The 57,496-nt window shown below is 60.8% G+C and carries 48 protein-coding genes and 1 rRNA gene (1 of these 49 cut by a window edge); 28 read left to right on the top strand and 21 right to left on the bottom strand.

From position 1 onward, the window contains the following. From rpoC to cysG, 5 genes are all read left to right on the top strand, one after another. Positions 1-1,131, top strand: partial view of a DNA-directed RNA polymerase subunit beta' gene (rpoC, locus tag DA373_RS09290; protein WP_107852039.1) — the 3' portion only. The gene continues 3,078 nt to the left of window position 1, outside the view; only the last 1,131 of its 4,209 coding nucleotides appear in the window; its start codon lies beyond the left edge, outside the window; the stop codon is at positions 1,129-1,131. Positions 1,132-1,346: 215 nt separating this feature from the next. Next, positions 1,347-3,146, top strand: a complete 1,800-nt coding sequence (locus DA373_RS09285; RefSeq protein WP_107852038.1) for an assimilatory sulfite reductase (NADPH) flavoprotein subunit — start codon at positions 1,347-1,349, stop codon at positions 3,144-3,146. Further along, a complete protein-coding gene (gene cysI, locus DA373_RS09280) occupies positions 3,136-4,839 on the top strand; it encodes an assimilatory sulfite reductase (NADPH) hemoprotein subunit (RefSeq protein ID WP_198650282.1) in 1,704 nt (567 codons plus the stop codon). Before DA373_RS09285 ends, cysI begins: the two co-directional genes overlap by 11 nt. Further along, positions 4,829-5,596, top strand: coding sequence for a phosphoadenylyl-sulfate reductase (locus DA373_RS09275; RefSeq protein WP_107852036.1), 768 nt, complete (start codon positions 4,829-4,831; stop codon positions 5,594-5,596). The genes cysI and DA373_RS09275 overlap by 11 nt, the downstream gene beginning before the upstream one ends. 512 nt (positions 5,597-6,108) lie before the next feature. After that, on the top strand, positions 6,109-7,509 hold the full coding sequence (gene cysG / locus DA373_RS09270; RefSeq protein ID WP_107852035.1) for a siroheme synthase CysG: 1,401 nt from the start codon (positions 6,109-6,111) through the stop codon (positions 7,507-7,509). Between the two features lie 402 nt (positions 7,510-7,911). Here the strand turns inward: cysG and ppa are convergent, their stop codons facing one another. Beyond that, positions 7,912-8,442 (bottom strand): inorganic diphosphatase, encoded by a 531-nt coding sequence (gene ppa / locus DA373_RS09265; protein ID WP_107852034.1) that lies wholly within the window; start codon positions 8,440-8,442, stop codon positions 7,912-7,914. A gap of 199 nt (positions 8,443-8,641) precedes the next feature. Here ppa and mpl point away from each other — a divergent pair, with 199 nt between their 5' ends. The 5 genes from mpl (at position 8,642) to DA373_RS09240 (ending at position 13,152) form a co-directional block, all read left to right on the top strand. Continuing rightward, on the top strand, positions 8,642-10,000 hold the full coding sequence (gene mpl / locus DA373_RS09260) for a UDP-N-acetylmuramate:L-alanyl-gamma-D-glutamyl-meso-diaminopimelate ligase (RefSeq protein ID WP_107852033.1): 1,359 nt from the start codon (positions 8,642-8,644) through the stop codon (positions 9,998-10,000). Beyond that, positions 9,993-10,619 carry a flavin prenyltransferase UbiX gene (locus DA373_RS09255; protein WP_107852032.1) on the top strand — a complete coding sequence of 209 codons (627 nt, stop codon included), beginning with the start codon at positions 9,993-9,995 and terminating at the stop codon, positions 10,617-10,619. The genes mpl and DA373_RS09255 overlap by 8 nt, the downstream gene beginning before the upstream one ends. Before the next feature lie 230 nt (positions 10,620-10,849). After that, positions 10,850-11,380 carry a hypoxanthine phosphoribosyltransferase gene (hpt, locus tag DA373_RS09250; RefSeq protein WP_107852031.1) on the top strand — a complete coding sequence of 177 codons (531 nt, stop codon included), beginning with the start codon at positions 10,850-10,852 and terminating at the stop codon, positions 11,378-11,380. Between the two features lie 81 nt (positions 11,381-11,461). After that, a complete protein-coding gene (locus DA373_RS09245) occupies positions 11,462-12,382 on the top strand; it encodes an ABC transporter ATP-binding protein (protein WP_107852030.1) in 921 nt (306 codons plus the stop codon). Further along, positions 12,379-13,152 (top strand): ABC transporter permease, encoded by a 774-nt coding sequence (locus DA373_RS09240; protein ID WP_107852029.1) that lies wholly within the window; start codon positions 12,379-12,381, stop codon positions 13,150-13,152. Before DA373_RS09245 ends, DA373_RS09240 begins: the two co-directional genes overlap by 4 nt. 199 nt (positions 13,153-13,351) lie before the next feature. Here DA373_RS09240 and panD read toward each other — a convergent pair whose 3' ends face one another. The 7 genes from panD to dksA all read right to left on the bottom strand — a co-directional run bounded on the left by panD (position 13,352) and on the right by dksA (position 18,833). Further along, the gene (gene panD / locus DA373_RS09235; protein ID WP_425435404.1) at positions 13,352-13,738 is read right to left on the bottom strand and encodes an aspartate 1-decarboxylase; all 387 of its coding nucleotides are present in this window, start codon (positions 13,736-13,738) and stop codon (positions 13,352-13,354) included. A gap of 134 nt (positions 13,739-13,872) precedes the next feature. Further along, positions 13,873-14,718, bottom strand: coding sequence for a pantoate--beta-alanine ligase (gene panC / locus DA373_RS09230; protein WP_107852028.1), 846 nt, complete (start codon positions 14,716-14,718; stop codon positions 13,873-13,875). A 9-nt stretch (positions 14,719-14,727) separates the two neighbouring features. Beyond that, the gene (gene panB / locus DA373_RS09225; protein ID WP_107852027.1) at positions 14,728-15,522 is read right to left on the bottom strand and encodes a 3-methyl-2-oxobutanoate hydroxymethyltransferase; all 795 of its coding nucleotides are present in this window, start codon (positions 15,520-15,522) and stop codon (positions 14,728-14,730) included. Positions 15,523-15,534: 12 nt separating this feature from the next. After that, positions 15,535-16,023 (bottom strand): 2-amino-4-hydroxy-6-hydroxymethyldihydropteridine diphosphokinase, encoded by a 489-nt coding sequence (gene folK / locus DA373_RS09220; protein ID WP_107852026.1) that lies wholly within the window; start codon positions 16,021-16,023, stop codon positions 15,535-15,537. Beyond that, on the bottom strand, positions 16,020-17,339 hold the full coding sequence (gene pcnB, locus DA373_RS09215; RefSeq protein WP_107852025.1) for a polynucleotide adenylyltransferase PcnB: 1,320 nt from the start codon (positions 17,337-17,339) through the stop codon (positions 16,020-16,022). Before pcnB ends, folK begins: the two co-directional genes overlap by 4 nt. A 102-nt stretch (positions 17,340-17,441) precedes the next feature. Further along, positions 17,442-18,365, bottom strand: a complete 924-nt coding sequence (gene gluQRS / locus DA373_RS09210) for a tRNA glutamyl-Q(34) synthetase GluQRS (RefSeq protein WP_107852024.1) — start codon at positions 18,363-18,365, stop codon at positions 17,442-17,444. A gap of 15 nt (positions 18,366-18,380) precedes the next feature. Beyond that, a complete protein-coding gene (gene dksA / locus DA373_RS09205; RefSeq protein WP_107852023.1) occupies positions 18,381-18,833 on the bottom strand; it encodes an RNA polymerase-binding protein DksA in 453 nt (150 codons plus the stop codon). 286 nt (positions 18,834-19,119) lie between these two features. Here dksA and sfsA point away from each other — a divergent pair, with 286 nt between their 5' ends. Continuing rightward, positions 19,120-19,824, top strand: coding sequence for a DNA/RNA nuclease SfsA (gene sfsA / locus DA373_RS09200; RefSeq protein ID WP_232821240.1), 705 nt, complete (start codon positions 19,120-19,122; stop codon positions 19,822-19,824). Positions 19,825-20,032: 208 nt separating this feature from the next. Here sfsA and thpR read toward each other — a convergent pair whose 3' ends face one another. Then, positions 20,033-20,554 (bottom strand): RNA 2',3'-cyclic phosphodiesterase, encoded by a 522-nt coding sequence (gene thpR, locus DA373_RS09195; RefSeq protein ID WP_107852021.1) that lies wholly within the window; start codon positions 20,552-20,554, stop codon positions 20,033-20,035. Between the two features lie 240 nt (positions 20,555-20,794). Between thpR and hrpB the strand changes: the two genes are divergently transcribed. From hrpB to DA373_RS09180, 3 genes are all read left to right on the top strand, one after another. After that, positions 20,795-23,227: an ATP-dependent helicase HrpB gene (gene hrpB / locus DA373_RS09190; protein WP_107852020.1), complete on the top strand. Its 2,433-nt coding sequence runs from the start codon at positions 20,795-20,797 to the stop codon at positions 23,225-23,227. 2 nt (positions 23,228-23,229) lie between these two features. Next, a complete protein-coding gene (gene mrcB / locus DA373_RS09185) occupies positions 23,230-25,560 on the top strand; it encodes a penicillin-binding protein 1B (RefSeq protein WP_107852019.1) in 2,331 nt (776 codons plus the stop codon). Between the two features lie 110 nt (positions 25,561-25,670). Continuing rightward, entirely contained in the window at positions 25,671-26,096 is a 426-nt protein-coding gene (locus DA373_RS09180) for a VOC family protein (RefSeq protein ID WP_107852018.1), read from the top strand. A 143-nt stretch (positions 26,097-26,239) separates the two neighbouring features. Here DA373_RS09180 and hemL read toward each other — a convergent pair whose 3' ends face one another. Beyond that, entirely contained in the window at positions 26,240-27,526 is a 1,287-nt protein-coding gene (hemL, locus tag DA373_RS09175) for a glutamate-1-semialdehyde 2,1-aminomutase (protein ID WP_107852017.1), read from the bottom strand. A 168-nt stretch (positions 27,527-27,694) separates the two neighbouring features. Here hemL and erpA point away from each other — a divergent pair, with 168 nt between their 5' ends. Genes erpA through DA373_RS09160 form a run of 3 tightly spaced genes read left to right on the top strand, consistent with a single transcriptional unit; the run spans position 27,695 to position 28,798 of the window. Next, the gene (erpA, locus tag DA373_RS09170) at positions 27,695-28,039 is read left to right on the top strand and encodes an iron-sulfur cluster insertion protein ErpA (protein WP_107852016.1); all 345 of its coding nucleotides are present in this window, start codon (positions 27,695-27,697) and stop codon (positions 28,037-28,039) included. Between the two features lie 7 nt (positions 28,040-28,046). Then, positions 28,047-28,373, top strand: coding sequence for a glutaredoxin family protein (locus DA373_RS09165; RefSeq protein ID WP_107852015.1), 327 nt, complete (start codon positions 28,047-28,049; stop codon positions 28,371-28,373). Next, on the top strand, positions 28,370-28,798 hold the full coding sequence (locus DA373_RS09160; protein ID WP_107852014.1) for an HIT domain-containing protein: 429 nt from the start codon (positions 28,370-28,372) through the stop codon (positions 28,796-28,798). Before DA373_RS09165 ends, DA373_RS09160 begins: the two co-directional genes overlap by 4 nt. A 34-nt stretch (positions 28,799-28,832) precedes the next feature. Here DA373_RS09160 and DA373_RS09155 read toward each other — a convergent pair whose 3' ends face one another. Continuing rightward, positions 28,833-30,128: a peptidoglycan DD-metalloendopeptidase family protein gene (locus tag DA373_RS09155; RefSeq protein ID WP_107852080.1), complete on the bottom strand. Its 1,296-nt coding sequence runs from the start codon at positions 30,126-30,128 to the stop codon at positions 28,833-28,835. A 186-nt stretch (positions 30,129-30,314) separates the two neighbouring features. Between DA373_RS09155 and tyrS the strand changes: the two genes are divergently transcribed. Next, complete coding sequence (gene tyrS, locus DA373_RS09150; protein ID WP_107852013.1) at positions 30,315-31,511, top strand: tyrosine--tRNA ligase; 1,197 nt, start codon at positions 30,315-30,317, stop codon at positions 31,509-31,511. 208 nt (positions 31,512-31,719) lie between these two features. On the opposite strand, the gene DA373_RS09145 is transcribed toward tyrS, so the two are convergent. The 6 genes from DA373_RS09145 to gltB form a co-directional block, all read right to left on the bottom strand. Continuing rightward, complete coding sequence (locus tag DA373_RS09145) at positions 31,720-32,349, bottom strand: trimeric intracellular cation channel family protein (protein ID WP_107852012.1); 630 nt, start codon at positions 32,347-32,349, stop codon at positions 31,720-31,722. A gap of 54 nt (positions 32,350-32,403) precedes the next feature. After that, entirely contained in the window at positions 32,404-33,219 is an 816-nt protein-coding gene (locus tag DA373_RS09140) for a cobalamin-binding protein (protein ID WP_107852011.1), read from the bottom strand. Then, a complete protein-coding gene (locus DA373_RS09135; protein ID WP_107852010.1) occupies positions 33,212-34,135 on the bottom strand; it encodes a cobalamin biosynthesis protein in 924 nt (307 codons plus the stop codon). Before DA373_RS09135 ends, DA373_RS09140 begins: the two co-directional genes overlap by 8 nt. A gap of 3 nt (positions 34,136-34,138) precedes the next feature. Next, positions 34,139-34,837 (bottom strand): 5'-methylthioadenosine/S-adenosylhomocysteine nucleosidase, encoded by a 699-nt coding sequence (gene mtnN / locus DA373_RS09130; protein ID WP_107852009.1) that lies wholly within the window; start codon positions 34,835-34,837, stop codon positions 34,139-34,141. A 420-nt stretch (positions 34,838-35,257) separates the two neighbouring features. Next, positions 35,258-36,673 (bottom strand): FAD-dependent oxidoreductase, encoded by a 1,416-nt coding sequence (locus DA373_RS09125; RefSeq protein ID WP_107852008.1) that lies wholly within the window; start codon positions 36,671-36,673, stop codon positions 35,258-35,260. 12 nt (positions 36,674-36,685) lie between these two features. Next, the gene (gltB, locus tag DA373_RS09120) at positions 36,686-41,143 is read right to left on the bottom strand and encodes a glutamate synthase large subunit (RefSeq protein ID WP_107852007.1); all 4,458 of its coding nucleotides are present in this window, start codon (positions 41,141-41,143) and stop codon (positions 36,686-36,688) included. A 655-nt stretch (positions 41,144-41,798) separates the two neighbouring features. Between gltB and arcB the strand changes: the two genes are divergently transcribed. From arcB to DA373_RS09105, 3 genes are read left to right on the top strand one after another with little or no spacing between them, the layout of a single operon-like run. Then, entirely contained in the window at positions 41,799-44,156 is a 2,358-nt protein-coding gene (arcB, locus tag DA373_RS09115; protein WP_107852006.1) for an aerobic respiration two-component sensor histidine kinase ArcB, read from the top strand. Continuing rightward, positions 44,153-45,508 carry a dGTPase gene (gene dgt, locus DA373_RS09110; protein ID WP_107852005.1) on the top strand — a complete coding sequence of 452 codons (1,356 nt, stop codon included), beginning with the start codon at positions 44,153-44,155 and terminating at the stop codon, positions 45,506-45,508. Before arcB ends, dgt begins: the two co-directional genes overlap by 4 nt. A 39-nt stretch (positions 45,509-45,547) precedes the next feature. Then, positions 45,548-46,747, top strand: coding sequence for an inverse autotransporter beta domain-containing protein (locus DA373_RS09105; protein WP_107852004.1), 1,200 nt, complete (start codon positions 45,548-45,550; stop codon positions 46,745-46,747). 38 nt (positions 46,748-46,785) lie between these two features. On the opposite strand, the gene rfaH is transcribed toward DA373_RS09105, so the two are convergent. The 4 genes from rfaH to metN form a co-directional block, all read right to left on the bottom strand. Next, positions 46,786-47,283 carry a transcription/translation regulatory transformer protein RfaH gene (rfaH, locus tag DA373_RS09100; RefSeq protein WP_107852003.1) on the bottom strand — a complete coding sequence of 166 codons (498 nt, stop codon included), beginning with the start codon at positions 47,281-47,283 and terminating at the stop codon, positions 46,786-46,788. A 98-nt stretch (positions 47,284-47,381) separates the two neighbouring features. Next, positions 47,382-48,212 carry a methionine ABC transporter substrate-binding lipoprotein MetQ gene (gene metQ, locus DA373_RS09095; protein ID WP_107852002.1) on the bottom strand — a complete coding sequence of 277 codons (831 nt, stop codon included), beginning with the start codon at positions 48,210-48,212 and terminating at the stop codon, positions 47,382-47,384. 22 nt (positions 48,213-48,234) lie between these two features. After that, positions 48,235-48,888, bottom strand: a complete 654-nt coding sequence (locus tag DA373_RS09090; protein WP_107852001.1) for a methionine ABC transporter permease — start codon at positions 48,886-48,888, stop codon at positions 48,235-48,237. Next, positions 48,869-49,912 carry a methionine ABC transporter ATP-binding protein MetN gene (gene metN, locus DA373_RS09085; protein WP_107852000.1) on the bottom strand — a complete coding sequence of 348 codons (1,044 nt, stop codon included), beginning with the start codon at positions 49,910-49,912 and terminating at the stop codon, positions 48,869-48,871. The genes DA373_RS09090 and metN overlap by 20 nt, the downstream gene beginning before the upstream one ends. A 557-nt stretch (positions 49,913-50,469) precedes the next feature. Here metN and DA373_RS09080 point away from each other — a divergent pair. The 7 genes from DA373_RS09080 to DA373_RS09050 all read left to right on the top strand — a co-directional run. Next, positions 50,470-51,489, top strand: a complete 1,020-nt coding sequence (locus DA373_RS09080) for an ABC transporter permease subunit (protein ID WP_107851999.1) — start codon at positions 50,470-50,472, stop codon at positions 51,487-51,489. After that, complete coding sequence (locus DA373_RS09075) at positions 51,482-52,528, top strand: ABC transporter permease (protein WP_107851998.1); 1,047 nt, start codon at positions 51,482-51,484, stop codon at positions 52,526-52,528. Before DA373_RS09080 ends, DA373_RS09075 begins: the two co-directional genes overlap by 8 nt. A 12-nt stretch (positions 52,529-52,540) precedes the next feature. Continuing rightward, complete coding sequence (locus tag DA373_RS09070) at positions 52,541-54,343, top strand: extracellular solute-binding protein (RefSeq protein ID WP_107851997.1); 1,803 nt, start codon at positions 52,541-52,543, stop codon at positions 54,341-54,343. Continuing rightward, the gene (locus tag DA373_RS09065; protein WP_107851996.1) at positions 54,343-55,323 is read left to right on the top strand and encodes an ABC transporter ATP-binding protein; all 981 of its coding nucleotides are present in this window, start codon (positions 54,343-54,345) and stop codon (positions 55,321-55,323) included. The genes DA373_RS09070 and DA373_RS09065 overlap by 1 nt, the downstream gene beginning before the upstream one ends. After that, the gene (locus tag DA373_RS09060; RefSeq protein ID WP_107851995.1) at positions 55,320-56,333 is read left to right on the top strand and encodes an ABC transporter ATP-binding protein; all 1,014 of its coding nucleotides are present in this window, start codon (positions 55,320-55,322) and stop codon (positions 56,331-56,333) included. The genes DA373_RS09065 and DA373_RS09060 overlap by 4 nt, the downstream gene beginning before the upstream one ends. A 14-nt stretch (positions 56,334-56,347) precedes the next feature. Then, positions 56,348-56,905 carry a D-glycero-beta-D-manno-heptose 1,7-bisphosphate 7-phosphatase gene (gene gmhB / locus DA373_RS09055; RefSeq protein ID WP_198650281.1) on the top strand — a complete coding sequence of 186 codons (558 nt, stop codon included), beginning with the start codon at positions 56,348-56,350 and terminating at the stop codon, positions 56,903-56,905. Between the two features lie 364 nt (positions 56,906-57,269). Further along, a 16S ribosomal RNA gene (locus DA373_RS09050) occupies positions 57,270-57,496 on the top strand; the annotation flags it as partial.

The raw sequence follows: 57,496 nt of genomic DNA, 5'->3' as shown, positions 1-57,496 counted from the left end.
CCCATCATCACCGAAGTGGCGGGCCGTGTTAAGTTTATCGACATGATCGATGGCGTCACCATCAGCCGTCAGACCGACGAACTGACCGGTCTGTCCAGCATCGTGGTGATGGACGTGAACGAGCGTCCCAGCTCCGGTAAGGAACTGCGCCCCACCGTGAAACTGGTGGACGACGCCGGCAAGGACGTGTTCATTCCCGACACCGACCTGTCTGCCCTGTACTTCCTGCCCGGCCGCGCCATCGTGAGCCTGGAAGACGGTGCTCAGGTAAACGTGGGTGATGCCGTGGCCCGTATTCCGCAGGAATCCGGCGGTACCAAGGACATCACCGGTGGTCTGCCCCGGGTTGCCGACCTGTTCGAAGCCCGTCAGCCGAAAGAGCCGGCCATTCTGGCCGAGATCTCCGGCACCATCTCCTTCGGCAAGGAAACCAAGGGCAAGCGCCGTCTGGTGATCACGCCGCTGGAAGGGGGCGATGCCTACGAAGAGATGATTCCGAAGTGGCGTCACCTCAACGTGTTTGAAGGTGAGAAGGTCGAGAAGGGCGAAGTGCTGGCCGATGGTCCCGAGTCCCCCCACGACATTCTGCGCCTGCGTGGCATCAGCCCGGTGGCGAACTATATCGTCAACGAGGTGCAGGAGGTTTACCGTCTGCAGGGCGTTAAGATCAACGACAAGCACATTGAAACCGTGGTTCGTCAGATGCTGCGTCGTGCCGAGATCATGGACTCCGGTGATTCCGACTTTATCGAAGGCGAACAGGCCGAAGTGGTCCGCATTCGTCAGGCCAACCGTGCCCTGGAAGCCGACGGCAAGCGTACCATCGGTTACCGTCATGTGCTGATGGGTATCACCAAGGCCTCACTGAGCACCGAATCCTTCATCTCGGCGGCTTCCTTCCAGGAAACCACCCGGGTACTGACCGAAGCGGCCGTGGCCGGCAAGGTCGACGACCTGCGCGGTCTGAAGGAGAACGTGATCGTGGGCCGTCTGGTACCGGCCGGTACCGGTTTTGCCTACCATCAGGGTCGTCAGGCCCGTCGCCAGCCCGAGCAGCCGGTGAAAATCTCTGCCGACGAGGCCGAGCAAAGCCTGGCCGACCTGCTGAACGCCGGCAGCGCCGACGAATAAGCAGTTACCGACTCGCTGATAAGACAAGGGCTTCCGCAAGGAAGCCCTTTTTTCATGATGTCAGGCGTGAAGTGTAAGGAGTGAGGAGAGCATGCCTTACCCCTTACCTTTAAGTCATATTCTTTTAATGAATAAAAAATCACCCTTTATTCTTTATTGTTTTTCCTTGCTCTGACTTAAGCTATGTCCACTCTGGAAAAGTGGAAGGCAATGTCATGCTTTTAAAAGAACTCGCGGCGGCCGCCAGCCCGCTGAATGAACAACAGGTGCACAAGCTCACTCAGGTGGCGGCCGAGCTCAACGCCACCCAGCTGGCCTGGGTCAGCGGCTATCTCTACGGCATCAGCCAGCACGGTCAGGCCATTGCGGCTGCCCCCGTCGCCGCCGCGCAGCCCGCAGGCAAGCTGACCATTCTTTACGCTTCTCAAACCGGCAATGCCAAGGGCGTGGCCGAGGCGCTCAAGGCCCAGGCCGACGCCAGTGGCGTGACCGCCGAGCTGTTCAATGTCGCCGACTACAAGATCAAGCAGCTCAAGAAAGAAACCCATGTGCTGATCGTGGCCAGCACCAATGGCGAGGGCGAAGCCCCCGATGATGCCATTGAATTCCACAAGCAGCTCAAGGCCGGCAAGGCCGGCAAGCTGGACGGTCTGAGCTATGGCGTGATCGGTCTGGGGGATTCCTCCTACGAGTTCTTCTGCCAGACCGGCAAGGACTTTGACGAGTATCTGAGCAAGGCCGGTGCCAAGCCGCTGCTGGCCCGTCTTGACTGTGACGTGGACTACGAAGGTCCGGCCACCGACTGGGGCAACTCGGCCTTTGAACTGCTGAAAGAAGCCCTGTCTGCCGACGCCGCCAATCAGGTGATTCCGGGTGCCCCCGCCACTCAGGGCGTGGCCAGCCTGTACAGCAAGAAGAACCCCTTTGTCGCCGAGCTGTCCACCAATCAGAAGATCACCGGCCGGGATTCCGACCGGGACGTGCGCCATATCGAGATCTCCCTGGAAGACTCCGGCCTGAGCTACCAGCCCGGCGATGCGCTGGGGGTCTGGTTCAGCAATGACGAGGCGCTGGTGGATGGCCTGCTGCAGCTGGTTGAGCTGCCTGGCGACACCGAGGTCAAGGTCGACGACAAGGCGCTGTCTTTGCGCGAGGCACTGATCAATCACTATGAGCTGACCCAGGGTTACGCCAGCTTTGTGCAGGCCTATGCCGAGCTGTCCGGCAGCGACAAACTCAAGGCGCTGACCGAAGACAAGGCCGCCCTGCGCGAGTACTGTGCCAGCCATCAGATTCAAGACATCATCGCCGGGCAGCCGGTGGCACTGACCGCCGAGCAACTGCAGGGTGCCCTGCGCCGGCTGACCCCGCGGCTGTACTCCATCGCCTCTTCCCAGGCGGAAGTGGACGAGGAAGTGCATCTGACCGTGGGCGTGGTGCGTTTCGATCACGACGGCGAAGCCCGTGCCGGCGGTGCTTCTTCCTACCTGGCCGACCGGCTGGAAGAAGGCGGCCGAGTGCGCGTCTTCGTGGAGCACAATGATAACTTCCGCCTGCCCGCCGACGACAATACCCCGGTGATCATGGTGGGCCCGGGCACCGGTATCGCACCCTTCCGCGCCTTTATGCAGGAGCGGGATGCCCGTGATGCCGAGGGCAAGAACTGGCTGTTCTTTGGCAACCCCCACTTCACTCAGGACTTCCTGTATCAGCTGGAGTGGCAGCGTTACGTCAAGTCCGGCCTGGTGGACAAAATTTCGCTGGCGTTCAGCCGGGATCAGGCCGAGAAGGTGTACGTTCAGCACAAGCTGAAGGAAGAGGGCGCCGAGGTCTACGCCTGGCTGGAGCAGGGTGCCCACTTCTATGTGTGTGGCGATGCCACCCGCATGGCGAAGGATGTGCATGAAGCCCTGATCGAGCTGGTGGCTGAACACGGCGGCAAGACCCGCGAACAGGCCGAAGAATATGTGGATGCGCTGCGCAGCGCCAAGCGTTACCAAAGGGATGTTTATTAAGATGAGCGAGCAAAAACTGTCCGACAACGAACGCCTCAAGCGCGAGAGCAACTTCCTGCGCGGCACCATAGAGCAGGATCTGCAGGATCCGCTCACCGGCGGCTTTAACGGTGACAACTTCCAGCTGATCCGCTTTCACGGCATGTATCAGCAGGACGACCGGGACATTCGCAACGAGCGGACCGCCCAGAAGCTGGAGCCCCTGCACAACGTCATGCTGCGCGCCCGTCTGCCCGGCGGCATCATCACTCCCGAGCAGTGGCTGGTGATCGACCGGTTTGCCGCCGATCACACCATGTATGGCAGCATTCGCCTGACCACCCGTCAGACCTTTCAGTTTCACGGTGTGCTCAAGCGCGACATCAAGCTGATGCACCAGACCCTGAACAAGACCGGCATCGACTCCATCGCCACTGCCGGCGATGTAAACCGGAACGTGCTGTGCACCAGCAACCCGGTGGAGTCCGAGCTGCATCAGGAAGCCTATGAGTGGGCCAAGAAGATCTCCGAGCACCTGCTGCCCAAGACCCGGGCCTATGCGGAGATCTGGCTGGACGGCGAGCGTCTGGAAACCACCGACGAGGAGCCGATTCTTGGGTCCACCTATCTGCCGCGCAAGTTCAAGACCACGGTGGTGATCCCGCCGCAGAACGACGTGGACGTGCACGCCAACGATCTGAACTTTGTGGCCGTGGCTGACAACGGCAAGCTGGTGGGCTTTAACGTACTGGTGGGCGGTGGTCTGGCCATGACTCACGGCGACACCAACACCTTTCCGCGCAAGGCCTCTGACTTTGGCTTTATTCCGCTGTCCCATGTGCTGGAAGTGGCCGCCGCCGTGGTCACGACCCAGCGCGACTGGGGCAACCGCTCCGAGCGCAAGAACGCCAAGACCAAATACACCCTGGAGCGTTTCGGCGTGGAAGCGTTCAAGGCCGAGGTGGAAAAACGGGCCGGCATTCAGTTTGAAGAGACCCGCCCTTACGAGTTTACCGGCCGTGGCGATCGCTTTGGCTGGGTGGAAGGCATAGACGGCAAGCACCACCTGACCCTGTTTATTGAAAACGGCCGGATTCTGGATTACCCAGGCAAGCCCCTGAAAACCGGTATGGCCGAGATTGCCAAAGTGCACAAGGGCGACTTCCGCCTGACCGCCAACCAGAACCTGATCATCGCCGGTGTGCCGGCGGAGCAGAAGGCGGAAATTGAAGCCCTGGCCCGGCAATATGGCCTGCTGGACGACAGCGTGTCGGAGCAGCGGCAGAACTCCATGGCCTGTGTGGCCCTGCCTACCTGTCCGCTGGCGATGGCCGAAGCCGAGCGCTTCCTGCCGGAGTTCGTCACCGAGATCGAGGGCGTGCTGGCCAAGCACGGCGTGAACGACGACAGCATCATCTTTCGGGTCACCGGCTGCCCTAACGGCTGTGGCCGGGCCATGCTGGCGGAGATCGGTCTGGTGGGCAAGGCGCCGGGTCGCTACAACCTGCACCTGGGCGGCAACCGGGAAGGCACCCGCATTCCGCGCATGTACAGGGAAAACATCACCGATCGCCAGATCCTGGAAGAGATCGACGCCCTGGTGGGCCGCTGGGCCGCCGAGCGTGACGCCGGTGAAGGCTTTGGCGACTTCGTGATCCGCGCCGGCATCATTGCGCCCGTGGTCGACTCCGCGAGGGATTTCTATGCAGTCTAGTGTGTTGCCCGCTCTTGACGAGCTGACCGCCCTGTCCCGACAGGAGCAGGTCGAGGCCCTGGCGCCGCTCAATCGGGAGCTGGCCGCCCTGAGCGCCCCCGAGCGGGTGCGCTGGGCCCTGGACAATCTGCCGGGAGAGCCGGTGCTCTCCTCCAGTTTCGGTATTCAGGCGGCGGTGATGCTGCACCTGGTGATCCAGGCCAGGGCTGATATTCCGGTGATCCTCACCGATACCGGTTATCTGTTTCCGGAAACCTACCGCTTTATCGACGAGCTGACCGAACGGCTGAAGCTCAACCTGAAGGTGTACCGGGCGGTGGAATCTGCCGCCTGGCAGGAAGCCCGCCACGGCAAGCTGTGGGAACAGGGGGTGGAAGGCATCAGCCGTTACAACCACCTCAACAAGGTGGAGCCGATGCAGCGCGCCCTGCGTGAGCTGAACGCCGGCACCTGGTTTGCCGGCCTGCGCCGCAGCCAGTCCGATACCCGGGAAGAGCTGCAGGTATTGGGTGTGCAGAACGGCTTGTTCAAGTTCCTGCCGATCATCGACTGGAGCAACAAGGACGTGCACTATTACCTGAAAGACCACGACCTGCCGTACCACCCGCTGTGGGAACAGGGTTATGTGTCGGTGGGGGATGTGCATACCACCGCCAAGTGGGAGCCGGGCATGAGCGAAGCCGATACCCGCTTCAACGGCCTCAAGCGCGAGTGCGGCCTGCACGAAGTGCCCGAGTCCGACGGCAGCGGTATTTAACCCGCGAACCTGCAGAATCCAATGCAGGTCGAACAAGGAGCCGACTTCACGACACGCTTCGGTAAATGCTACTCACTAAAAAGCCTGCTGCGAACATATTCAATGTTCGGTCAGGCTTTTTAGTTCGTCACGGCGAGCAAACTCGCCCCATGAGCGCTCGGCAAATGTATCTGACCGCCATGGACGGCGGAAATGCCGAAAATGCAGGAGCAACTTTTCGGCCATGGCATTTGATCGGTCGTGAAGCCGCTCTCCTTGTCCTCCCTTTTAAGCGCTTTTGTAGCCGCCACTTTAGTTGGCGGGGCCTGTGAAACAGGCCAAAACTCCGGCCTCGAAATGGAATTACTCGTTCCTACGATCTGCGTGGGAATGCATGCCTTTGTCCGACCGTCATGCGGAGCTGCAGACACCCCTAATGCGTTAAAGGCATAAAAAATCATTTTTTATTATTATGTGGCTATATGCCCCGCGGTTTATAGTTAGCCTGTCTATCGTTATTCGCGGAGCCGGCCATGGAACACCTGCCTCTTTTTATCAGCATTGAACAACGTCCCTGCCTGGTAGTGGGCGGTGGCGCCGTGGCCGCCCGCAAGGCCCGGCTGCTGCTGTCCCGGGGAGCCCGGCTGACCGTGGTGGCCCCTGAGCTCTGTGCCGAGCTGAAGGAACAGCTGCCCGCCTTTGAGTGGCTGCAGGACTCCTTTGACGAAGCTCACCTGGACGGTCGCTTTCTGGTGGTGACCGCCACCGACAGTGCGGAAGTCAATGCCCGGGTATATCAGCTCGCCAACCAGCGCGGCATTCTGGTCAACAAGGCCGACGACAGCAAGCGCTCGGCGGTGATCTTCCCGTCCGTGGTGGAGCGCTTTCCGCTGCAGGTGGCGCTCAGCACCGGGGGCAAGGCGCCCTGGCTGGCCCGGCTGCTACGGGCCCGGATCGACGCCCTGCTGCCATCTCACTGGGGAGCGCTGGCGGAAGTGGCCGGGCGTCTGCGTCAGCGGGTGAAAAACACCCTGGGTAGCAGCGATGAGCGTCGCCGGTTTTGGGCCCGGACTCAGGACGACAGTACGCTGAATGCCTTTCTGCAGCACGGCAACCTGGCGGCAGCGGAAAAGTGGTTGCAGCAGGAGGTGCAGCAGCCTTCCAGCGGTGAAGTGATCCTGGTGGGCGCCGGTCCTGGGGATTCAGGACTGCTGACGATCAAGGCGCTGAATGAACTGCAGAAGGCCGATGTGGTGCTGTACGATCAGCTGGTGTCCGACGAGATCATGGCGTTGATCCGCCCGGAGGCGGAGCGGATCCCGGTGGGCAAAAAGGCGGGCAATCACAGCGTGCCTCAGGATCAGATCAATCAGCTGCTGGTGGATCATGCGCTGGCAGGCAAGCGGGTGGTGCGGCTCAAGGGCGGCGATCCCTTTATGTTTGGCCGCGGCGCGGAAGAACTCGAGACCCTGGTGGCGGCGGGCATTCGCTATCAGGTGGTGCCGGGCATCACCGCTGCCGCCGGCGCCACCGCCTATGCGGGCATTCCGCTGACTCACAGGGATCATGCCCAGAGCGCGGTGTTTATTACCGGTCACTGCAAGAAAAATGGCGAAGAGCCGGACTGGGCCAGCCTGGCCAGTGGTCGTCAGACCCTGGTGATCTACATGGGGCTGATGCGCTCCGGTCATATTCAGCAGCGCTTGCTGGAGCACGGTCTGAGTGCCGATACTCCGGTGGCGCTGATCGAGCGGGGCACCACCCAACAGCAGAAAGTGGTGCGCGGTGTGCTTAACGAGCTGAGCACACTTGCCACGCGAGTGGAAAGCCCGGCGCTGATGGTGATTGGCTCTGTGGCCAGCCTGGCAGACAGCCTGGCCTGGTTTAATACCGGCGGTGAGATGGCGGAGCTGCCGCTCGAACGTTGCGGTTAAACGCGTTTTCTCCTTGTGTCTGCACGGCCCGGCCATTTTGTATGGCCGGGCCGTGTTGTTACTGATATCTGTTTTTCGCGGGATCTGCAGGATCTATTTTAAATTTGTGACATAAATCCGGTTGTTAATTATGTTTTCATCATGTTAACATTTGACTGCAATTTCGAAGGGAGCACCGAATGCAAAAAGACAAGTCCAGGATGACTTGGTTGCTTCTGTTCATCGGCTATGTCTCAAGCCTCGGGATCCTGGCCATCATGATATAGGGCAACCGGTCAACTCACCGTCACCATCAGGTCCGAGCGGGCTTAATGGTCAAATGTAAGTTAAAGGCCGGCTGACCGCCGCGAATACAAAAAAAGAGCACCTGGGTGCTCTTTTTTTGTTTCAAAGGCGATGAATTCAGCCTTTGTTATGACGCTCGGCAGAGGCCAGAATTTCGGCTTCGGCGGCGGCCTTGTCTTCCCAGCCGTCTACCTTCACCCACTTGCCCGCTTCCAGCTCCTTGTAGCGCTCGAAGAAGTGCTTGATCTGGGCCTTGAGCAGCTCGGGCACATCATTGATGTCCTGAATGTGATCGTATTCCTTGGTCAGCTTGCTGTGGGGAACGGCGATTACCTTGGCGTCTTCACCGGACTCGTCGGTCATCTTCAGCACGCCTACCGGACGGCAGCGGATCACGGAGCCGGGCACCAGCGGGTGCGGGGTGGGTACCAGCACGTCTACCGGGTCGCCATCCAGAGACAGGGTCTGGTTTACATAGCCGTAGTTGCAGGGGTAGAACATGGGAGTGGCCATGAAACGGTCCACGAACACGGCGCCGGTGTCCTTGTCCACTTCATACTTGATGGGATCGGCGTTCTGGGGAATTTCGATAACAACATAGATATCTTCGGGCAGGCTCTTACCGGCCGGTACCAGGTTCAGGCTCATGACGTTTCCTTGTAGATAGTCAGTAACGGAATTGTAAATCGAGTGTACCATCGTGGCCGCTTTGCATCTGTTATACAAATGGCTGACGGCGATGTGTGGCCTGCATTATAACCGGGCTGTCGCATCAATCACCAGAGCAGTGCCCAAAGAGCCGGCAGGTTGCTAGAATGGCCGCATTTATTCATGCCGAAGGCAGCCTATGCACATTCATATTCTCGGTATCTGTGGCACCTTTATGGGCGGACTGGCGCTGCTGGCCCGCCAGCTTGGCTACCAGGTTACCGGCAGCGACGCCAACGTTTACCCGCCCATGAGCACCCAGCTGGAACAGCAGGGGATCAAACTGATCGAAGGCTATGATCCTTCCCAGCTGGATCCCTGTCCGGATCTGGTGGTGATCGGCAACGCCATGAGCCGGGGCAACCCCTGTGTGGAGGCCGTGCTCAACCGGCGCATTCCCTATACCTCAGGCCCTCAGTGGTTGCTGGAGCATGTATTGCAGGACCGCTGGGTGCTGGCGGTGGCCGGTACTCACGGCAAAACCACCACCTCCGGCATGCTGGCCCATATTCTTGAAGACTGTGGCCTCAGCCCCGGCTTTCTGATCGGCGGTGTACCCGGCAACTTTGAGGTGTCCGCCCGTCTGGGTGAGGCCCCGTTCTTTGTGATCGAGGCGGACGAGTACGACAGCGCCTTTTTCGACAAGCGATCCAAGTTTGTGCACTACCGTCCCAGCACCCTGATCCTCAACAACCTCGAGTTTGATCATGCGGATATCTTTCCCGATCTGGCGGCGATCCAGCGGCAGTTTCATCATCTGCTGCGCATGGTGCCCGGTCATGGCCGGATCCTGATGCCCACTCACACACCGGCGCTGGAACAGGTAAAGGACATGGGCTGCTGGAGCGAGGTGGAATATGTGGGGGAAGGCGGCCTCTGGCGCGCCGAGCTGCTGGCCGCCGACGGCAGCCGCTTTGCGGTCTGGCTCGACGGTGAGCGGGCAGGGGAGGTGCACTGGCCCTGCATGGGGCTGCATAACGTCAACAACGGCCTGATGGCGCTGGCCGCCTCCCGTCATGCCGGGGTGCCGGTGGCGGACGGCATCGCCGCCCTGTGCGGCTTTGTACCGCCCAAACGGCGCATGGAGCAAAAGGGCGAGGTGGCCGGCATTCGCGTGTGGGACGACTTTGCCCATCATCCCACCGCCATTGCCACCACCCTGGCCGGCCTCAGGGCCCGCAGCGAAGGCGCCAGAGTGCTGGCGGTGCTGGAGCCCCGTTCCAACACCATGAAAATGGGCGTACACCAGCAAGAGCTGGCCGAGTCGCTGCAACAGGCCGATGCCACTTACCTGTTTCAGCCGCCGGACCTGGAGTGGGATCTGCAGGCGGTGGCCGGGAGTTGCCCGCAAGGCCGAGTGTTTGACGACCTCAATGCGCTGATTGCCGCCCTGGTGAGCGAGGCCGGGGCCGGTGATGAAATTCTTATCATGAGCAACGGCGGCTTTGGCGGTATTCACGGCAAGCTGCTGGCGGCGCTGGAGGTGGCCCATGGCTGAGTATGCCCGTGAACAACAAATTACCCTGGCCCTGAGCGGCGCTTCAGGGGCCCCTTATGCGCTGGCGCTGCTGCAGTGTCTGGTAAAGGCCGGCATGCAGGTGCACCTGCTGGTGTCCGGTGCCGCCCGGGTGGTGCTGGCCACCGAACAGGGCGAACAGTGGCCGGGCAAGCCGGAACAGCTGGCCGCCTATCTGTGTGAACGCTACGGCGCCGCGCCCGGACAAATTCGCGCCTACGGCAAGGAAGAATGGTTCTCGCCGGTGGCCTCGGGCTCGGGGGCGGCCAGGCGCATGGTGATTTGCCCCTGCTCCATGGGCACGGTGGCCTCCATTGCCAGCGGTGCATCCGACAACCTGATCGAGCGCGCTGCCGACGTGGTGATCAAGGAAAAGGGTCAGTTGATCCTGGTGCCCCGCGAGTCGCCGTTATCGGAGATCCACCTGGAAAATCTGCTCAAACTGGCGCGCATGGGGGTGACCATCATGCCCGCAGCGCCTGGCTTTTATCATCAGCCGAAAACGATCGACGATCTGGTGAACTTTATGGTGGCGCGGATCCTGGATCATCTGGGTGTGGATCAGGATCTGGTCAGCCGCTGGGGCTACGGATCAGAGTGAAGCTAGAAGCCTTGTAGCCGCCGCTTTAGCTGGCGGAAACAGCATGCGATCCGGTCAGAATGGCCTGCGTTGCAGGCCCTGCCGACTAAAGTGGCAGCTACAAATGCCGGTAGCGCAACCGCACTGATGCTTCGCGCTGCGTATCCGCGTTTGTGCACAGGTTTGGGAATTCCGCTAAAATACGGCTTTAATCACAGCCGGGTGTTATTTACCCGAACGGAGCAGTAATAATGAAACACCGAGTGGATGTGCTGATCGGCACCGAAGAGGTCAATGCCAGAACTCAGGCCCTGGGCGAACAGATTAACACCCACTATCAGGGCGTCGACGAAGTGGTCATGGTGGGCTTGCTGCGGGGCTCCTGCATCTTTATGTCCGATCTGTGCCGCCAGCTCACGATGCCGGTGCGGCTCGACTTTATGACCGCCTCCAGCTACGGCAACAGCATGGACAGCAACCGGGATGTGCGCATCCTCAAGGATCTGGACGACGAGATCCACGGCAAGCACGTGCTGATTGTGGAAGACATCATCGACACCGGTTACACCCTGAGCAAGGTGAAGGAAATACTGACCCTGCGCAACCCAGCCTCGCTCACCATCTGCACCCTGCTCGACAAGCCCGAGCGGCGTGAGGTGCAGGTGCCGGTAGACTGGGTGGGCTTTACCATTCCCGACGAATTCGTGGTAGGTTACGGCATCGACTATGCCCAGCTGTACCGCAACCTGCCCTATATCGGCAAGGTGGTGCCGCTGGAGTAAGATTCCCGCTGTTTTATTATCATTATTTCTCTTCATATGCCTGGTCCCTGCCCAGGCATATGTTTTTCATTGGGAGCACACATGACCAAAGCACTGGAGATCGCCGGGCTGCGTAAAACCTACGCCGGCGGCGTGGAAGCGCTCAAGGGCATTGATCTCGGCGTGGAGGCGGGGGACTTCTACGCCCTGCTCGGCCCCAACGGCGCCGGCAAGTCCACCACCATAGGTATTATTTCTTCACTGGTAAACAAGAGCGGCGGCTCTGTTCGCGTGTTTGGCCACGACATCGATACCGAGCTGGAGCAGGCCAAGTCCTGCATCGGCCTGGTGCCCCAGGAGTTCAACTTCAACCAGTTTGAAAAGGTACGGCAAATCGTGGTCAACCAGGCTGGTCTCTACGGGGTGGAGCGCAAGGAAGCGCTGGTGCGGGCCGAGCGTTACCTCAAGCAACTGGATTTGTGGGACAAGCGGGATCTGCCGGCGCGCACCCTGTCCGGCGGCATGAAACGCCGGCTGATGATCGCCCGTGCCCTGATGCACCAGCCCAAACTGCTGATCCTGGATGAGCCCACTGCCGGGGTGGATATTGAAATTCGCCGGGCCATGTGGGACTTCCTCAAGGAAATCAACCGCCAGGGCATCACCATCATCCTTACCACCCATTATCTGGAAGAGGCCGAGATGCTGTGCCGCCATATCGGCATCATCGACAAGGGCCGGCTGGTGGAAAACACCACCATGAAGGGGTTGCTGGGCAAGCTCAATGTGGAAACCTTTATTCTCGATCTGGCCGCCGACTGCCGGGAGCCCTTTCTGTCGGGCTTTAACTGGCAGATGGTGGACGACCACACCCTGGAAGTGGAAGTGAAAAAGGAGCAGGGGCTCAATGGCGTGTTTGACCAGCTCAACGAGCAGGGCATTCGCGTGCTGAGCATGCGCAACAAAGCCAACCGGCTGGAAGAATTGTTCGTGACACTGGTGGAGCAGGGGAGAAAAGCATGAGCGCCAGACAGTATTACATCGCCTTTAAAAGCATACTGCACCGGGAAATCGTGCGTTTTACCCGTATCTGGGTGCAGACCCTGGTGCCGCCGGCCATTACCATGACCCTGTATTTCGTAATATTCGGCAACCTGATCGGCAGCCGTATCGGCGAGATGGGCGGTTATTCCTACATGGCCTTTATCGTGCCCGGCCTTATCATGATGTCGGTGATCACCAACTCCTATTCTAACGTGGCCTCGTCGTTTTTCAGCAGCAAGTTTCAGCGCAACGTGGAAGAGCTGCTGGTGGCGCCGGTGCCCACCTATGTGATCATCGCCGGCTATGTGGGCGGTGGCGTGGTGCGCGGCCTGCTGGTGGGGCTGATCGTCAGCCTGGTGTCGCTGTTTTTCGTCGATCTGCAGGTGAGTCACCTGTTCAGCGTGGTGGTCACCGTGTTCCTCACCGCCGTGCTGTTTTCCCTGGCCGGGCTGCTCAACGCCATTTTTGCCCGCACCTTTGACGACATCAGCATTATTCCCACCTTTGTGCTGACCCCGCTTACCTACCTGGGGGGCGTGTTTTACTCCATCGAGCTGCTGCCCGGCTTCTGGCAGGGGGTGTCCCATGCCAACCCGGTGCTCTATATGGTGAACGCCTTTCGCTACGGCTTTCTGGGCATCACCGACGTGCCCCTGACCGTGGCTTACGGCATTATTCTGTGCTTTATCGCCGCCTTCTACACTGCCGCCTGGTACCTGATCCACACCGGCCGCGGCCTGCGGCATTGAGTAAGAGCCTTCTGATGGCGGTATTCTGTAGCTGCCACTTTAGTTGGCAGGGCCTGTGTAACAGGCCATTAATACACAGTCGCCTTCAGGTTTGCGCCAGCTAAAGCGGCGCCTACAGGCCGATTGATATAAACCGTTGTAAGTAAAAAAGGCAGCCAGTTGGCTGCCTTTTGTTGTTTACTGCGGTGAAAGCCGGCGATCAGGCCAGTTGCAGCGGAATGTTCTTGCTGGTGCGCACTATGTTGTTATCGGCGTCCAGATAGACCAGGTTCGGGTCGTAGGACTCGATCTGCTGCTCGCTCATGGGCGCATAGGCGCAGATGATGATGCGATCACCCACGGCGGCCTTGCGGGCGGCGGCGCCGTTCAGGGAGATCATTTTCGAGCCCCGCTCGCCGGAAATGGCGTAGGTGTGAAAACGCTCGCCGTTCTCGATGTTATAAATGTCGATCTGCTCGTATTCACGAATGTTCACCGCGTCCAGCAGATCCTGGTCGATGGCGCAGGAGCCTTCGTAGTTGAGCTCGGCGTGAGTTACCCGGGCCTGGTGCAGCTTGCCCCTGAGCATGATGCGTTGCATGTCCATGTTCACTTGTCTCCGTTGTTACCGCCTTGGAGGCGTAAAGGGCGGGATGAACGGGCTCATATGGCCAGGGTGCTGACGCTGGAGCCCGGGACGGGAAATTCCCGCCGGCTATCCTGCCAAAAAACAGTGGTGATCTAAAGTGTCACCACCTGGTTGTCGATCAGTCTGGCCTTGCCCAGAAAGGCGGCCATTAGAATCACCACCGCCCGGCTTTCTCCGGTAAGCCCGGTCAGGGTGTCGGCATCCACCATGTCGATGCCGTCGGTGCGAAAGCCGGCCTGATCCAGCCGGGCACGGCCATCGGCGGCCAGTTGTGCCAGATCCCGTTCGCCGGCGGCCAGCCGCTGTGCCAGCCAGTTCATGGTGGCGGCCAGTTCCGGCGCCAGGGCCCGTTCGGCTTCGGTCAGATAACCGTTACGGGAGCTCAGCGCCAGGCCGTCCTCGGCGCGCACGGTAGGCACGCCGATAATCTCCACCGGCAGGTTCAGATCGACGGTCATTTTACGGATCAGCGCCAGCTGCTGGTAGTCCTTTTCGCCAAAGCAGGCCAGGTCGGGCTGTACCAGATTGAACAGTTTGCACACCACAGTGCTCACACCGTCGAAGTGGCCCGGGCGCAGGGCGCCTTCCAGTACTTCCGACACTCCGGGCACGCTGACCTTGGTCTGCTGCTGCTGACCGTTGGGGTACATCAGATCCGGGGTGGGGGTAAATACCAGCTCCGCCAGTTCTCCAAGACGCTCGCAATCCTGCTCCAGGGTGCGCGGGTAGGCGTCCAGATCGGCGGCCCGGTCGAACTGCAGGGGGTTGACGAAAATGCTCACCACCACCCGGTCGGCTGTTTCACGGGCCCGGCGCACCAGCTCCAGATGACCGTTGTGCAGGTTGCCCATGGTGGGCACAAAGCCGATGCGCAGGCCGGCGCGGCGCCATTCGGTAATGGTGGCTCTCAGCGGTTCAATGGTGCTGACCAGTTGCATGGCAATTCCTCAGTTAAAGCTGTGCTCGGGGCCGGGAAAACGGCCCTCGGCCACTTCGGCCACATAGGTCTCGATAGCGGCCTTTACATTGCCGCTGTCGGCCAGAAAGTTCTTGGTGAATTTGGGCACATAACCGGAGGTCAGGCCCAGGGCGTCCTGCATCACCAGCACCTGACCATCGGTATCGGCGCCGGCGCCGATGCCAATCACCGGAATCGACAGCATGCGGCTGATGTCGGCGGCAAGCGGGCTGGGCACACATTCCAGCACCAGCAGCTGAATGCCGGCCGCTTCCAGCGCCCTGGCGTGATGCTTGATCTGCTCGGCCTGGTCGGCTTCGCGGCCCTGCAGCTTGAAACCGCCGAACACATGCACCGACTGGGGGGTCAGGCCCAGATGGCCGCATACCGGCACGCCCTGGCGGGTGAGTTGCTGCACTGTGTCGGTCAGCCAGTCGCCCCCTTCCAGCTTCACCATATGAGCGCCGGCGCGCATCAGGGCGGCGGCATTGGCGCAGGCCTGCTCGGGAGTGCTATAGCTCATAAAGGGCATATCGGCGACGATGAATGCTTTTTCGCAGCCATTGGCGACGCAAAGGGTGTGATAGGCTATATTGTCCACGGTCACCCCCAGGGTGCTGCTTTCACCCTGCAGCACCATACCGAGGGAGTCGCCAATCAGAATGGCGTGCACGCCGGCCTGTTCAAACAGGGTGGCAAAGGTGGCGTCGTAGGCGGTGATCATGGCGATCTTTTCTCCGGCCTGCTTCATGGCCTGCAGCCGGGCGGTGGTGATTTTGCTCATTATGGTTTCCTGTTACTGCTCGGGCAGCGGGGTCATGCCGTTAAGAGGGCACTGTTGCAGCAGGGAGGAGAGAGGTGTGCCGCAGGGTAAAATCAGGCCGGGGGCCAGATCCGCCAGCGGGTAAAGTACGAATTCCCGTTGCTTCATGCCGTAGTGGGGCACGGTCAGGCGCTCGTCGTCGATACGCTGCTCACCATAGAGCAGCAGGTCGAGATCGAGCGCCCGGGGGCCCCAGCGTTCGTCCTTGCGCACCCGGCCTTCCTGCTGCTCGATGCCTTGCAGGGCATCGAGCAGGGCGTGAGGGGCCAGCTGAGTGTCAAATACCGAGACACCGTTGATGTAGTCGGGCTGATCGGCCGGACCCATCGGCTTGCTGCTGTACAGCGGCGAGTGACGCAGGCTGCCGGGCTCGGCCAGCGCCTGCAGGGCCTGCTGGGCGGCGCGAATGCGCGCCAGGGGGGCATTCAGATTGGCACCCAGGGCGACGTAAACGGTGGTCACGACTCTTTTCTCCGGCGCGGCCGGCGGCGAGGACGCTTGCGTTTGCGCTCGCCACCTTCGTTATTGCCGTTGTCCCGCTGACTGTTGCGGCTCAGCTGCTGACGGTCTACCGGATTGGCCTGCTGGAATTCGGTCCACCAGTCGGCCAGCTCCTTCAGACGCGGATCCAGCTCGGCCCGCAGCAGCAGAAAGTCGTAGCCGGCGCGGAACTTGGGGTGCTCCAGCAAACGGAACGGGCGCTTGCCGGCACGCTTGGTGAGCCGGTCCTGCAGTTGCCAGATATCGCGCACTACGGTGCTGAAGCGGCGCGGAATGGCCACGCTTTTTACCTGGCGGCCAATCACGTCGTCGGCGGCCAGCATAAAGGCGTCGTGATAACCCAGACCACCCTCGTTAACGAATTCCTGAGTGCGGGTTTCCACCGGGCCCCACAGCAGCGCAGCGTAGAGGAAGGCGGGGGTGACTCGCAGATCCTGGGCGATGCGTTCGTCGGTGTTGGCCAGGGCCAGCTCGATAAAGCGGCCGTAACGGTTGTTGCCCCGGCCCATGACTTCGGCGGCTTCCGGAAACAGCGGCGCAAACAGGCCGTAGTGTTGCAGCTGGCGGTAGGTTTCCACGCCCTGTCCGGCCAGCAGCAGCTTGAGGGTTTCCTCAAACAGCCGGGCCGGGGGAATATCGGCCAGCAGCGGGGCCAGCTCCTTGATCGGGGCCTCGGTGCGCGGGCTGATGGACAGTCCCAGCTTGGCGGAGAAACGCACTGCCCGCAGCATGCGCACCGGATCTTCCCGGTAGCGGGTTTCGGGGTCGCCAATCAGCTCCAGCCGGCGGGCTTCCAGATCCGCCAGGCCGCCGGCAAAGCCGTGCACGGTAAAGTCGGCAATGTTGTAGTAGAGGGCGTTGACGGTGAAGTCGCGGCGCTCGGCATCTTCCTCTATGGTGCCGTAGACATTGTCGCGCAGCAGCATGCCTTCCTTGGAGCGGGCGGAGATGTGCTTGCTGGTGTCAACGCTGTGATGATGGCCGCGCAGGGTGGCCACTTCGATCACGTCGCGGCCAAACAGCACATGGGCCAGGCGAAAGCGGCGTCCCACCAGCCGGCAGTTGCTGAACAGCCCCTTGACCTGTTCGGGCGTGGCATTGGTGGCCACGTCAAAGTCCTTGGGCTGGCGCCCCAGCAGCAGGTCGCGCACGCCACCGCCCACCAGGTAGGCGTCAAAGCCAGCCTTGTTCAGGCGATAGAGCACCTTGAGGGCGTTTTCACTGATTTGTCGGCGCGAAATACCGTGCTGGTCGCGCGTCAGTACCACGGGTTGCAAGGGCAACGCCTCCTGTTGTCGGGTCAGCAGCTTTTTACAAAAGCCGGCAATCTGGGAAAAAATGGGACACCTCGCGGGGCTCGGGGTTGAAAAATCGGCGCACTATGATAGCGCAGGGCGCTGAAAATGCGAACTGTCGGCGCACTTCAGCTCGATGTGTGGCCCTTTTGGCACTCGTTCCAGCCGCCAGTGGGGCACTGCCCAGGCCAGCAGCTCGGCCGCACCGGCGCCAAACAGTGCCGCCGGCGGTTGCTGGCCGAGAAAGGCCAGCGCCTGCCACAGGGCGGGGCCCGGCGCCCGCTTGTCCAGCGGTGGTGCATGGTTCTGTTTCGACAGCTTGTGACCAGCGTGCACCGCCAGCGGCAGGTGCAGCCAGCCGGGTTCGGGGGCGTTCAGCAGCCGGTAAAGGGCAATCTGGCGCACCGTGGGTTCCAGCAGATCGGCACCGCGCACCACTTCTGTGATGCCGGCGTCCATGTCGTCGATCACCACCGCCAGGTTGTAGGCGTAGAGGCCATCGCGCCGGCGTACGATAAAATCCTCTTCCGAAAGCCGCTCGGCGACACTCACGTCACCCTGCAAGTGATCATGAAAACGATACACGGGCGTGGTCATTTTCAGGCGCACGGCGGCATTGTGGGCCGGCAGTCCCAGCTCGCGGCAGTGTCCGCTATAGAGGCCGCCTGTGGCGGCAATCTGCTTGCGGGTGCAGTGACAGTGGTAGGTCAGGCCCCGGTCTGCCCAGTCGTCCAGTATTTCCTGATAACGGCCGTGACGACGGCTCTGATACACCAGCTCGCCGTCCCAGTGCAGGCCAAAGACCTCCAGAGTACGCAGTATGTCATCTGCCGCTCCCGGTACTTCCCGGGGCGGATCCAGATCTTCCATGCGCACCAGCCAGCGCCCCGCCAGGCTGCGTGCCTGCAGGTAGCTGCCAAGGGCGGCGACAAGGGAGCCGAAATGAAGGGGACCGCTGGGAGAGGGAGCAAAGCGCCCTGTGTAGCGGTCGGGCGCAGTGGTGTTCATGGCGTAACGGGCCGGTCAGTAACCGGCCATCTGCTTTTCCTTGATCTCGGCCAGGGTCTTGCAGTCTATGCACAGATCGGCAGTGGGGCGGGCTTCAAGACGGCGAATGCCGATTTCCACGCCACAGTGCTCGCAAAAGCCGAAGTCGTCGTCCTCGATTTTCTGCAGGGTCTTTTCAATTTTCTTGATCAGCTTGCGTTCCCGGTCCCGGGCGCGCAGCTCAAGGGCGAACTCTTCTTCCTGGGCGGCTCTGTCTACCGGATCCGGGAAGTTGGCGGCCTCGTCCTTCATGTGGCCCACGGTACGATCCACTTCTTCGCGCAATTGATTGCGCCAGGCACCCAGAATTTTGCGGAAGTGCGTTTTCTGCGCTTCGTTCATGTATTCTTCATCGGGCTTGGCCTGGTAGGGCTCAACACCGGCAATGGCCAGAATACCGAGAGATTTTTTGGTTTCGATTGCTGGCATTCCGTATCTCCTAAAAAGCAAATATTGCGCCAACCTAATTTGAGAAGCGGCTATCTATAGCAGAAAGCGCATTGGCAACGCAATTTTACCGTGCCGTTTCTGCGAAAGTGGTTGCTGAACGGCATTGGCCGGTCGAACCACGACCATCACTCAATAGAACCCATGATTCATGTTGGTGAGTCCACCAGATGGGGGCGGTGCGGCCTCTTTTCAAGTCTGGAGCTCAGGCTATTGCTACGGTTACCATTTCACGTCTCACATCATTCCCACAACTATAGGTATTATTTTGCGTTTTTTCTCAGCCCTGGGCCGCGGGCGACTGATCCAGCGTTACAAACGCTTTCTGGCCGACATCATCGTCGACGATCAAACACTGACGCTGCATTGCCCCAATACCGGCCGCATGACCGGCTGCGCCGAGCCGGGCTGGGCGGTGTATTACTCCACGTCCGACAATCCCAAACGAAAGTATGCCCACACCTGGGAGCTGAGCCGGGATGACGCCGGACACTTTATCTGTGTCAACACGACCCGGGCCAACCAGCTGGTGGCCGAGGCGCTGAGTGAGCAGCGCATACCGGCGCTGGCCGGCTATGAACAAGTGCGTGCCGAAGTACGCTACGGCGCCGAGAACAGCCGTATCGATTTTCTGCTGAGCGGCACCGGCCGGCCCGACTGTTATGTGGAGGTGAAAAGCGTGACCCTGCACGAAGGGGAAGGACAGGGCTTTTTTCCCGATACCCAGAGCGTGCGGGCACAGAAGCATGTGCGCGAGCTGATGGAATGCGCCCAGGCCGGGCACAGAGCCGTCATGCTGTTTTGCGTGTTGCACACCGGCATTGAACGGGTCAGCCCCGCCGAACATCTGGATTCAAAATATGCCGCTCTGGTGCGTGAGGCCGTGGCCGCCGGTGTGGAATGCCTGGCCTGGAAGGCGGACATCTCCCCCAAGGGCATGACCCTGACCGAACCGGTATCGGTGAAGGTTTAAACAACGAGGTGCCGTTGAAAGCCGCCTGCGGGATCGGTGTCGTGCAGCGATAACCGGGTTGCCTCCTTCGACACGCTTCGAGCCCTTCCTTGGGACGCTCGGCACATGCCATCCCTGGCATGTGACGGTCGAATACGGCAATCCCGGTTATCACCGCAAGTCAACCCGGCGCTGTTTGTGTAGTTATCCATTCCCTAATCCCCAGTCCCTATTCCCTCTTCAGCTCCCAGCGCTTGAGGCAGTGGTACTCCGGACCCTGGTCGGTGAGGGTGGAGCGGTATAGGCACAGGGACTGAGGTCGGTAAGGAAGGGGGGCGATGGCGGGCAGAACATCGGTTTTGCAATGGCGAAACAGGGTGATGTGGGGGCGGTAGGCCCTGTGGGGCTTGCCCACACCAAGGGCTCGGCATTTCAGCTCCACGGTGTCGGCCAGCGTCATCAGCGCAGCTGGCGGTGTGCTCGGTCCCAGCCATACTACCCCGGCCCGGGAAAAGCAGCCCAGCCGGTCCAGCGTCAGTTCAAAGCCGGGCAGGGGCAGGCGGTTCAGTTGTTCGAGCAAGGAGGCCTGCTGTTCCGGGCTGCACTGGCCAAGAAAGTGCAGGGTCAGGTGCAGCTGCTCCGGCGGAATGCGCCGGCCGGACAAATCCAGCCGCTGCTGCAGTGTTTTCAGTGGTAAGGCCAGCTCCTCGGCGGGAAACGCCAGAAACAGCCGGTTGTCATCGCTTGCCATTTATATCCTCCTTGCCCGGCTTTTGCCAAAGCGGCAGTAGCAGGGATTACCGCATTCACCGTCAAATGCCAGGGACGGCATTTGCCGAGCGCCACATGGATGTGCTTGTAGCGTGTGAATGTAAGGTAACCCTGTTGCTGCAGCGTTCCTGGCCTGTGCCATGGCAGCCGCATTAGTCTCATAGTCCTTTGCATGGGCTTTTGGCACAATATAGCGGTTTAAAGCCAGCCGAGTAACAGTGTGAATCAGCTACCCATCACAGAGGCCCTGCCCCGCCTGCAACAGGCGCTGGCGGCCAGTCAGATCATCATCGAGGCGCCTCCCGGCGCCGGCAAGTCCACCTGGCTGCCGCTGTGGCTGCTGCAACAGCCGGCCATTGACGGCCGCATTATTATGCTGGAACCACGCCGGCTGGCGGCCCGCAGCATCGCCCAGTATCTGGCCAGCCAGCTGGGTGAGCAGCCCGGCCAGACGGTGGGCTACCGTACGCGTGGCGAAAGCCGCAGCGGCAAACAGACCCGGCTGGAGGTGGTCACCGAAGGGGTGCTGACCCGTATGTTGCAGGCGGATCCCGAGCTGAACGGCGTGTCGTTACTCATTTTTGACGAGTTCCACGAGCGCAGTCTGCAGGCGGATCTGGCCCTGGCCTTTGCCCTGGAATGCCAGGCGCTGCGCGATGATCTCAAAATCATGGTGATGTCGGCCACCTTGGAGGGCCTGGCGCTGGACGCCCTGCTGCCCGGTGCCGAGCTGGTGGTGAGTCAGGGCCGCAGCTTTCCCGTTGAACTGGAATATCGCCCCCGCAACCAGCACAGCCCTCTGGAGGAAAATCTGGGCCGGGCGGTGCTCGATGCCCTTGACCGTGAGCCGGGCAGCCTGCTGGCGTTTTTGCCCGGCGAGCGGGAAATACGCCGGTCCGAAGAGTGGCTGAGGGAGCGGTTGCCCGGCGAAGTGGAACTCAGGCCGCTTTATGGCCGTCTTTCCCTTGCCGAGCAACAGGCGGCCATCGCCCCGGCGGCCGAAGGCCGGCGCAAGGTGGTGCTGGCCACCAATGTGGCGGAAACCTCGCTCACCATTGAAGGCATTCGCATGGTGGTGGACTCGGGGCTGGAACGTCAGGCCCGCTTTGACCCCGAGGCCGGCCTGACCCAGCTGCAAAGCCGGCTGATTGGTCAGGCCTCGGCCACCCAGCGGGCCGGCCGGGCCGGGCGACTGCAGCCGGGCATCTGCATTCGCTTGTGGAGCAGAGAGCAGCAGGAGCGGCTGGCACCGCGCCGGCCGGCGGAAATTGAACTGAGTGATCTGGCCGGTTTTGTACTGGAGTGCGCCGCATGGGGCGCCGAGCCCGAGCAGTTGCCGCTGCTGACGCCGCCGCCGGCCCCCTTGCTGGCGGCGGCCCGGGCCCGACTGGCGGCGCTGGGGCTGCTGGCTGGTAATCAGCTCACTCCTCTGGGCCGCCGGGTCTGGCAGCTGGGCACCGAGCCCTGGCTGGGACAGCTGCTGCTGACCGCTCTTGAATGGCAGCAACAGGGCCACGATGGCGCCCTGGCCGACGCGGCCTGGCTGCTGGCGCTGCTGGAAGAAAGCCGTCCCGGCGACGGGCCGCTGTCGGGCCAGCTGCTGGCGGCGAGAGGGCGGCTGAAAACCGCCGCCCGGCGCTGGTTTGAGCGGGCCGGCCAGCCCATGGCCGATCCGGTGGGCACCTATGTGGGCCCCCTGCTGGCCAACGCCAGGCCCGAGTGGGTAGGTCAGCTGCGCAAGGGGAGACGCTATGGCCTGGCCGGTGGCCTCAGCGCCGATCTGCCCGAGGGCAGCCCGCTCACCGGCAAGGACTGGCTGGCGGTGGCGGCTCTCGGGCGGGGCGATCGGGGTGTGTTTGTGCAGGCCGCCGAGCCAGTGACGCTGGCGCAGTTGCAGCGCTTTGTGCCGAAACGCTTCAGTGAGCGGGAACAACTGGAGTGGGACGGCGATGCCAACCGGGTTCGGGCCGAGCGCCACTGGTGTTTTGGCAAGCTGGTGCTCAGGCGTACGCCACTGGATTCGGTCAGCCCCGAGCAAAAGGCCCTGTGCCTGTTGCAGGAGCTGCAAAAACGGGGCTGGGCCGCCTTGCCCCTGAATGAAAAGGCCCGGCAAACCTGGTTACGAATGACACTGGCCGGACAAAAACTGGCCGACAAAGGCTTTGCGGAATGTGATGAAGCCACCTGGCTGGCCGAAGCGGAGCACTGGCTGCTGCCCCATCTGCACGGGCTCGGGCGCTGGGACGATCTGACCAGGCTCGACTGGCATGGCATTTTACTGAGCCGGCTGGACTGGTCACAACGGCAATTGCTGGATACTCTGCTACCCGGACACCTTGAACTGGCCACTGGCACTCAGGCCGCCATTCGCTACCGTGAAGCAGAGGATCCGGTACTGCCGGTAAAGCTGCAGGAAATGTTTGGTCAGCCCGGCTCACCGCTGCTGGCCGAGGGCCGGGTTCCCCTGGTGCTCGAGCTGTTGTCGCCGGCGCGCCGGCCGCTGCAGCTGACCCGGGATCTGGCTGCTTTCTGGGCAGGAGCCTATCAGGAAGTGAAAAAGGAAATGCGCGGACGCTACCCCAAACACCCGTGGCCCGATGATCCCGCCAATACGGCGCCGACCCGGCACACCAAAAAATACATGAAGCACTGATTATGGCAAAAAAGACAACCCGCAAGACCCGTAAAAAACCGGTGAAAAAGCAGCGCCGGTTTGGCTGGGGACTGATGCTTAAACTGGCCCTGGTGGGTGCCGTGCTGATGGGCATTTTCGGCATCTATCTGGACAGCCAGGTGCGCACCCGCTTTGAAGGGCAGAAATGGGCGCTGCCGGCGCTGGTTTACAGCCGGCCACTGGAACTGTTTCCGGGGCAGAAGCTGTCTCACGCCCAGATGCTGCGCGAGCTGCAGCTGCTCAACTACCGCAAGGTGGCCAGCCCGTCCCGGCCCGGCGAGTATGCGGTCAGCAACAACCGCATCGAGATCCACCGCCGGCCGTTCAACTTTGCCGATGGCGCCGAGCAGTCCCGCACCCTGTTGCTGAGCTTTGACGGCCAGCGCCTGAGCCGCATGCAGAACCCGGACAACGGCCGGGAGCTGGGCTATGCGCGCATGGATCCGGTGCTGCTCGACCGGCTCAACGTGGATGAACGGGAAGACCGGCTGCTGGTGCGGCTGGATCAGGTTCCCGAGCTGCTGGTGCAGGCGCTGATCACGGTGGAAGACAGAGACTTCTACCAGCACGACGGCGTATCGCCGCTGGCGATACTGCGCGCCCTGGTGGTCAACATCAAGGCCGGACGTACGGTGCAAGGGGGGAGCACCCTGACCCAGCAGCTGGCCAAGAACTTCTTTCTGACTCAGGACCGCAGTCTGTGGCGCAAAATCCAGGAAGCCTACATGGCCCTGATCATCGACTTTCGCTACGACAAGGACGAGATCCTCGAAGCCTATCTCAACGAGGTCTATCTGGGCCAGAACGGCGCCAAGGGCGTATACGGCTTTGGCCTGGCCAGTTATTTCTATTTCGGCCTGCCCATCAATGAGCTGAATCCGGATCAGATGGCGCTGCTGGTGGCCCTGGTCAAGGGGCCCTCCTTCTATGATCCCTGGCGCAACAGCGAGCGAGCCCGGGAGCGGCGGGATCTGGTGCTGCGGCTGCTGGCCAACGAGGGCCACATTGATCGCCAGACCTATGAGCGGGCCAGCAGCCGGGATCTGGGGCTGATCGAACGGGGACGCATGGGCTATGGCCGCACCCCGGCCTTTATGGGACTGCTCAAGGACGAGCTGAAAACCCGCTTCGGCGCCGGTTTTCTGAGTCAGAACGGACTGCGTATCTTTACCAGTCTGGATCCCATTGCCCAGCACACCGCCGAGCAGGCGGTGGCCGAGCAGCTCAGGCAGTTGCGCGCCAATACCCGGCGTGAGGATCTGGAAGCCGCCATGGTGGTATCCAACTGGCGCAAGGGCGAGGTCAGCGCCGTGGTGGGCGGGGCCGATCCGGCCTTTGCCGGCTTTAACCGTGCGCTGTCGGCCCGACGGCCCATCGGCTCGCTGATCAAGCCGCCGGTCTACGCACTCGGGCTGGAAAGCGGTTATACCCTGGCTACGCCACTGAAGGATGAGCCGATCACCCTGCGCAGCGAAGGCGGCCAGGTATGGCAGCCCAAGAACTATGATCGTCAGTATCGCGGCAGTGCGCTGCTGGTGGATGCCCTGGCGAAATCCCTGAACGTGCCCACGGTCAACCTGGGCATGGCCGTGGGTCTGGACAAGATTGTTGATGGCCTCAAGCGGCTGGGGGTGGAGCAGCCGGTGCCGCCTTACCCATCCATGCTGCTGGGCACCCTGGAACTGACGCCCCTTGAAGTGAACCAGCTGTATCTGACCCTGGCCAATCAGGGATTGTATCAGCCGCTGACCGCCATTCGTGCCATTCAGGATGAGCAGGGTGAGCTGATTTATCAGCATACCGCTCAGGCTCGGCAGGTGCTTGAGCCGGAAGCCGGTTATCTGGGGCTGTATGCCATGACCCGTACCGTTGCCGGCGGCACCGCCGCCCATCTGGCGGCGCGCTTTCCCAACCGGGTGATGGCGGGCAAGACCGGCACAACCAACGATCTGCGTGATGCCTGGTTTGCCGGCATGGATAACGAGGAGCTGGTCACCACCTGGGTAGGGCGGGACGATAACGGTGTCACCGGACTGACCGGCGCCAGTGGTGCGTTGCGGGTTTACAGCCGGTATCTGGATGGCCGGGGAGTGGACTCTCTGGAGCTGAACCCGCCGGCGGGCATCGACAGGGTGAACTTTGCCATCACTGACGGGCAGCCTGCCGATCCTCGCTGTGAGCAGACCCGGCTGTTGCCGGCACGAACCGGAGGCCTGCCACCCATGCGTGGCTGTCAGCCGTCGATGCCCGAGCTGCCAAGTGGTGAGCAGGTCAGCGACTGGCTGCGGGATATCTTTAACTTCGCCCGTTGAGGCCGCAAGGGGGAGCATTTCGCTCCCCCTTGTTTTTGGGCCGCCTTTCTTCAAGCAGGTGAAAGCCGCCGTCTCCGTATATGCTGAATAGAGAGACGGAGGTGACCGCCATGTTTGCTTTTCATCATGTAACCCTGAATGTGCGTAATCTGGACAGTGCCGAGGGGTTTTACCGGGGGCTTGGGTTTGAGCCGGATTACCGCTGGCAGGATGAGCAGGGTGAACTGCAGATCTGTCATTTGCGTCTGGGGCAGGCGCGCCTGGAGCTGTATTGCTTTCGTCCGGCAGACGAGCCTGATCTGGCGGCGCTGCCGCCCTGGGCCCAGGGACACCGGCTGGGGCTAAGGCATTTTGCGTTGCAGGTGGAGGATCTGGATGATGCCCTGAGCAGTCTGCACGGTGCCGGACTGCTGGCCGACAAGCCGTCACCGGTGCCGGGCCAGACCTGTGAACGTTATGTATTTATCATGGATCCGGACGGCAACAGCGTGGAGCTGCTGGAAGCACCGCTGGTAGAGATACAGCGGCCGGCGTAGGGGGGGAGGAACGAAGCATCAGCAGGGTTACCTACACCGACACGCTGCGAGTACATCCATGTAGCGCTCGGCACATGCCATCCCTGGCATGTGACGGTCGGTTACGGCAATCCCTGCTGTTGCTTCTAAGTGCCGTCCGCTAGTTAGCCTTTGAGCGCAGCAAAGGCCTTGTCGGCGGCGGCCAGGGTGTCGGCAATTTCCTGCTCACCGTGGGCCAGCGACATAAAGCCGGCTTCAAAGGCGCTGGGGGCCAGGTAGACGCCGTGATCCAGCATCAGATGGAAGAAGCGCTTGAAGGCGTCCAGATCGCAGCGGGTGACCTGCTCATAGCTGCTGATGTTTTTCTCCTCGGTAAAGAAGAAACCAAACATGGCGCCTACCCGGTTGGTGGTAAAGGCGATGCCGTGCCTGTCGGCGGCGGCCTGCAGACCGTCAACCAGTTCCTGGGTTTTTTGCTCCAGAGCCTCGTACACGCCTGGCTGGCTGATGGCGTTCAGGGTCGCCAGGCCCGCGGCCATGGCCACCGGGTTGCCGGACAGGGTGCCGGCCTGATACACGGGGCCGGTGGGAGCCAGGTGCTCCATTACGTCACGACGGCCGCCAAAGGCGCCCACCGGCATGCCGCCACCGATGATTTTGCCCAGGGTGGTCAGGTCGGGCTTGACGCCAAAGCGCTGCTGCGCACCGCCCAGAGAAGCGCGGAAACCGCACATCACTTCGTCGAAGATCAGCAGGGCACCGAATTCGTCACAGATGCTGCGCAGCCCTTCCAGAAAACCGGGGGCGGGAGGAATGCAGTTCATGTTGCCGGCCACCGGCTCCACGATGATGCAGGCGATATCCGCCGGGGCGGCCTCAAAGGCGGCGCGCACCGAGTCCAGATCGTTAAAGGTGCAGGTCAGGGTGTGCTTGGCGAAGTCGGCGGGCACGCCCGGGGAATTGGGCTGGCCCAGGGTCAGGGCGCCGGAGCCGGCCTTCACCAGCAGACAGTCGGCATGACCGTGGTAGCAGCCTTCAAACTTCAGAATCTTGTCACGACCGGTAAAGCCCCGGGCCAGACGAATGGCGCTCATGGTGGCTTCGGTACCGGAGTTGACCATGCGCACCTGCTCCATGGAGGGTACCAGCTGGGACACTTTCTCGGCCATGGTCACTTCCACGCCGGTGGGGGCGCCAAAGCTAAGACCGCGGGATACCGCCTCGATAACCGCGTCTTTTACCACGGGCGCATTGTGACCCAGGATCATGGGCCCCCAGGAACCGACGTAATCGATGTAGCTGTTGCCATCCACGTCATACATGCGGGCACCGTCGGCGCGCTCGATAAAACGGGGTGTGCCGCCCACGCCGCTGAAGGCGCGCACCGGTGAGTTGACGCCGCCGGGAATAAAGCGGCGGGCCTGGTTAAAGAGTTCGTCAGACTTGGACATGCACATAATCCTTGGTGTTCATGAGCGTGAAAGGCCGCGCAGGCGGCCGGTGTGGCCCGACTATAACAAAATCCGCTCAGGCCGAGAATCGGCCTGAGTCGCACAATACTTGAACTGATTGGTCGGGTATCGGATAATTTTGCCGACACCGATAATTATGAGGTAGTGATGAGCGAAGCAGTCCCCTTGCCGATCCAGATGAGCGATGCGGCAGCCAACAAGGTAAAAGCCCTGATCGCCGAAGAGGAAAACCCCAATCTCAAGCTGCGGGTATACATTACCGGTGGCGGCTGCTCCGGTTTTCAGTACGGTTTTACCTTTGACGAAAACAGCAACGACGGCGACACCGTGATCGAGAAGAACGGCATCATCATGGTGGTGGACGCCATGAGCCTGCAGTATCTGGTGGGCGGCACCGTTGACTATGTAGAAGGCCTGGAAGGCTCCCGCTTTCTGGTGACCAACCCCAACGCCACCAGCACCTGCGGCTGCGGCTCTTCCTTCAGCATCTGAGGTAGCTATGTCCCTGTTTGACTGGTTTGGCGGCGGCGCGAGCCAGGCCGCCGAGGCGGCCCCGGCGGTGAACAGCCCCGAGCGGCTGGCGCTGTATCAGAAAGAATGGTGCCCCTATTGCCAGCGGGTCAGGGCGGTCGTGGCCGAGCTGGATCTGGAGCTGGCTGAGTACGACACCAATGATCCCGAGCACCTGCAGGCGCTGATGGCCGGCGGTGGTCAGCGCATGGTGCCCTGCCTGCGCATTGAGCAGGACAACGGCGACTATTTCTGGCTGTATGAGTCGGCGGATATCGCCGCTTACCTGCGGCTGCATTTCGGCAAGGATGCATGAGCGGGTTTGTACTGCATGAGCGCCTGGCCGCCGACTGTGTGGTGCTGGGCGATCTGCCGTTAAGCCGGGTACTGCTGGCCAAAGACGGCCGTTATCCCTGGCTTATTCTGGTGCCACGGCGTGCCGGCATTCGTGAAATTCATCATTTGAGCGAGGCCGAGCAGCAGCGGCTGATGGGCGAGTCCTGCGCTCTTGGGCGGCTGATGGAAGACTGCCTGTCGCCCGACAAGCTTAATGTGGCGGCGCTCGGCAACATGGTGCCCCAGCTGCATCTGCATCATGTCGCCCGTTTTAGCACGGACGTTGCCTGGCCCGGTCCCATCTGGGGGCGTTTTGACGCACTGCCTTATGAAAACCCTGAGGCTGAAGCGGCCCGCTGGCGCGAGCGGCTGACCAGCCTGCCGGACTTTGTGTCTGCGGCATAAAACACGGCCCGCCAATGCGGGCCGTTTTGTTTTTCTAGTTTTTTGCCAGCATCACTTCACTCACCCGAGTCAGCTGGGCCAGCAGCTTGCCGGCTCTGGGCTTGAAGCGGGCCAGCTCGGCGGCGGGCAGTCTGGCCGCCTGGGGCAGCTTCACGGTTTTGGGATCCTGGTGCACGCCGTTCACCAGAAACTCGTAATGCAGGTGCGGCCCGGTCACCCGGCCGGTGGCACCCACGGTGCCGATTTGCTGCTCCTGTTTTACCCGCTGGCCTTTTTTCACCGTACGCTCGTGCAGGTGCAGGTATTTGGTGAGATATTTGCCGTCGTGGCGAATAAATACATAGTTGCCGTTAAAACGGTTATAGCCCGACTCTGTCACCACGCCGCTGCCTGCAGCCATCACGGGGGTGCCGGTGCGGGCGGCATAGTCAATGCCCCGGTGCGGCCGTACTTGGCCGGTGACCGGATGCAGCCGGCGCGGATTGAAGTTGGAGCTGATATGGCTGAAGTTCACCGGCGCCCGCAGAAAGCTCTTGCGCATGGCCCGGCCTTCCGGTGAATAGTAGTTGCCGTCGTCATGGCGCACCGCCCGGTAAACCTTGCCCTGATTAACGAACTCGGCGGCCAGAATATCCCCGGTCCCTACACGCAGGCCGTCTTTGTACTGCTCTTCAAACAACACGGTAAAATAATCACCGGCACGAATATCCAGGGCAAAGTCCAGATCCCAGGCAAACATGCCGGCCAGGCTCATAATCTGGCTGGCGCTGAGTCCCGCGGTGGTGCCGGCATTCCAGAAACTGGAGCTGACCTGGCCTTGAGCAAAGCGTTGACGACTTTCCAGTTGAGCGCTGAGAATGCGTCCGGTCAGGCCCTTGGCATGTTGAGTGATCTCCAGCGTGCGGGCGGCATCCAGCGGGTAAAGCAGTCCGCTGAAGTGATTATCTCTGGTAAAGCGAAAGGTCAGCTTATCGCCGGGATGCAGGGTCTGCAACGGCTTTGCCTGCTCCATCTGGCTGATGTCGTGGAGCAGGGCTGAAGGCAGATCAAGGCGGGCGAAAATCAGTGACAGGGCATCACCGGATTTAACTTCTATCACCTGCTCTCGTTCATGTCTGCGATGATCACTGAAAGGAATATTTTCCACGTCCAGTTCAAGGGTTCGCCTTTGACCGATGATTTTGGGCAAGGCGGTGTCTTCAGCTATGTTGCGGCTGGCTACGGCCGGTTCGCTGGGCAACAGCGCCAGCAACACCATGCCCGCACTCAGGGTGGAGATGGCAATGCGGTGGCCGCGGGGCAGTATTCTGAACAGTCTGATAACGGGCATCATGGGCTCTTCCCTGAAAACTGGCAAAAATTCTACAGTCTTTCCAATTTTCGCGCCATTCCAGTAATATGGCTCGTTTCTTAATGATATCGCCTGTGCCACACTTTTTGCCCCATTGCTTGTTCTCTGTTTCGCGGGTATGGAGTGAGTGGTTTGTCAGGCCCACCGAACAGGAGTGAAGTTGTCATGTCCCAGCTGGAAGCGGCGCTGGCGGAAATCAAGCGCGGTGCCGAAGAGATACTGGTTGAAGAAGAGCTGATTGCCAAGCTGAAGGAAGGTCGTCCGCTGCGGGTGAAACTGGGCATGGATCCCACCGCCCCCGATATTCACCTGGGCCACACCGTGATCCTTAACAAGCTGCGCCAGTTCCAGGATCTGGGTCATGAGGTATTGCTGCTGATCGGTGACTTTACCGCTCAGGTGGGGGATCCGTCCGGCAAGAACACCACCCGTCCGCCGCTGACTGCCGAGCAGGTGGCCGAGAACGCCAAAACCTACGCCGAGCAGGCGTTCAAGGTGCTGGACCCGGCAAAAACCCAGATCGTCTACAACTCCAGCTGGCTGGGTGAGCTGGGTGCCACCGGCATGATCCGGCTGGCCTCAAAGCTTACCGTGGCCCGCATGCTGGAGCGGGATGACTTTAAAAAGCGCTATGCCGCCGGCCAGTCCATCGCCATTCACGAATTCATGTACCCGCTGCTGCAGGGCTACGACTCGGTAGCCCTGAAGGCGGATGTGGAGCTGGGCGGAACCGATCAGAAATTCAACCTGCTGATGGGCCGCGAGCTGCAGAAGGATGAAGGCATGTCACCCCAGGTGGTGCTGACCATGCCGCTGCTGGAAGGCCTGGACGGCATCAAGAAGATGTCCAAGTCCGCCGGCAACTACATTGGTGTGGATGAAGCGCCGAACGAGATGTTTGGCAAGATCATGTCGCTGTCCGACGAGCTGATGTGGCGCTACTTCGAGCTGCTGTCGCGCCGCAGTCTGGACGAGCTGGCCGCCCTCAGAGAGGAAGTGGCCAACGGCGCCAACCCGCGCGACACCAAGATCCTGCTGGCAAAGGAAATCATCACCCGCTATCACAGCGAAGCGGCCGCCGAGCAGGCCCATCAGGACTTTGTGCAGCGTTTTCAGAAAAACGCCATTCCCGACGACCTGCCGGAAGTGACCCTGACTGCCGGTGCCGAGGGCATTGGCATTGCCAACCTGCTGAAAGACGCCGGTCTGGTGGCCTCCACTTCGGAAGCCCTGCGCATGATCAAGCAGGGTGCGGTCAAGGTGAACGGCGACAAGCTGGAAGACGGCAAGCTGCAGGTGCAGCCTGGTCAGGCGGTATATCAGGTAGGCAAGCGCAAGTTTGCAAAGGTCACCGTGGCCTGAGCCTGACGCTTGAAGCCAAAAAGGGCAGCTCAAATGAGCTGCCCTTTTTGTTTGAACTGCCCCGTCCTGCTTGATACGTAGGCGCCGCTTTAGCTGGCGCAAATTTGCATATGACTGTGTATTTAAGGCCTGCTGCACAGGCCCTGCCGGCTGAAGCGGCAGCTACAAGGCTTGTTCACCTCACGCCTTACCCCTCACGTCAGTCTTGTTACCGCGTCAGCGAAAAGGCGGGCAACGACAGGTGCCAGCGAATGGCGGCCACCCGCAGCACAAAGGTGCCCAGCATGCCCAGGGCGGTGGCCAGCAGGGTGGGCAGGCCCAGTGCCAGGGTGCCGGTATAGAGCATGCCGCCCAGAATGCAGGCGGTGGCGTAGATCTCCCGCTGCAGCACCATGGGCACTTCCCGGGCCAGTACGTCCCGAATCATGCCGCCGGCCACCCCGGTGATCACCCCCATTACCACTGCCACCATGCCAGAAGTACCGTGGCTCAGGGCCTTGTCGGCACCGATCACGGTGAACACTGCCAGTCCGAAGGCATCGGCCAGGGGCAGCATATACCAGGGCAGCCGGCGCGGCAGTCGCACCAGATAAAGCCCGAGCAGGGCTGTGCCCAGGATCACCCACAAATAAAGGGGATTGGCCACCCAGAACACCTGCTCGGCACCGATGATCAGATCCCGAATGGTACCGCCACCAATGGCGGTGACCGCCGCCAGCACTATTACTCCAAAGCCATCCATGCGCAAACGGCCCGCTACCAGTATGCCGGAAAAGGCAAACACGGCGGTACCGAACAAATCGCTCCAGTAAAATACCGAATCAACCAGCGGCAGCACTTGTTTTTACCTCAAGAAAAAGGGCCGCCATTGTATAGAGGCGGCCCTGATAACTCAATGCACCCCCGCTCCATGGGACCGGGCCAGCTCCAGCTGCTGGCAGAGGGCGGCAATGCCACCCGGAGTGCGGGGAGTAAAGCGGTGCAGGGTATCCACGTCGATGGTGAACAACTGGTTACGTTTCACGGCGGTCAGCTCGGGCCATTCGCGCCAGCGCTGCATGGCGGGCAAATCTTTTGCCAGTATCACCTCGGGGTTTTTGGCCAGCACAAATTCCGGATCAATCTGCGGATAGGGCGTCGGGCTGTCGGCGGTGATGCTGTCGCCACCACACAGGGTGACCGCCTGGCCCATCCATGTATATTGACTGGCGGACATCAGCGGCACTTCATTGAGCTGATAAAACAGCCTTACCGGCTCAGCCTTCCGATAGCGCTGCCGCAGTGAAGCAAGGTGGCGCTGATAGTGCTCTGCCACCTGCCGGGCCTGCTCTTCATGACCGGTGAGCCGGCCAAAGCGGGTCAGCTCGTCACCGAGATCTTCCAGCCGCCTGGGCTCGGAATACTCCACTGGAATGCCAAGCTGCACAAGCGGCGCCACCTGCAGCGACTGGGCGCTTTGCCAAGCAATGATCAAATCAGGCTCCAGAGCCAGAATGCGCTCAAGGTTAAGCGAGCGGTAATTGGCGATTTTGGGCAGGCTGGTGACGGCCTCGGGGTAGTCGCTGGCCTCGTCCACGCCGACCACCTGATCGCCGGCGCCAATGGCAAACAGGATCTCGGTAATATGAGGGGCCAGACTGACGATGCGTCTGGCCTCGGCGGTGGCCAAAGCAGGCACAAGTAACAGCAAGCACAGTAACTTAGACATAGAACAACGGCACCAGGGTCAGGGTCCAGGCGATGGACAGCCAGAACAGCAAGGCCAGTGTCAGCCGCAGCAGCAGGGCGTGTACCTGTGTATAACCCAGGGGGTGGCTACTACCCAGCTTGGGATAATATTCCGTGGTCTGAGTGTAGCGCCGCGGACCGCCCAGCCCGGCATCCACACCGCCGGCGGCCACTGCAAGCAGCCGGCCGGCGGCGGGAAAGGCCCACAGGCTGCCTCTGGCCCAGCCCTGAACGGCGCGGCGGGAGCCGGGATAGATCAGCAGGGTCATCGCCAGGGCGTGGAATGGCAGCCAGGCCATGGCCCGGTACAGCAACGAGGGCAGGGCGCCAAAAGCGCGCCAGTCGGCCAGTTTGGCCGGCCAGGCCTGCACCACCAGCCGCAGCAGAACAAAGGTCAGGGCCGCATAAATGCCCCCGGCCGAATACCAGCAGGCCAGAGCAAAGTCAGCGGCCAGCCGCAGCACCGCCACTTCCGCTACCGCCTTGCGCAGCCCCAGCTCCGACAGGGCATCGGTCTGGCGCAGACACAGGGACGCCAGTGTCTGTCGGGCCTGAGGAAGCTGCTCGGGAATCTGCCGGAGTGTTTGCGGCAGCCGCCGCGTCAGCCGGCCCGCATCCAGGCAGGCCCACAGCAGCAGCACCTCCAGCAGTGCCGGCCAGGGGAACAACTCCGCCAGCGCCCACCAGGCCACCAGCAGCGGCAACAGCAGCACCAGCCACAGGCCGGCCCCCGCCGCCTTCAGATAACCCGGCCCGTAGCCGGCCTTGTTAAGCCGCCGCCCCAGGCGCGCCAGACCGGCGGTGAGCAACGGCTGCAGCCGGTCGGCGGGTTGCAGCAGGCTGAGCAACAGCGCCAGAGTCAGCAGGCCGAGGGGATGCTCCAGCAGAAGGGGCATGGTTTAGCCGGGCAGGCGCTGGATCATGGCCTTGACCATGGCCGAGGAGTGACGGGCGGCCACTTCCAGAAAGGCCTCAAAGGATTCGGCCTGCTCCTTGCCGGCGATGTCCGACAGGGCGCGCACCACCACGAAGGGCACCTTGAACTGGTGGCATACCTGAGCGATGGCACCGGCTTCCATTTCACAGGCCTTCATGGCCGGAAAATCGGTGACCGCCTTGTTCAGCTGATCTTCCCGGTGCATAAACTGGTCACCGGTGCAGATAAGGCCGACGGCGGAGTGAATGTCGTCCTGGCCGGTGAGGCACTCCCGGGCCAGCTCAATCAGGGCGGGGTCGGCGGTAAAGGCCGGCGGCTGCTGGGCCATCTGGCCCATCTCGTAACCAAAGGCGGTCACGTCCACATCGTGAAAGCGCACCTCGCTGGACACCACCACATCACCCACGTGCAGGGCCGGATCAAAGCCGCCGGCGGAGCCGGTGTTGATCACGCAGTTGGGGGCAAAGCGCTCCAGCAACAGGGTAGTGGCGATGCTGGCGGCGACCTTGCCGATGCCGGAGCGGGTGATCACCACCTCCTTGCCGGCCAGGGTGCCTTTATAAAACTCACAGCCGCCCACGGTCGTGGTGGTGGCGTTTTCCAGCTGGGCGCGCAGCTCGGCCACTTCCTGCTCCATGGCCCCGATAATTCCGATAGTCATAACACTGATTTCCGCAAAAATGATTGTCGCAAGTGTAACACCATCAAAGAAAAAGGCCGATTGCACAGGGTTGAAAATCGTCTGTTGGGTTCGTATTGCGAAGCACCAGCAGGGTTGCCTGCGCCGACACGCTTCATTAAATGCCATCCCTGGCATTTGACGGTCGGCTCCAGCAATCCCTGCTGTTGCTTCAGGTAACTCCAGTGTTGCCAGCAAATATCTTCAGACAGCTCGGTGGTGGACAAGGAGGACAAAGGGTGTCTGCTTCGGCGAGCCCTTCGCGCCAAGGATGGCGCGATGGAGCCCCCAGGGATGGGTTTACGGCGTGCCGAAGAATGGCCGACGTATTTGCACGACTCAACCGACAGTTAAAACAAAAGGCCGCTCGATGAGCGGCCTTTGAACATGAAACCAGAAGGCTTACACGCCAATATAGTCCATGATGCCATCGGCGGCCTTGCGGCCTTCGGCGATGGCGGTTACCACCAGATCGGAGCCGCGTACCGCGTCACCACCGGCGAAGACGCGCGGATTGCTGGTCTGGAAGGCAAACTCGGCCTGCTCGGGAGCCACAACCCGGCCCCACTGGTCGGCCTCGATGCCGAATTCCTTCAGCCAGGGCTGCTCGTGGGGCTGGAAGCCAAAGGCCATGATCACGGCATCGGCGTCCAGCACCTGCTCGGAGCCGGGCACCGGCTCGGGGCGGCGGCGGCCGTTGGCATCGGGCTCACCCAGCTGGGTGGACACCACTTCCACACCGGTGACCTTGCCGTTGCCGTCCACACGAATGCCGGTGGGCTGCAGGTTGAACATAAAGTTCACCCCTTCTTCCCGGGCGTTCTGTACCTCGCGACGGGAGCCGGGCATGTTGGCCTCGTCCCGGCGGTAGGCACAGATCACGTTCTCGGCACCCTGACGGATGGAGGTACGCACACAGTCCATGGCGGTGTCACCGCCACCCAGCACCACCACCTTCTTGCCGGTCATGTCGATGTAGTCGGACGCCTGCTTCTCGAAACCCAGCACCCGGTTGGCGTTGGAGATCAGGAAGGGCAGGGCGTCATATACGCCTTCTGCGTTCTCGTTGGCGAGGCCACCGCGCAGGTACTTGTAGGTACCCACGGCCAGGAAGACAGCGTCATAGTCGTCCACCAGGCTCTGGAAAGACACATCCTTGCCCACTTCGGTATTGAGGCGGAATTCCACCCCCATTTCGGTGAACACTTCCCGGCGACGGCTCATCACCGACTTTTCCAGCTTGAACGACGGAATGCCAAAGGTCAGCAGGCCGCCGATTTCCGGGTAACGGTCAAACACCACCGGGGTAACGCCGTTACGGGCCAGAATGTCGGCACAGGCCAGGCCGGCAGGGCCGGCACCGATAATGGCAACCTTCTTGTCGGTCTTGACCACGTGAGACATGTCCGGACGCCAGCCCATCTCAAAGGCCTTGTCGGTGATGTACTTCTCGATGTTGCCGATGGTCACGGCACCGAACTCGTCGTTCAGGGTGCAGGAGCCTTCGCACAGGCGATCCTGCGGGCACACCCGGCCACAGACCTCGGGCAGGCTGTTGGTCTGGTGACACAGGTCCGCCGCTTCGAAGATGCGCCCTTCATTGGCCAGCTTCAGCCAGTTGGGAATGTAGTTGTGCACCGGGCACTTCCACTCGCAGTAGGGGTTGCCGCAGTCCAGGCAGCGGTCGGCCTGCATCTGGGCCTGGCTGTCTGAAAAAGGTTCGTAGATTTCCACGAACTCGATTTTACGGGTGCCGATGGGCTTCTTGGGCGGATCGACACGTTGTACGTCTATAAACTGAAATACGTTCTGGCTCATCACAATCTTCCTTTACTGCGCGTGGACCCGAAGCTCGGCGGTGGAGCGGCTCTGGTGGCCCAGCAGGGATTTCACATCGCTGGACTTGGGTTTGACCAGCTTGAACATGGGCAGGTAACGGTCGAAGTCGGCCAGAATTTCCTGCGCCCGGTCGCTGCCGGTTTCCTGCAGATGTTGGGTGATGATGCCGCGCAGGTGCTCCTGATGGATCACCAGCTCGTCCAGCCCCAGCAACTCAACCAGTTCGAAGTTGGTTTTGAGCTCGAAATCATCGTCTTCATCCAGCACATAGGCGAAGCCGCCGGTCATGCCCGCTGCAAAGTTCACGCCGGTGCGGCCCAGCACGGTGACAATGCCGCTGGTCATGTATTCACAGCCGTTGTCGCCCAGGCCTTCCACCACGGCGATGGCGCCGGAGTTGCGCACCGCGAAACGCTCACCGGCGCGGCCGGCCACATACAGGTAGCCACCGGTGGCGCCATAGAGGCAGGTGTTGCCCGCCAGGGTGGCGTCCTTGGAGGAGAAGGCCACGCCCACGTGGGACTTGATCACCAGCTTGCCGCCGGTCATGCCCTTGCCCACATAGTCGTTGGCGTCGCCGGTGAGGATCATCTCCAGGCCGCCGGCGTTCCACACTCCGAAGCTCTGGCCGGCGGTGCCATCCAGGTGAATGCGTACCGGATCCGCCGCCATGCCCTGGTTGCCGTGACGTTTGGCGATTTCACCGGACAGACGGGCACCCACGGAGCGGTCGGTGTTGCGAATGCTGTAATAGAAGTCGCCGCCGCTCTTGCTTTCAATGGCAGGCAGGGCTTCTTCGGTCATTTTCAGGTTGAGCACGCCCTTGTCGAAGTTGGGGTTGCCGGTCTGGCAGAACACGCCCAGACCCGGCTTGGGCTCGGGTCTGGCCAGAATACCGGACAGGTCCAGCTTCTGCTGCTTGGCGGTGAGGCCGGGCAGGGCCTCGAGCAGATCGGTGCGGCCAATCAGGTCGGTCAGCTTGGTCACACCCAGCTGGGCCATCAGCTCGCGGGTTTCCTCGGCGATGAATTTGAAATAGTTCTCCACCATTTCCGGCAGGCCGAGGAAGTGATCCTTGCGCAGCTTCTCGTCCTGGGTGGCCACGCCGGTGGCGCAGTTGTTCAGGTGACAGATACGCAGGTATTTGCAGCCCAGGGCCACCATGGGGCCGGTGCCAAAGCCAAAGCTCTCGGCGCCCAGAATGGCGGCCTTGACGATGTCGAGACCGGTCTTGAGGCCGCCGTCCACCTGCAGCCGTACCTTGTGACGCAGGCCGTTGGCCACCAGCGCCTGCTGGGTTTCGGCCAGGCCCAGCTCCCAGGGGGAGCCGGCGTACTTGACCGAGGTCAGCGGGCTGGCGCCGGTGCCGCCGTCGTAGCCGGATACGGTGATCAGATCGGCATAAGCCTTGGCCACACCGGTGGCAATGGTGCCCACGCCGGGCTCGGATACCAGCTTGACCGACACCATGCAGTCCGGGTTGATCTGCTTGATGTCAAAGATCAGCTGGGCCAGATCCTCGATGGAGTAGATATCGTGATGCGGCGGCGGCGAGATCAGGGTCACGCCCGGTACCGCGTAACGCAGCTTGGCGATTTCGGCGGTCACCTTGTGGCCGGGCAGCTGGCCACCCTCGCCGGGCTTGGCCCCTTGAGCCACCTTGATCTGAATGACCTCGGCGTTCATCAGGTAGTGGGGGGTCACGCCAAAGCGACCGGACGCCACCTGCTTGATCTTGGAATTCTTCAGGCTGTTGAAACGACGGGGATCCTCGCCGCCCTCACCGGAGTTGCTCTGACCGCCGAGGCGGTTCATGGCAATGGCCAGGGACTCGTGAGCTTCCGGGCCCAAAGCGCCGATGGACATGGCGGCGCTGTCAAAGCGCGGAAACAGCTCGGTAGCCGGCTCGACCTGGCTCAGGTCAACGCCGGTGCCGGCAGGCTTCAGGGTCAGCAGATCCCGCAGCGCCGCCACCGGCCGCTCGTTCACCAGTCTGGCGTAGGCCTTGTAGTCGTCGTAGCTGCCGGAGCGCACTGCCTTCTGCAGGCTGCTCACCACATCCGGGTTGTAGCTGTGATACTCGCCGCCGTGCACGTACTTGAGCAGGCCGCCCTGATTAAGGGGTTTGCGGGCAATCCAGGCCAGCTTGGCCAGGTTGAACAGATCCTGCTGGAAGTCTTCAAAACCGGCGCCCTGAATGCGGCTGGACACGCCCTTGAAGCACAGCTCCACCACCTCGTCGTGCAGGCCCACGGCTTCAAACAGCTGAGAGCAGCGGTAGGAAGCAATGGTGCTGATGCCCATCTTGGACATCACCTTGTACAGGCCCTTGTTGATGCTGTTGCGGAAGTTCAGCAACGCCTCACGCAGCGGCATTTTCAGTACGCCGTCGGCCACCTGGCGCGCCAGGGTCTCGTAGGCCAGATAGGGGTAGATGGCGGTGGCGCCAAAGCCCAGCAGTACCGCAAACTGATGCGGATCCCGGGTGCTGGCGGTTTCCACAATGATGTTGGAGTCGCAGCGCAGGTTGGCTTCAACCAGGGTGCGCTGCACCGCGCCTACCGCCATGGCGGCCGGGATCGGCAGCCGGTCCTGGCGAATGGCGCGGTCGGACAGCACCAGCAGCACGGCACCGTCGCGCACGGCGGTGGTGGCCTGCTCGCAAAGCCGCTCCAGCGCTGCCTTCAGGCCTTCGGCCGGGTCAAAGTTGAGATCCAGCACGGCATGCTTGTGATATTGCTGATCCAGCCCCATCAGCTGATGGAAGTCGGAATAAAGCAGAATGGGTGATTCAAACTGAACCCGGTGAGCGTGGCCGTGGGTCTCGTTGAACACGTTCTGCTCCCGGCCGATCAGGGTGGCCAGGGACATAACGTGGTTTTCCCGCAACGGATCGATGGGCGGGTTGGTCACCTGGGCAAACATCTGGCGGAAATAGTCATAGACGGAGCGGGCCCGGCTCGACAGCACCGCCATGGGGGCGTCGTCACCCATGGAGCCGACCGCTTCCTGACCGTTTTCGCCCATGACCCGAATGACCTGGTCCAGTTCTTCCATGGAGTAGCCAAACAGCTTCTGGTAGGTGCGCAGTTGCTGCTCGTCCAGCTCGCTCTGGCCGGCCAGCTCGTCGGGCAGATCTTCAAAGCGGTCCAGCTTGCGTCTGTGCCGGTTCATCCACTCCTTGTAGGGGTGGCGGCCCTTGAGGTCGTCATCGATTTCAAAACTGTTCCAGATCTTGCCGCTGGCGGTATCCACCACAAACAGCTCACCCGGGCCGACCCGGCCTTTTTCCAGTACTTCATCGGGGGTGTAGTCCCAGATACCGATTTCCGACGCCAGGGTAATAAAGCCGTCCTTGGTGCGCACATAGCGGGCCGGGCGCAGGCCGTTGCGGTCCAGGGCACAGGCGGCGAAGCGACCGTCGGACATTACGATGCCGGCGGGGCCGTCCCAGGGCTCCATGTGCATGGAGTTGAAGTCGTAAAAGGCGCGCAGATCTTCGTCCATGGCCGGGTTTTTCTGCCAGGCGGGCGGGATCAGCATGCGCATGGCGCGGAACAGATCCATGCCGCCGGCCAGGAACAGCTCCAGCATGTTATCGAGACTGGAGGAGTCGGAGCCCGAGGTGTTGACGAAGGGAGCGGCTTCCTTCAGATCCGGCAGCAGCGGCGAGGCAAACTTGTAGGCGCGGGCCTGGGCCCACTGGCGGTTACCACCTATGGTGTTGATCTCGCCGTTATGGGCCAGAAAGCGGAACGGCTGGGCCAGCGGCCAGCGCGGCTGGGTATTGGTGGAAAAGCGCTGGTGGAACACGCAGATGGCGGATTGCAGACGAATGTCGGCCAGGTCCAGATAGAACCGGGGCAGATCCGCGGGCATGCACAGGCCCTTGTAGGTCATTACCAGGTTGGACAGGCTGACCACATAGAAGTATTCGTCATTGATGCGCTTTTCGATGCGGCGGCGCACGATATAGAGGCGGCGCTCAATGTCCTTTTCGGCCCAGCCGGTGGGGGCGTTGACGAACACCTGCTCGATGCGGGGCAGGGAGGCCAGGGCGATCTCGCCCAGCACACCTGTGTTGACCGGCACCTCGCGCCAGCCCACCAGACTCAGGGTTTCCCGCTCCAGCTCTTCATTGATGATCTGGCGGTGTTGTTCGGCAATCGTGGCATCCGGGTTGAGGAACAGCATGCCGACCGCGTATTTGCGGCCCAGGTTCCAGCCCTTGTCTTCCGCGACAGCGCGAAAGAAACTGTCGGGTTTCTGCATCAGCAGGCCGCAACCGTCGCCGGTTTTGCCGTCGGCGGCGATACCACCCCGGTGCTGCATGCGATCCAGTGCCGAAATGGCGAGACGAACAAGCTTGTGACTGGTTTCGCCTTCGGTGTGGGCGATCAGGCCAAAACCACAGTTGTCCTTCTCAAGCGTCGGGTCGTAAAGAGACATTGCATTCCTCCATTGCTCGAGCTCGGTGGCCGAGCGACTGCTTTTTTGTCAGCGCATCATGCTCTGAAGCTTTAGTTGCCATAAGTGGCTTAATTACAAAAATATCGATATTTTTTTGTGAGGTCAATTAAATAAACGTATTCACTGAATATCTTTTCAACACCGCCTTTGCAGTGTTTTTTAATGAAAAAGTGTTTTATTTAGGCTTAAATAGCGCCCTCCCGGGGGTTTTACGCCTGTCCGGACAGCTTCCTTCTGTCGGCGGCCTCAGTCAGCATAATTATTCATCATCTTGTTTTTTTACTACATAAATGGCCTTAAGGTTGGAGTTGGGTCATGCATTTTAATGGCGCAACATCTGCCCCAATAGGGTGCAATTGATTAAAAACTCCCTTTTATCAGCCTGTTACGAAGTCACTTTTGGTGCATTCAATGGGTGAGCGTTCGTCATTATGAGCATGAAATGACCCATATTGGCACTGAGTTACGTCAAATATTCCTGAACGATGCCGGTCAGCGGGAAGCGGACGTGCCGTTCTGGTGCAGGGCACCCCTTTGTGGCACGGGCCTGGGGGCCTCTTCCCCGCCGGCTACATGACAGCCCACTTCGGAGCCGGTATTCTTTCAGTTTGCCGTTGCCGACAGGAAAAAGCCGATGAAACCCGTTAAGACCTGGGCCCAGTACTATGTGGATCTGATGACCAAGCTGGGCATCGTCCGCTTCAGCATGCTGCTGGCCGCCTGCATTATTTTGCTGGCCATTTTTATACAAGTGGGCGTCACCCTGTTCCTTAGGGGATCGGTTGAGTCTATCGATCTGGTGCGCTCCATCTTCTTTGGCCTGTTGGTGACCCCCTGGGCGGTATATTTTCTGTCGGTGGTGGTGGATCAGCTGGAAGACTCCCGCCAGCGCCTGAGCCGGCTGGTGCAGCGGTTGCAGCAGATGCGCGAACGGGATCAGGAGCTGAACAGCGAGCTGCAGGAAAAAATCGAGCTGCTCAACCGCCAGATAGAGGAAACTCACAAGGCGGAGGCCGCCCGCCAGCAGGCCATTGAGGATCTGGAAAGCGAGGTGTTTCAGCGGGAAAAAGCGCAGATGGAATCCCAGGAGCGCTCGGCGCTGCTGCGTTCCTTTATCGATACCTCGCCGGATCTGGTGTATTACCGTAACGAGCTGGAAGAGTTCTCGGGATGCAACAAGGCCATGGAAAACCTGCTGGGTCGCCAGGAAAAGGAGCTGATTGGGCTGACTCCTCATGATGTGTATCCGGAAGACGTGGCGGAAAAGGTGGTGGAGACCGACAGGGAAGTCTTTGCCCGCAACGAAAGCCAGACCTACGAGCAGTGGCTGCAATACCCGGACGGCCGCCGGGCCTGCTTTGAGCTGCGCAAGGTGCCCTTCTTTGACCGGGACGGCAAACGTCTGGGGCTGCTCGGTTTTGGCCGGGACATTACCGAGCGCAAGCGCTACCAGAACGAACTGGAAAAGGCCAGCCGCGACAAGACCACCTTTATTTCCACCATCAGCCACGAGCTGCGCACGCCGCTCAACGGCATTGTGGGCCTGAGCCGTATTTTGCTGGCCACAGAGCTGAGTCCGGAGCAGCGCCAGCATCTCAAGACCATTCACTTCAGCGCCGTCACCCTGGGCAATATCTTTAACGACATTATCGATCTCGACAAGCTGGACCGCAGCCGGCTGGAGCTGGCCCCCGAGCCCATGGACCTGCCCGGCTTTCTCGATGATCTGGAAAGCCTGGCCCGGCTGCAGGCGGAGCAAAAAGGGCTTTACCTGCACTTTGACCGGGACGGTGACATTCCGGAGTGGATACAGGCCGACGGCACCCGGCTGCGCCAGGTGTTGTGGAACCTGGTGGGCAACGCGGTCAAGTTTACCGACGACGGCGGGGTGACCATTCGCTGCATGGCCGATGAGCTGGAGCCGGGCCAGGTGACCCTGCGTTTTGATATTGAAGACACAGGTATCGGCATTCCTGCTTCGCTGCAGCAGAAGATCTTCGCGCTGTACTTTCAGATTGAAGGCAAGAAGCATGCAACCGGCACCGGTATTGGTCTGGCGGTATCGAAACAGCTGGTGGACGCCATGCATGGCAGCATAGAGCTGGACAGCGAACCCGGTGAAGGCTCCTGTTTCAGTGTGACCATTACCGTACCCACCACTCAGGCGCCCAAGGACGATCCGGTGCTGGCTCACTTGCCCTGTCTGTCGGTACTGCTGGTGGAAGATGTGGAGCTCAACGTCACCGTGGCCTGCGCTCTGCTGGAAAAGCTGGGCCATAGAGTGAGCGTGGCCAGGGACGGCGGTGAGGCCTTTGCGCTGCTGGCCGAGCACGACTTTGATCTGGTGTTCCTCGATATTCAGCTGCCGGACATGACCGGCTTTGATATTGCCGGCCGGCTGCGGCAGGAAGCCAAAGAACAGGACAAGGTACTGCCGCCGCTGGTCGCGCTCACCGCCAATGTGATCAGCGACAAGCAGAAATATCTGGCCGGGGGCATGGACGATGCCATCAGCAAGCCGCTGTCGTCCAAGGCCATCAAGGGGGTGCTGGCACGCTTTTTCGGCCATATGCCGCCCTGCAACAAGGCTGCAGAGCTGCCAGCGCCGGATACAACCGGGCTGCAGGAGGCAGGCAACAGTGATGAGCCGGTATTGGATACGGTCTTTCTGCAGGATTATGTGGATACGGTCGGGGCCAGGGCGCTGTTGTCGAGCGTGGATTTGCTGGCGTCCATGGCGGAAGACTATCTGGCCCGGCTTAATGCGTTTACCGCTGAACGCCGCCAGCCGGAGATTGTGGAAGAGGCCCACAAGATCAAGGGCGCGGCCGGCTCGGTGGGGCTGAAACGGGTGCAGTTGCTGGCCCAGCAGATCCAGAGCCCGGAGCTGCCCGACTGGTGGGAGCAGCTGGATGAAAGAGTGGCTGAGCTTAACCGTCTGATGGAGCCGGATCTGGCCGAGCTGCGGCGTTGGCTGGAGCTGCGGGTATGAGCCGCCATGCTGACTTTATTCGTGCAGACCGGTTTCGAGCCGGAGCTGAACCGGAAAGTGCGGCACAGGCCATTGAGGCGGATCGATCCCGTATTGTGCAGTGCTCACCGGTGCGCCGGCTGCAGCAAAAGACTCAGGTATTTCCGCTGGATGTGAAAGCATCGGTGCGCAGCCGGCTGACCCACTCCCTGGAAGTGAAGGAAACCGGTCGCCAGCTGGCGCTGCGGGTGGTGGCGCAACTGGAACAGGAGGCAGACCGGGACGCCTTTGTCAGCCTGGTGGAAATGGCCTGTCTGCTGCACGATGTGGGCAACCCGCCCTTTGGCCACTTTGGCGAAGCGGTGATTATCGACTGGCTCGGTCAGCACCTGCCGGGATTGTTTCGCCGGGCCGTGGGCAGGCCGTCAGCCCAGTGGCCCATGCTGCTGGCGGATCTGCGTCAGTTTGAGGGCAATGCCCAGAGCCTGCGGTTGCTGCACAGCCTGCAGGATCTGAACCTGACCCTGAGCCAGCTGGCGGCACTGCAGAAATACGTGCGCGGAGCCTATCAACCCGTGACCGGCGGTCGCTGGCAGCAAAAGCCCGGGCACTTTTTCAGTGAACGGCCGCTGGTGCAGCAAATTCGCGCCTGTTTTCCCTCTACTGCCAGGGGACGTCACCCGCTGGCGTTTTTAATGGAAGCGGCGGATGACATGGCTTATGGTGTGGCCGATCTGGAAGACGCGGTAGACAGGAGAGTGCTCAGTCTGGCGGAACTGGAGCGGGCCTTGCTGGGAGAAGCCAACGACTACCTCAAACAGCTGTGGCGGGAATCCCGGGTGGAAGAGCCGGGGTTTTTCAGCCGGTTTCGGCAGCGCCTGGGACGGGATCTTCTGCCCCTGATCAGCGCACAGTACCTGACGCACCAGCAGGCCATTCTCGATGGCGATCACGACCAGCCGCTGCTGGCGGTAGAACAGCCTCCGGCTCAGGCGCTGCAATGGCTGAAAGCCTTTGCCCTCCGCCATGTCTTTCGCCGGCGGGAAGTGGAGTCGCTGGAGCTGGCCGGCTTTGCCGCTCTCAAGGGCGTGCTGGACGCCTTTGCCCCGCTGCTGGCGCTGCCGGCGACGGAGTTTACCGGTCTGGAAGAGCGTCGTGATGCCAACGGCCAGGTGCTGCGCCGGCTGTTTCACCGGCTGCCGCCCCGGCATCTGGCGGCCTATTACAGAGACAGCCAGAATGCCCCCTTGTTTGAACATGACGCCGAGCGGGAATGGTATTTTCGCGTGCGCCTGTTGCTGGATTTCATCAGCGGCATGACAGACACTTATGTACTGGAAGAATATCGTTTGCTGTGCGGCCTGCAGGGCTGAATGTGATCCTGCACTGAACAGATGAGTGGAGGCTGACACATGCGTTGGTTATGCCTGTTGCTGTTGTGGCTGGGAGTGGTGCTGGCCGCAAGGGCCGCGGGACCTGTGATGGTGATGCACCAGGTGGCCGACGGCGAGAGCTGGGCCAGCCTGGCCCGGAGTTATCAGCTGAGTGAACGCCGTCTGCGCTGGGAGTTCAACCGCGAGCGTTTTATGGTCCCCCTGGCGCCTGACGACTGGATTTGGGTTCCGGAACGGACGCTCCCCTTGCCGTCAGCGATGTCCCGTCCGGCTGCCGCCGGTATGCCGGTCACTGCATCAGCATTGACACCAACGCCCGTACGTCCCGACCACCATGAACACCTGCCTGTACTGGGCCGGCCTGATCCGGACAGTGCCCCCAAATCGGACCAGCTTCTGCTGACCCTGGCCAGTGCGGCCAGGGCCGCCGCCACTGACGATCTGGACGGCTTTGTGCTTACCCAGACCGGGCTGCTTGCCGATGACACTCTCTCCTTTGGTACCAGTCAGCTGGCCTCTCTGCCCTGGCTGAACCCCAGCGACTGGTACTGGGACTATCAGCTGCCGCTGTTTGATCATGAGGCTGAACTCAACAGCCAGCTGGCGCTGCCATTGTGGAAGCATATCAATGGTGAGCTGGGTGTGGACTACCGGGACGACCGGCTGACTTATCAGCTGGGGCTGCATTATCGTCGGCCGCTGGTGCCGGACAGTACTCTGCATATAGAGCCCCTGTTTGACTATCAGGAGGAAAGTGAGCATCGCCGGGGAGGCTTGTTATTCTGGCTGGAGCAGGATGAGCTGCGCCTGGGCGCGGCACAATATCAGCCGCTGTCATCCTGGCGCAGCGGAGAGCGGCCGGCCGCAGGCAGAGTGTGGTTTGGTGAAGGGCAGCTGAAGGCTCTGCCCGGTCTCAGCATCAGTGGCCGGCACTATCAATGGCGGGGGGAGCATCTGCGATTGTTTGGCAGTGGTGATAAATACCAGGCGGCAGGCTCCAGCCAGTGGGCACTCAGCTATGCGCCCTGGCGTATTCTGCGGTTGCAGACATCACTGCTCAATAACAGTGAAAATGATGTTGAAACCCGGCTCAGGCTGATGCTGGAGCTGCCGCTGCGGCTGGCGCCGGAGCTGTGGTGGCAAACGCCCCTTCACGGCCCGGCGCCGGACTACCGCCCGCTGCAATATCACAGGGTGATGGTGCTGGAGCGGCAATAACCAAACCTTGAGCCCCTCACGCCTCACGCCTCACCATTTTACAGCCGGCTGTAGTCGGTATGGGCAAAGCTGGCACGGGTCTGGCTCTGCAGCAGGGTCAGCAGCAGCATGGCGCGGCTGTCGCCGTCCGCTTCCTGATAAATGGCTTCCATCCCCTTGAACGGGCCTGTATTGATCACCACCTTGTCGCCACATCTGGGCAGATCGCTCAGTTGTTCACTCAGGCGCGGGTCGCCGGTGCGCAGCATCAGATCATGGATCAGCTCATCGGGCACCACACAGGGTGTCTCGCCAAAGCGCACCAGGCTGCGAATGCCCCGGGTAGAGCGCAGGGTGGCGGAGCTGGTGATGTCCAGATTGGCGCGCAGAAACAGATAGCCCGGAAACAGGGCTTCATTACGGGTAACGCGCTTGCCACGCACCAGCTTTTTGACCTCGATAAAGGGGCAGAAGGTTTCAATGTGCTGGTTGTCGAGATGCAGCAGGGCCCGCTCTTCTTCTCGTGGGCGGCAATGGGCCAGATACCAGTTCAGCATAATTCCTTTCCGGCTCTTTCTTTAAACAAGCATTATGGCAGCAACAATAAAAAAGGGCCACGGCATGCCGTGACCCTGGATATAAAGTGAGCGGTGACTTACCAGCCCTTGACCACGCCGCCCTTGAACAGGTCCAGCGCCGCCTGGTAGACCTCTTCACTCTGATAGGCCTTGACGAAAGTCTGAATACGTTCGTCGTCCTGGTTGTCGGTGCGGGACACGATCAGATTAACGTAGGGCGATTCCTTGTCTTCCACAAACAGGCTGTCCCGGCCGGGCAGCAGATCGATCTGTGAGGCATAGGTGGTGTTGATGATGGCGAAGTCCACATCTTCCAGGGAGCGGGGCAGCTGGGGCGCTTCCAGCTCGATGATGTCGAGGTTTTTCGGGTTGGCGGTGATGTTCAGCGGCGTGGCTTCCAGGCCCACGGCGTCATCCACTTCAATCAGACCCTGCTGCTCCAGCAGCAGCAGGCTGCGGCCCAGGTTGGTGGGATCGTTGGGCACGGCCACCTTGGCGCCCTCGGCCAGCTCATCCAGGTTTTTGATCACCTTGGAGTAGGCGGCGATGGGGTAAACGAAGGTGTTGCCCACCGGCACCAGCTCGTAGCCGCGATCGGCAATCTGCTTGTCGAGGTAGGGCTTGTGCTGAAAGGCGTTGATATCGAGGCTGCCGTCGCTCAGGGCCACGTTGGGGGTAACGTAGTCGCTGAAGGACACCAGCTCCACATCCAGATCATACTGCTCTTTGGCCACCCTGGCGGCCACTTCCGCCACCTGCTCTTCGGCACCGGCGATCACGCCCAGACGCAGCGGCTTGACCGCTTCGGCTTCGGACGTGGTCTGTTCGGTTTGCTCGCCGCAACCGGCCAGGGTCAGGGCCGAGGCCAGCACACCCAGGGTGGCGAATGATTTCAATCCTGCTTTCATGATGATCTCCTTGTTAAATAAATCAGCGACGATCCAGATGAGCCACCAGCCGTTCGCCGACGCTCTGAATGATTTGTACCAGCACCACCAGAATCACGACCGTGATCAGCATGATTTGCGGATCAAAACGCTGGTAGCCGTAGCGAATGCCCACGTCTCCCAGGCCGCCGCCGCCCACGGCACCGGCCATGGCCGAATAGTTGACCAGGGTCACCAGGGTGATGATGATGCCGTTGAGCATACCCGGCAGGGCCTCGGGCAGCAGCACCTTGTATACGATCTGCAGCCGGCGCGCCCCCATGGCCTGGGCCGCTTCCACCAGCCCGGACGGCACTTCCATCAGCGCCCCTTCCATCAGCCGGGCCACAAAGGGAATGGCGGCCACGGTAAGCGGCACTACCGCCGCCCAGGTACCGATACTGGTGCCCACCACCATGCGGGTAAAGGGAATAATGGCCACCAGCAAAATGATAAAGGGCACGGAGCGCCCGATGTTGACCACTGTGCCCAGAATCTTGTTAAAGGCCTTGTTTTCCCAGATCTGGCCGGGCTTGCTCACGTGCAGGGCAATGCCCAGTGGCAGGCCCAGGGCGCAGGCGATGGCACCCGAGCCAAAGGTCATGACCAGGGTCTCCCAGAGTGCCGAGAGCAGCAGATTAATCATGGCGTCGGACATAACCGAGTAACTCCACCTGAATTTTGTGTTCTTCCAAATAAGCGATGGCGGCCTGAGTCTGTTCAGGCGCACCGTCCAGCTCGGCCAGCATAAAGCCAAATTTCACACCGCCGGCGTATTCGATGTCGGCGCTGAGAATGGTGACATCCACGTTCAGCTCGCGGCTGAGAATGGAGATCAGTGGCGTATCCACGGTCTCGCCGGTAAAGCCCAGCCGCACCAGAGGCAGGGCGCCGGCCACCGGCTCGGCGGACAGCCGGGCCTGGTATTCATCGGGAATGTCCAGATGAATGGTGGAGGCGATAAAACGTTGCGCCAGCTCGGTCCGGGCATTGGCAAAGAACCAGGCAACTTCCCCCTGCTCTACCAGCTCGCCGTCGTTGATAATGGCCACCCGGTCACAGATGGACTTCACCACCTGCATTTCGTGGGTGATCAGTAGTATGGTCAGGCCCAGACGCTGGTTGATGTCTTTCAGCAGTGCCAGAATGGACTGGGTGGTTTGTGGATCCAGTGCCGAGGTGGCCTCGTCACACAGCAGTACCTTGGGTGCCGGGGCCAGGGCCCGGGCGATGGCTACCCGTTGCTTCTGACCGCCCGACAGGGCATTGGGATAGGCATGGGCGCGATGGGACAGGCCCACCAGCTCCAGCAGCTCGTTTACCCGCTGTCTGATCTCGGCCTTTGAGTTGCCCGCCAGCTCCAGCGGCAGGGCCACGTTGTCGAACACGGTGCGGGATGACAGCAGGTTGAAGTGCTGGAAAATCATGCCGATATTGCGACGGGCGCGGGACAGCTCGGTGCCGCCCATGGCGGTCAGATCCTGGCCGTCCACATATACCCGGCCCTCGGTGGGGCGTTCCAGCAGGTTGACGCAACGGATCAGGGTGCTTTTGCCGGCTCCGGATTCGCCGATAACGCCCATGATCTGGCCGGCGGCAACCTCCAGATCGACGTTTTTAACGGCGTGAACGGCATTCTCGCCCGCTCCGTAGCGCTTGGTGATATTGGTTAGTTTGATCATCGGAGGATGGGCCTTCCGGTATGGTTATCCACTGTATAAACAGCGCAAGAACAGGGACAAGTCATGAAACCATGACTAATGGCAGAGGATGCTAAGCCGTCTGGACGTCCGAGTCAACGAGTATTTCCCGTGATGCTGCGAGAATGAAAAAGGGTCTCTGTCTTGCCCCTTTTGCAATGCCTTGATATAGGATGAAAAAGAACAGCATAAGCCGTAAGCTGGCATTATAAGACCCGGCTGTTGGTCTAACTGTGGAAGGCCTGCAAGGTGAAGCGGCAGCAGGGATTGCCGGAGCCGACCGTCAAATGCCAGGGATGGCATTTGCCGAGCGCCCATGGGGCGAGCTTGCTCGCCGTGACGAATCTGTAAAGCCTGACCGAACATTTAGTATGTTCGCAGCAGGTTTTACAGATAAGTGGCATGGATCGAAGCGTGTCGGCGCAGGTAACCCTGCTGTCGATTCACGGTACGCCGGGTCTGCTTGCTGATGCGCTTTGCCGGGTACGATCAACCGGCAGCCACTAATCCTTTTTCAGGGAACGAACACAAGGAATACAATGGGCCAGTATTTTCTGCGTCGATTATTGCTGCTGATCCCCACCTTTCTCGGCATTACTCTGGTGGTGTTCGCCATTACCCGCTTTGTGCCCGGGGGGCCGGTGGAGCGCATGCTGATGGAAAGCCAGCTGGCGGGCAGCGAATTCAGCCAGAGCAGCCGGGGCGGGCAGGTGCTGTCTACCGAGCAGATTGAGGAGCTCAAGGCCTTTTACGGTCTCGACAAGCCGGTGGGCGAGGCCTATCTGGACTGGCTGGGCAAACTGGTGCGGCTCGATCTGGGGGAGTCCACCCGCTACTACCTGCCGGTGTGGGAACTGATCCAGGAGCGGCTGCCGGTGTCGGCCTTTTTCGGCATCAGCACCTTTATTCTCAGTTATCTGGTGTCCATTCCGCTGGGCATTCTCAAGGCGCTCAGGCACAACAGCCGGTTCGACAGCATCAGCTCCATGTTTATCTACGCCGGCTATGCCCTGCCGGCCTATGTGGTGGGCATTTTTCTGCTGACGGTGTTCGCCTTTCAGCTGGGCTGGTTTCCCATGGGCGGCTTTGTGGGGGACGACTTCTACTATCTGGAAGGCTTCTGGCCCAAAACCCTCAATCTGTTTCATCATGCCCTGCTGCCGCTCATTGCCTATGCCATCGGTGATTTCGCCGTGCTGACCATGACCATGAAAAACAGCCTGATGGAAAATCTGTCGGCGGATTATGTACGCACCGCCGTGGCCAAGGGGCTGCCCTTTGGCAAGGCGGTCACCCGCCATGCCCTGCGCAACAGCCTGATCCCCATTGCCAGCCACTTTGGCAACGTGATTTCGGTGTTTTTTGCCGGCTCTTTCCTGATTGAGGTGATCTTTAATATCGACGGCCTCGGGCTGCTGGGTTACGAGGCGGTGGTGGAGCGGGACTACCCGGTGGTGATGGGCATACTGGCGGTGACCTCGCTGCTGATGCTGCTGGGCAATATATTGTCGGACATCTGCGTGGCGCTGGTGGATCCGCGAGTGAGGTTCGATGGCTAGACTGCTTTCCGATGTCACCAAAAAGAAACTGCGCCGCTTTCGCAGCATCAAACGCGGCTATTACGCCTTTATCATTTTTATGGTGATGGTGCTGCTGGCCGCCGCCGCCGAGCTGTGGGTCAGCAACCGGGCCCTGCTGGTGAAGTACGAGGGCGAGCTGTATTTTCCCACCTACGGGGCCGTGATCACCGGCGACACCTTTGGCCTTGGTTACCAGTACGAAACCGATTACCGGGAATTAAAGCGAGTGCTGGATGAACAGCCCGGCAACTGGGTGCTGCTGCCCCTGGTGCCCTGGAGCCCTTATGAGCAGGACTACAGCGGCAACGGTTATCCGCCCACGGCCCCCAGCGTGGAAAGCCGGCATTTTCTCGGAACCGACAGCTCGGGGCGGGACATAGTGGCGCGCCTGGTTTACGGCTTTCGCACCGCCGTGGGTTTTGCCTTTATTGCGCTTACCGCCAGCTATGTGATCGGCGTGATGCTTGGTTGCCTGATGGGCTTTTGGGGCGGGCGCTTTGATCTGCTGTTTCAGCGCTTTATCGAAATCTGGTCCCAGGTGCCGTTCCTGTACGTGATCATGATACTGGTGTCGATCACCCAGCCCAACTTTGCCCTGTTTGTGGCCATCAACGTGTTGTTTGGCTGGATGGGTATTACCTGGTACATGCGCACCCTGACCTACAAGGAAAAGGCCCGGGACTATGTGCTGGCGGCCCGGGCCCAGGGGGCGGGCACGGTGCGCATTATCGTGCACCACATTCTGCCCAATACCCTGATGATGATCGTGACCCTGGCGCCCTTTACCGTGGTGGCCAATATTTCGTTGCTCACGGCGCTCGATTACCTGGGTTTTGGCCTGCCGCCACCCACGCCCAGCTGGGGCGAGCTGCTGCGTCAGGGCGTGAACCACCTGGACTCCCCCTGGATAGTGGCCTCTGTGGTCACGGCGGTGTCGCTGGTGCTGATTAACGTTTCCTTTATCGGTGAGGCCATTCGTGAGGCCTTTGATCCCAAACATTTTTCTCGTTACGAATAGGCAGGGACTGCGATGAATAAACTACTGGTGATGCTGACCACGCTGGGGCTGGCGCTGGGCCTGCAGGCGGCGGAGCTGCCCGATAATCTGGCATGGGAAACCAACCATGAGGATCCCATTTTTGCTTCGCCTGAAGCCAAACGAGGCGGGCGCTTCAACATGACGATGATGAGCTTTCCGCTTACCTTTCGCACCGTGGGGCCCGACTCCAATACCTCGTTCCGTTCTTTTGTGCTGGAAAATCAGCTTGGGCTGTACGGCCTGCACCCCGACACCGAAAATCCCATTCCCGCCCTGGCCACTCACTGGGCCTTTGGTGATGACAACCGCACCATGTACTTCAAGTTGAACCCGGCGGCGCGCTGGTCCGACGGTGAGCCGGTGACCGCCGACGATTATCTGTTCGCCCTGGAGTTTATGCGCTCCAAGGTGATCCGCGCCCCTTGGTACAACAACTACTTCACCGAAGAAATCACCGACGTTACCAAATACGACGATTACACCATTTCTGTCACTGCCGGCAGCCCCAAGAGCCGGCGCGAGCTGCTCAACACAGTGGGGCTGGTGCCCCAGCCCGAGCATTTTTATGAAATGAGCGAAGACTGGGTGCGCCGCTACAACTGGGAAGTGGTGCCGGTGACCGGGGCCTATGTGATCAGCGACGTGAAGCGGGGCCGCTCCATTACCTTTACCCGCCTGGATGACTGGTGGGGCAATGATCTCACCTATTACAAACACAGGTTTAATGTGGATGAAATCCGGCTCACCGTGGTGCGGGATCTCAATATCGCCTACCGGCACTTTCTGCGCGGTGACGTGGATACCTTCGGGCTGATCCTGCCGGAGTGGTGGCACGACAAGACCGACACTCCCGAATACCGCAATGGCCTGATTAACCGCATCTGGTTCTATAACGAAATGCGCCAGGGTGCTCAGGGGCTGCATCTTAATACCGCTCATCCGAGATTGGCGGATGTACGGGTGCGTCAGGGCATTGCTCATGCCATCAACATGCAGCGCATGCTCGATACCATACTGCGCGGTGACTATGAGCGCATGCACGGCTTTGGCACTGGCTATGGCGACTTTACCGACTACGACATTCGCGCCCGGGAGTACGATATTCAACAGGCCCGTGCCTTGTTTGCCGAGGCCGGCTATGACCGCCAGGGGCCTGGCGGCATTCTGCTGAACGCCGAGGGCGATCGGCTTAGTCTGGCGGTGACCTACACCACTCAGGAGCACACCGCCCGTCTGGCCATTCTGCGGGAAGAGGCGCGCAAGGCCGGGCTGGATCTGCAGCTGAACCTGGTGGACGGCGCCACCGGCTTCAAGGTCATGCTGGAGAAAAAACACGAGGCGGCCTGGCTGGGCTGGAGCGGCGGTGGCCTTTACCCGCAATACTGGGAGTTCTTTCACTCCCTCAATGCCAACAAGCCTCAGACCAACAACCTGTTCAATATCAGCGATCAGGAGCTGGATACCCTGATAGAGCAGTACCGGCGCACCATGGATCTGGATGCCAAGGCGGCCATCTCCCGGCAAATCCAGCGCCGGGTGCACGAGCTGGCCATCTTTATTCCCGGCTATCAGGTGCCCTATACCCGTGAAGCCTACTGGCGTTATGTGAAGTTGCCCGAGAGCAAGGGCACCCAGCGTTCGCCGTCCCTGTTCTGGCCGATGGAAGGCTACCCCCACAGCACCGGTGGCCTGTTCTGGATAGACCAGCAGCAAAAGGCCGAGATCAAGGCCGGCGGCAAGCGCTATGAGCCGGTATTGGAGGTGGTGGAAACCTGGCGGAGGCCTGCAAGCTGATGGGGGGGCTGCTGGAGGTCAATAACCTGGCAGTGAGCTTTACCACCGAAGCGGGCTGTTTTCGCGTGGTGGATGATGTCAGCTTTTCGCTGGCGCCGGGGCAGACCCTGGGGCTGGTGGGGGAGTCCGGCTGTGGCAAGAGCGTCACCGCTCTCAGCCTGCTGGGCCTGCTGCCGCAACCGGCGGGCAGGGTGGAAGGCGGCCAGGCGCTGTTTCAGGGGAAAGATTTGCTCACTCTGGACCCGCAACAGCGCTACCGGCTGCGGGGCAACAAGATCGCCATGATCTTTCAGGAGCCGATGACCGCCCTCAACCCGGTACATACCGTGGGCCGCCAGCTGATGGAGGTATATGAACTGCACCGGCCGGAGCTGAACAAAAATCAGCGCCGGCAGGCGGCCCTGACCATGCTGCGCCGGGTGGGCATACCGGAAGCCGAGGCCCGGCTGTCTGCCTACCCGCATCAGCTTTCCGGCGGCATGCGCCAGCGGGTGATGATCGCCATGGCGCTGGCCTGCGAGCCGGAGTTGCTTATCTGCGACGAACCCACCACCGCGCTGGACGTGACCATACAGGCGCAGATCCTGCACCTTATTCGTGAGCTGCAGCAGCAAAACAACATGGCGGTGATCTTTATTACCCATGATCTGGGGGTGGTGGCCCAGATTTGCGATCAGGTACTGGTAATGTACGCCGGGCGAAGTGCCGAGCAGGCCAGCGTGCTGGATATTTTCGAGCGTCCCCGGCACCCCTATACCCGCGGTTTACTGGCATCCATACCGCGGCTGGATCGGCCGGGCAAGACCGAGCTGCCGGTGATTCGGGGTCAGGTACCGTCAATGGAAGCCTTGCCGTCGGGCTGCCGTTTTGCCAACCGCTGCCCTCACCGCACCGAGGTGTGTGCCACCCAGCCGGCACTGGAGCAGGCGGACAGTGTGCATCATGTGTGGTGTCATCACTGGCGGGAGTTGTCGTCATGAGTGCTCTGCTGCAAGTGAACGGGCTGACCCGGCACTTTACCCTGGGTGGCGGACTACTGCGCGCGGGGAAAACCCTGTATGCGGTGGACGGTGTCAGCTTTGAGCTGGAAGCGGGGAAAACCCTGGGGCTGGTGGGGGAGTCGGGCTGCGGCAAGTCCACCCTGGCCCGGGCCCTGCTCAAGCTGGATGAGCCCACGTCCGGGCGCATTATCTATGACGGCATTGATATCACCGGCTACAGCCGCCGGCAAATGCAGCCTCTGCGCCGGCAGATGCAGATGGTGTTTCAGGACCCTCAGGAATCCCTTAACGGCCGCCATACCATAGGCACCCTGTTGCAGGAGCCTTTTGTTATTCACAAAATGGGCAGCTGGCGCGAACGTCGGGCATGGGCTTCGGAGTTACTGGAGCGGGTGGGACTGCCGGCCTCGGCGCTGGATCGCTTTCCCCATGAGTTTTCCGGCGGCCAGCGGCAGCGCATCGGCATTGCCCGGGCCATGGCGCTCAATCCCCGGCTGCTGGTGTGTGATGAAGCGGTGTCGGCGCTGGATGTATCGGTGCAGTCGCAGATCCTCAACCTGCTGTTGTCGCTGCAGCAGGAGCGGGGGCTGGCCATGCTGTTCATTGCCCACGATCTGTCGGTGGTCAAGCACATCTCGGATCATATTGCCGTCATGTATCTGGGGCGCATTGTCGAACAGGCGCCGGCGGAAGAACTCTACCGGCAGCCACGGCACCCCTATACTCAAGTGCTGATCTCGGCCATTCCCCGGCCGGATCCGCGAATGCGGCAGGCTCCCATGATGCTGAGCGGCGAGCTGCCGTCCCCGGCCAACCCGCCAAGCGGCTGCCACTTTCGTACCCGCTGCCCTTATGCCGGTGAACGTTGCGCCAGGGAAGTGCCTTTGCTGCAAGGGGGCGAGCACAGGGTAGCCTGCCATTACGCCGCAGAAATAGCCTCCGGCGCCCGCCAGCCCTGTGCTAACATGCGCCCGGTAACGATTGACTGAAGGCAGGTATTACAGTGGCAAAGCCAGCGATTTTTCTCGACCGGGACGGCGTCATCAACCAGGACAGCGGTTATGTGTCCCATTCCGACGATTTCATCTTTATCGAGGGAGTGATCGACGCCCTTCGTTCACTCAAGGAAAAAGGCTACCTGCTGGTGGTGGTCACCAACCAGTCGGGCATTGCCCGGGGCATGTTTACCGAAGATGATTTTATGCGCCTGACCGAATGGATGGACTGGTCCCTGGCCGACCGGGGCGTGGATCTCGATGGCATCTATTTCTGTCCTCATCATCCGAGTGCTGGTAACGGCCCCGGCACCAGAGCCTGCGACTGCCGCAAGCCGGCGCCGGGCATGCTGCTGGATGCCGCGAAAGAGCTGAACATAGATCTGGCCGCTTCCTATATGGTGGGGGACAAGGTATCGGACATGAAGGCGGCTATCGCCGCCGGCGTGGGCCACCCCGTGCTGGTGCGTACCGGCAAGGAAATTATCGAGGAAGGGGAAAAACTGGCGAAAAGCGTCTATCCTTCTTTGGTGGAATTTGCTCGGCAGCTGGCCGAAGCGCGGTAAATTTCACCTCTTTGGTTAACCTTTGAGCGCTTGGCGTTCTGGATACGGTTTTTCTTAAAAAAGCCCTTGCGCAAAAATCGCGGCTCCCTATAATGCGCATCCACTGACACGGGGCAACACGCCAACGGTCACAAGGGTTGAAAGCGAGCAGCATAAAGTTCAAATCAACGCTTGACGAACAAAAAGGATTGCGTAGAATACGCAGCCCTGACCAGCGAAAGCGGTCAACGCTCTTTAACAATTTATCAAGCAAACTGTGTGGGCACTCGTAGTCGTTTGAGAAACAAAAAATATTGTTTTTCAATGATTTGTGAAGTGCACTAGAAATAGCAGCAATTCAGATATTCATTGAGCATCAAGTCTTTAATTGAAGAGTTTGATCATGGCTCAGATTGAACGCTGGCGGCAGGCCTAACACATGCAAGTCGAGCGGCAGCGGGAGAGTAGCTTGCTACTTTTGCCGGCGAGCGGCGGACGGGTGAGTAATGCTTGGGGATCTGCCCGGTCGAGGGGGATAACCGTTGGAAACGACGGCTAATACCGCATACGCCCTACGGGGGAAAGCAGGGGACCTTCGGGCCTTGCGCGATT

The sequence above is a fragment of the Oceanimonas marisflavi genome, from assembly GCF_003049725.1.
Classification (GTDB): domain Bacteria; phylum Pseudomonadota; class Gammaproteobacteria; order Enterobacterales; family Aeromonadaceae; genus Oceanimonas; species Oceanimonas marisflavi.
This window is presented reverse-complemented; position numbering and strand designations above follow the sequence as displayed.

What these genes read in the sequence shown, in the direction of transcription:
- DA373_RS09245 (WP_107852030.1), top strand. Translation starts at nt 11,462, where the DNA reads ATGACCAAAGCACTGGAGATCGCCGGGCTGCGTAAAACCTACGCCGGC.
- panB (WP_107852027.1), bottom strand. Translation starts at nt 15,522, where the DNA reads ATGAGCAAAATCACCACCGCCCGGCTGCAGGCCATGAAGCAGGCCGGA.
- dksA (WP_107852023.1), bottom strand. Translation starts at nt 18,833, where the DNA reads ATGCCAGCAATCGAAACCAAAAAATCTCTCGGTATTCTGGCCATTGCC.
- panD (WP_425435404.1), bottom strand. Translation starts at nt 13,738, where the DNA reads ATGGACATGCAACGCATCATGCTCAGGGGCAAGCTGCACCAGGCCCGG.
- DA373_RS09165 (WP_107852015.1), top strand. Translation starts at nt 28,047, where the DNA reads ATGTCCCTGTTTGACTGGTTTGGCGGCGGCGCGAGCCAGGCCGCCGAG.
- mtnN (WP_107852009.1), bottom strand. Translation starts at nt 34,837, where the DNA reads ATGACTATCGGAATTATCGGGGCCATGGAGCAGGAAGTGGCCGAGCTG.
- cysG (WP_107852035.1), top strand. Translation starts at nt 6,109, where the DNA reads ATGGAACACCTGCCTCTTTTTATCAGCATTGAACAACGTCCCTGCCTG.
- hpt (WP_107852031.1), top strand. Translation starts at nt 10,850, where the DNA reads ATGAAACACCGAGTGGATGTGCTGATCGGCACCGAAGAGGTCAATGCC.
- mpl (WP_107852033.1), top strand. Translation starts at nt 8,642, where the DNA reads ATGCACATTCATATTCTCGGTATCTGTGGCACCTTTATGGGCGGACTG.
- DA373_RS09240 (WP_107852029.1), top strand. Translation starts at nt 12,379, where the DNA reads ATGAGCGCCAGACAGTATTACATCGCCTTTAAAAGCATACTGCACCGG.
- hemL (WP_107852017.1), bottom strand. Translation starts at nt 27,526, where the DNA reads ATGTCCAAGTCTGACGAACTCTTTAACCAGGCCCGCCGCTTTATTCCC.
- DA373_RS09180 (WP_107852018.1), top strand. Translation starts at nt 25,671, where the DNA reads ATGTTTGCTTTTCATCATGTAACCCTGAATGTGCGTAATCTGGACAGT.
- DA373_RS09065 (WP_107851996.1), top strand. Translation starts at nt 54,343, where the DNA reads ATGGGGGGGCTGCTGGAGGTCAATAACCTGGCAGTGAGCTTTACCACC.
- gluQRS (WP_107852024.1), bottom strand. Translation starts at nt 18,365, where the DNA reads ATGAACACCACTGCGCCCGACCGCTACACAGGGCGCTTTGCTCCCTCT.
- DA373_RS09285 (WP_107852038.1), top strand. Translation starts at nt 1,347, where the DNA reads ATGCTTTTAAAAGAACTCGCGGCGGCCGCCAGCCCGCTGAATGAACAA.
- metQ (WP_107852002.1), bottom strand. Translation starts at nt 48,212, where the DNA reads ATGAAAGCAGGATTGAAATCATTCGCCACCCTGGGTGTGCTGGCCTCG.
- DA373_RS09255 (WP_107852032.1), top strand. Translation starts at nt 9,993, where the DNA reads ATGGCTGAGTATGCCCGTGAACAACAAATTACCCTGGCCCTGAGCGGC.
- mrcB (WP_107852019.1), top strand. Translation starts at nt 23,230, where the DNA reads ATGGCAAAAAAGACAACCCGCAAGACCCGTAAAAAACCGGTGAAAAAG.
- DA373_RS09070 (WP_107851997.1), top strand. Translation starts at nt 52,541, where the DNA reads ATGAATAAACTACTGGTGATGCTGACCACGCTGGGGCTGGCGCTGGGC.
- DA373_RS09125 (WP_107852008.1), bottom strand. Translation starts at nt 36,673, where the DNA reads ATGAGCCAGAACGTATTTCAGTTTATAGACGTACAACGTGTCGATCCG.
- DA373_RS09080 (WP_107851999.1), top strand. Translation starts at nt 50,470, where the DNA reads ATGGGCCAGTATTTTCTGCGTCGATTATTGCTGCTGATCCCCACCTTT.
- rfaH (WP_107852003.1), bottom strand. Translation starts at nt 47,283, where the DNA reads ATGCTGAACTGGTATCTGGCCCATTGCCGCCCACGAGAAGAAGAGCGG.
- DA373_RS09075 (WP_107851998.1), top strand. Translation starts at nt 51,482, where the DNA reads ATGGCTAGACTGCTTTCCGATGTCACCAAAAAGAAACTGCGCCGCTTT.
- arcB (WP_107852006.1), top strand. Translation starts at nt 41,799, where the DNA reads ATGAAACCCGTTAAGACCTGGGCCCAGTACTATGTGGATCTGATGACC.
- ppa (WP_107852034.1), bottom strand. Translation starts at nt 8,442, where the DNA reads ATGAGCCTGAACCTGGTACCGGCCGGTAAGAGCCTGCCCGAAGATATC.
- cysI (WP_198650282.1), top strand. Translation starts at nt 3,136, where the DNA reads ATGTTTATTAAGATGAGCGAGCAAAAACTGTCCGACAACGAACGCCTC.
- metN (WP_107852000.1), bottom strand. Translation starts at nt 49,912, where the DNA reads ATGATCAAACTAACCAATATCACCAAGCGCTACGGAGCGGGCGAGAAT.
- DA373_RS09155 (WP_107852080.1), bottom strand. Translation starts at nt 30,128, where the DNA reads ATGCCCGTTATCAGACTGTTCAGAATACTGCCCCGCGGCCACCGCATT.
- DA373_RS09140 (WP_107852011.1), bottom strand. Translation starts at nt 33,219, where the DNA reads ATGTCTAAGTTACTGTGCTTGCTGTTACTTGTGCCTGCTTTGGCCACC.
- gltB (WP_107852007.1), bottom strand. Translation starts at nt 41,143, where the DNA reads ATGTCTCTTTACGACCCGACGCTTGAGAAGGACAACTGTGGTTTTGGC.
- DA373_RS09135 (WP_107852010.1), bottom strand. Translation starts at nt 34,135, where the DNA reads ATGCCCCTTCTGCTGGAGCATCCCCTCGGCCTGCTGACTCTGGCGCTG.
- DA373_RS09275 (WP_107852036.1), top strand. Translation starts at nt 4,829, where the DNA reads ATGCAGTCTAGTGTGTTGCCCGCTCTTGACGAGCTGACCGCCCTGTCC.
- thpR (WP_107852021.1), bottom strand. Translation starts at nt 20,554, where the DNA reads ATGGCAAGCGATGACAACCGGCTGTTTCTGGCGTTTCCCGCCGAGGAG.
- dgt (WP_107852005.1), top strand. Translation starts at nt 44,153, where the DNA reads ATGAGCCGCCATGCTGACTTTATTCGTGCAGACCGGTTTCGAGCCGGA.
- DA373_RS09060 (WP_107851995.1), top strand. Translation starts at nt 55,320, where the DNA reads ATGAGTGCTCTGCTGCAAGTGAACGGGCTGACCCGGCACTTTACCCTG.
- DA373_RS09105 (WP_107852004.1), top strand. Translation starts at nt 45,548, where the DNA reads ATGCGTTGGTTATGCCTGTTGCTGTTGTGGCTGGGAGTGGTGCTGGCC.
- erpA (WP_107852016.1), top strand. Translation starts at nt 27,695, where the DNA reads ATGAGCGAAGCAGTCCCCTTGCCGATCCAGATGAGCGATGCGGCAGCC.
- DA373_RS09160 (WP_107852014.1), top strand. Translation starts at nt 28,370, where the DNA reads ATGAGCGGGTTTGTACTGCATGAGCGCCTGGCCGCCGACTGTGTGGTG.
- tyrS (WP_107852013.1), top strand. Translation starts at nt 30,315, where the DNA reads ATGTCCCAGCTGGAAGCGGCGCTGGCGGAAATCAAGCGCGGTGCCGAA.
- panC (WP_107852028.1), bottom strand. Translation starts at nt 14,718, where the DNA reads ATGCAACTGGTCAGCACCATTGAACCGCTGAGAGCCACCATTACCGAA.
- DA373_RS09090 (WP_107852001.1), bottom strand. Translation starts at nt 48,888, where the DNA reads ATGTCCGACGCCATGATTAATCTGCTGCTCTCGGCACTCTGGGAGACC.